Annotated in this window: 42 protein-coding genes and 3 pseudogenes (2 of these 45 running past the window's edge); 20 read left to right on the top strand and 25 right to left on the bottom strand. The window is 72.7% G+C overall.

The window, feature by feature from the left end; translation table 11 throughout:
* A protein-coding gene (locus ACWD1U_RS14285; protein ID WP_451107399.1) for a glutathione S-transferase family protein crosses the window boundary here: on the bottom strand, positions 1-927 show its 5' portion. It extends 99 nt beyond the left edge of the window; only the first 927 of its 1,026 coding nucleotides appear in the window; the start codon lies at positions 925-927; its stop codon lies beyond the left edge, outside the window.
* 139 nt (positions 928-1,066) lie between these two features.
* Between ACWD1U_RS14285 and ACWD1U_RS14280 the strand changes: the two genes are divergently transcribed.
* Positions 1,067-1,987 carry a cation diffusion facilitator family transporter gene (locus ACWD1U_RS14280; protein WP_451107398.1) on the top strand — a complete coding sequence of 307 codons (921 nt, stop codon included), beginning with the start codon at positions 1,067-1,069 and terminating at the stop codon, positions 1,985-1,987.
* Between the two features lie 88 nt (positions 1,988-2,075).
* Here the strand turns inward: ACWD1U_RS14280 and ACWD1U_RS14275 are convergent, their stop codons facing one another.
* On the bottom strand, positions 2,076-2,525 hold the full coding sequence (locus ACWD1U_RS14275; RefSeq protein ID WP_451107396.1) for a nitroreductase family deazaflavin-dependent oxidoreductase: 450 nt from the start codon (positions 2,523-2,525) through the stop codon (positions 2,076-2,078).
* 106 nt (positions 2,526-2,631) lie between these two features.
* Complete coding sequence (locus tag ACWD1U_RS14270; protein WP_451107395.1) at positions 2,632-3,264, bottom strand: LysE family transporter; 633 nt, start codon at positions 3,262-3,264, stop codon at positions 2,632-2,634.
* 351 nt (positions 3,265-3,615) lie between these two features.
* On the opposite strand from ACWD1U_RS14270, the pseudogene ACWD1U_RS14265 reads away from it, so the two are divergent.
* Positions 3,616-4,161: pseudogene (locus ACWD1U_RS14265) on the top strand (cytochrome P450); the annotation flags it as partial.
* Between the two features lie 15 nt (positions 4,162-4,176).
* Positions 4,177-4,494, top strand: a pseudogene (locus tag ACWD1U_RS14260) (aldo/keto reductase); the annotation flags it as partial.
* Here ACWD1U_RS14260 and ACWD1U_RS14255 read toward each other — a convergent pair.
* Positions 4,491-5,330 (bottom strand): phytanoyl-CoA dioxygenase family protein, encoded by an 840-nt coding sequence (locus tag ACWD1U_RS14255; RefSeq protein ID WP_451107393.1) that lies wholly within the window; start codon positions 5,328-5,330, stop codon positions 4,491-4,493. The pseudogene ACWD1U_RS14260 and the gene ACWD1U_RS14255 sit on opposite strands and share 4 nt — an antisense overlap.
* A 63-nt stretch (positions 5,331-5,393) precedes the next feature.
* Here ACWD1U_RS14255 and ACWD1U_RS14250 point away from each other — a divergent pair, with 63 nt between their 5' ends.
* A complete protein-coding gene (locus ACWD1U_RS14250; RefSeq protein ID WP_451107392.1) occupies positions 5,394-6,323 on the top strand; it encodes a helix-turn-helix domain-containing protein in 930 nt (309 codons plus the stop codon).
* Positions 6,324-6,697: 374 nt separating this feature from the next.
* Positions 6,698-8,815 carry a ricin-type beta-trefoil lectin domain protein gene (locus tag ACWD1U_RS14245; protein WP_451107390.1) on the top strand — a complete coding sequence of 706 codons (2,118 nt, stop codon included), beginning with the start codon at positions 6,698-6,700 and terminating at the stop codon, positions 8,813-8,815.
* Between the two features lie 10 nt (positions 8,816-8,825).
* Here the strand turns inward: ACWD1U_RS14245 and ACWD1U_RS14240 are convergent, their stop codons facing one another.
* Together ACWD1U_RS14240 and ACWD1U_RS14235 are read right to left on the bottom strand one after the other, a co-directional pair.
* Positions 8,826-10,055 carry an SLC13 family permease gene (locus ACWD1U_RS14240; protein ID WP_451107389.1) on the bottom strand — a complete coding sequence of 410 codons (1,230 nt, stop codon included), beginning with the start codon at positions 10,053-10,055 and terminating at the stop codon, positions 8,826-8,828.
* Positions 10,056-10,323: 268 nt separating this feature from the next.
* Complete coding sequence (locus tag ACWD1U_RS14235) at positions 10,324-12,708, bottom strand: SpoIIE family protein phosphatase (protein WP_451107387.1); 2,385 nt, start codon at positions 12,706-12,708, stop codon at positions 10,324-10,326.
* Between the two features lie 256 nt (positions 12,709-12,964).
* Between ACWD1U_RS14235 and ACWD1U_RS14230 the strand changes: the two genes are divergently transcribed.
* From ACWD1U_RS14230 to ACWD1U_RS14220, 3 genes are all read left to right on the top strand, one after another.
* On the top strand, positions 12,965-16,060 hold the full coding sequence (locus ACWD1U_RS14230) for a glycoside hydrolase family 2 TIM barrel-domain containing protein (RefSeq protein WP_451107385.1): 3,096 nt from the start codon (positions 12,965-12,967) through the stop codon (positions 16,058-16,060).
* 152 nt (positions 16,061-16,212) lie between these two features.
* Positions 16,213-18,456, top strand: coding sequence for a glycoside hydrolase family 9 protein (locus tag ACWD1U_RS14225; RefSeq protein WP_451107383.1), 2,244 nt, complete (start codon positions 16,213-16,215; stop codon positions 18,454-18,456).
* A gap of 75 nt (positions 18,457-18,531) precedes the next feature.
* The gene (locus tag ACWD1U_RS14220; protein WP_451107382.1) at positions 18,532-19,323 is read left to right on the top strand and encodes an alpha/beta fold hydrolase; all 792 of its coding nucleotides are present in this window, start codon (positions 18,532-18,534) and stop codon (positions 19,321-19,323) included.
* On the opposite strand, the gene qcrB is transcribed toward ACWD1U_RS14220, so the two are convergent.
* Positions 19,283-20,800, bottom strand: coding sequence for a cytochrome bc1 complex cytochrome b subunit (gene qcrB / locus ACWD1U_RS14215; RefSeq protein ID WP_451107380.1), 1,518 nt, complete (start codon positions 20,798-20,800; stop codon positions 19,283-19,285). The two genes, ACWD1U_RS14220 and qcrB, sit on opposite strands and share 41 nt — an antisense overlap.
* Positions 20,797-21,729, bottom strand: a complete 933-nt coding sequence (locus tag ACWD1U_RS14210) for a sigma-70 family RNA polymerase sigma factor (RefSeq protein ID WP_451107378.1) — start codon at positions 21,727-21,729, stop codon at positions 20,797-20,799. Before ACWD1U_RS14210 ends, qcrB begins: the two co-directional genes overlap by 4 nt.
* A gap of 186 nt (positions 21,730-21,915) precedes the next feature.
* Here ACWD1U_RS14210 and ACWD1U_RS14205 point away from each other — a divergent pair, with 186 nt between their 5' ends.
* The 3 genes from ACWD1U_RS14205 to ACWD1U_RS14195 all read left to right on the top strand — a co-directional run bounded on the left by ACWD1U_RS14205 (position 21,916) and on the right by ACWD1U_RS14195 (position 24,487).
* Positions 21,916-22,161, top strand: a complete 246-nt coding sequence (locus ACWD1U_RS14205; protein WP_451107376.1) for a hypothetical protein — start codon at positions 21,916-21,918, stop codon at positions 22,159-22,161.
* A gap of 3 nt (positions 22,162-22,164) precedes the next feature.
* Positions 22,165-22,542 (top strand): toxin Doc, encoded by a 378-nt coding sequence (locus tag ACWD1U_RS14200; protein WP_451107374.1) that lies wholly within the window; start codon positions 22,165-22,167, stop codon positions 22,540-22,542.
* 325 nt (positions 22,543-22,867) lie between these two features.
* A complete protein-coding gene (locus ACWD1U_RS14195) occupies positions 22,868-24,487 on the top strand; it encodes an RICIN domain-containing protein (protein WP_451107372.1) in 1,620 nt (539 codons plus the stop codon).
* Positions 24,488-24,624: 137 nt separating this feature from the next.
* Here ACWD1U_RS14195 and ACWD1U_RS14190 read toward each other — a convergent pair whose 3' ends face one another.
* Positions 24,625-25,182 carry a hypothetical protein gene (locus ACWD1U_RS14190; RefSeq protein WP_451107371.1) on the bottom strand — a complete coding sequence of 186 codons (558 nt, stop codon included), beginning with the start codon at positions 25,180-25,182 and terminating at the stop codon, positions 24,625-24,627.
* Between the two features lie 325 nt (positions 25,183-25,507).
* Here ACWD1U_RS14190 and ACWD1U_RS14185 point away from each other — a divergent pair, with 325 nt between their 5' ends.
* Positions 25,508-25,942 (top strand): protease inhibitor, encoded by a 435-nt coding sequence (locus tag ACWD1U_RS14185; RefSeq protein ID WP_451107370.1) that lies wholly within the window; start codon positions 25,508-25,510, stop codon positions 25,940-25,942.
* 160 nt (positions 25,943-26,102) lie between these two features.
* Here the strand turns inward: ACWD1U_RS14185 and ACWD1U_RS14180 are convergent, their stop codons facing one another.
* The 9 genes from ACWD1U_RS14180 to ACWD1U_RS14140 form a co-directional block, all read right to left on the bottom strand.
* Complete coding sequence (locus ACWD1U_RS14180) at positions 26,103-26,309, bottom strand: CDGSH iron-sulfur domain-containing protein (protein WP_451107368.1); 207 nt, start codon at positions 26,307-26,309, stop codon at positions 26,103-26,105.
* Entirely contained in the window at positions 26,290-26,943 is a 654-nt protein-coding gene (locus tag ACWD1U_RS14175) for a HemK2/MTQ2 family protein methyltransferase (protein WP_451107367.1), read from the bottom strand. Before ACWD1U_RS14175 ends, ACWD1U_RS14180 begins: the two co-directional genes overlap by 20 nt.
* Before the next feature lie 21 nt (positions 26,944-26,964).
* Positions 26,965-27,972 (bottom strand): iron-containing redox enzyme family protein, encoded by a 1,008-nt coding sequence (locus tag ACWD1U_RS14170; protein WP_451107365.1) that lies wholly within the window; start codon positions 27,970-27,972, stop codon positions 26,965-26,967.
* A 158-nt stretch (positions 27,973-28,130) separates the two neighbouring features.
* Positions 28,131-28,319, bottom strand: coding sequence for a hypothetical protein (locus ACWD1U_RS14165; RefSeq protein WP_451107364.1), 189 nt, complete (start codon positions 28,317-28,319; stop codon positions 28,131-28,133).
* 33 nt (positions 28,320-28,352) lie between these two features.
* Entirely contained in the window at positions 28,353-29,360 is a 1,008-nt protein-coding gene (locus ACWD1U_RS14160) for a Ppx/GppA phosphatase family protein (protein WP_451107362.1), read from the bottom strand.
* Positions 29,361-29,761: 401 nt separating this feature from the next.
* Complete coding sequence (locus ACWD1U_RS14155; protein WP_451107361.1) at positions 29,762-32,587, bottom strand: NHLP bacteriocin export ABC transporter permease/ATPase subunit; 2,826 nt, start codon at positions 32,585-32,587, stop codon at positions 29,762-29,764.
* Between the two features lies 1 nt (position 32,588).
* The gene (locus ACWD1U_RS14150) at positions 32,589-34,814 is read right to left on the bottom strand and encodes an NHLP family bacteriocin export ABC transporter peptidase/permease/ATPase subunit (protein WP_451107360.1); all 2,226 of its coding nucleotides are present in this window, start codon (positions 34,812-34,814) and stop codon (positions 32,589-32,591) included.
* Positions 34,811-35,617, bottom strand: coding sequence for an HlyD family efflux transporter periplasmic adaptor subunit (locus ACWD1U_RS14145; RefSeq protein ID WP_451107358.1), 807 nt, complete (start codon positions 35,615-35,617; stop codon positions 34,811-34,813). The genes ACWD1U_RS14150 and ACWD1U_RS14145 overlap by 4 nt, the downstream gene beginning before the upstream one ends.
* A 117-nt stretch (positions 35,618-35,734) precedes the next feature.
* Positions 35,735-35,950, bottom strand: coding sequence for a type A2 lantipeptide (locus tag ACWD1U_RS14140; RefSeq protein WP_351416474.1), 216 nt, complete (start codon positions 35,948-35,950; stop codon positions 35,735-35,737).
* A gap of 744 nt (positions 35,951-36,694) precedes the next feature.
* Here ACWD1U_RS14140 and ACWD1U_RS14135 point away from each other — a divergent pair.
* Positions 36,695-38,077, top strand: coding sequence for a S1 family peptidase (locus ACWD1U_RS14135; protein WP_451107357.1), 1,383 nt, complete (start codon positions 36,695-36,697; stop codon positions 38,075-38,077).
* A 390-nt stretch (positions 38,078-38,467) separates the two neighbouring features.
* On the opposite strand, the gene ACWD1U_RS14130 is transcribed toward ACWD1U_RS14135, so the two are convergent.
* Entirely contained in the window at positions 38,468-40,624 is a 2,157-nt protein-coding gene (locus ACWD1U_RS14130; protein ID WP_451107538.1) for a SpoIIE family protein phosphatase, read from the bottom strand.
* Between the two features lie 221 nt (positions 40,625-40,845).
* Here ACWD1U_RS14130 and ACWD1U_RS14125 point away from each other — a divergent pair.
* Positions 40,846-41,469, top strand: a pseudogene (locus ACWD1U_RS14125) (response regulator transcription factor); the annotation flags it as partial.
* Here the strand turns inward: ACWD1U_RS14125 and ACWD1U_RS14120 are convergent.
* From ACWD1U_RS14120 to lanKC, 4 genes are all read right to left on the bottom strand, one after another.
* Entirely contained in the window at positions 41,392-43,461 is a 2,070-nt protein-coding gene (locus ACWD1U_RS14120; RefSeq protein WP_451107355.1) for an ATP-binding cassette domain-containing protein, read from the bottom strand. The pseudogene ACWD1U_RS14125 and the gene ACWD1U_RS14120 sit on opposite strands and share 78 nt — an antisense overlap.
* Positions 43,458-45,206, bottom strand: coding sequence for an ABC transporter ATP-binding protein (locus ACWD1U_RS14115; protein ID WP_451107354.1), 1,749 nt, complete (start codon positions 45,204-45,206; stop codon positions 43,458-43,460). The genes ACWD1U_RS14120 and ACWD1U_RS14115 overlap by 4 nt, the downstream gene beginning before the upstream one ends.
* Before the next feature lie 83 nt (positions 45,207-45,289).
* Positions 45,290-45,406, bottom strand: a complete 117-nt coding sequence (locus ACWD1U_RS14110) for a SapB/AmfS family lanthipeptide (RefSeq protein WP_107459826.1) — start codon at positions 45,404-45,406, stop codon at positions 45,290-45,292.
* 84 nt (positions 45,407-45,490) lie between these two features.
* A complete protein-coding gene (lanKC, locus tag ACWD1U_RS14105; RefSeq protein WP_451107353.1) occupies positions 45,491-48,085 on the bottom strand; it encodes a class III lanthionine synthetase LanKC in 2,595 nt (864 codons plus the stop codon).
* A gap of 191 nt (positions 48,086-48,276) precedes the next feature.
* Here lanKC and ACWD1U_RS14100 point away from each other — a divergent pair, with 191 nt between their 5' ends.
* From ACWD1U_RS14100 to ACWD1U_RS14075, 6 genes are all read left to right on the top strand, one after another.
* The gene (locus tag ACWD1U_RS14100) at positions 48,277-50,727 is read left to right on the top strand and encodes a SpoIIE family protein phosphatase (RefSeq protein ID WP_451107352.1); all 2,451 of its coding nucleotides are present in this window, start codon (positions 48,277-48,279) and stop codon (positions 50,725-50,727) included.
* A 243-nt stretch (positions 50,728-50,970) separates the two neighbouring features.
* Positions 50,971-51,390, top strand: a complete 420-nt coding sequence (locus ACWD1U_RS14095) for a CBS domain-containing protein (protein ID WP_451107350.1) — start codon at positions 50,971-50,973, stop codon at positions 51,388-51,390.
* Between the two features lie 470 nt (positions 51,391-51,860).
* Positions 51,861-52,928, top strand: a complete 1,068-nt coding sequence (locus ACWD1U_RS14090; protein ID WP_451107348.1) for a glucose-1-phosphate thymidylyltransferase — start codon at positions 51,861-51,863, stop codon at positions 52,926-52,928.
* Entirely contained in the window at positions 52,925-53,905 is a 981-nt protein-coding gene (gene rfbB / locus ACWD1U_RS14085) for a dTDP-glucose 4,6-dehydratase (protein ID WP_451107347.1), read from the top strand. Before ACWD1U_RS14090 ends, rfbB begins: the two co-directional genes overlap by 4 nt.
* Entirely contained in the window at positions 53,902-54,789 is an 888-nt protein-coding gene (gene rfbD / locus ACWD1U_RS14080; RefSeq protein WP_451107346.1) for a dTDP-4-dehydrorhamnose reductase, read from the top strand. Before rfbB ends, rfbD begins: the two co-directional genes overlap by 4 nt.
* A complete protein-coding gene (locus ACWD1U_RS14075; RefSeq protein WP_451107344.1) occupies positions 54,776-55,579 on the top strand; it encodes a class I SAM-dependent methyltransferase in 804 nt (267 codons plus the stop codon). The genes rfbD and ACWD1U_RS14075 overlap by 14 nt, the downstream gene beginning before the upstream one ends.
* Before the next feature lie 148 nt (positions 55,580-55,727).
* Here ACWD1U_RS14075 and rfbC read toward each other — a convergent pair whose 3' ends face one another.
* Entirely contained in the window at positions 55,728-56,336 is a 609-nt protein-coding gene (gene rfbC, locus ACWD1U_RS14070) for a dTDP-4-dehydrorhamnose 3,5-epimerase (RefSeq protein ID WP_451107342.1), read from the bottom strand.
* 4 nt (positions 56,337-56,340) lie between these two features.
* Positions 56,341-57,671, bottom strand: partial view of a glycosyltransferase family 2 protein gene (locus ACWD1U_RS14065; protein ID WP_451107340.1) — the 3' portion only. It continues 613 nt past the right edge of the window; only the last 1,331 of its 1,944 coding nucleotides appear in the window; the start codon falls outside the window, past its right edge; it ends in the stop codon at positions 56,341-56,343.

Raw genomic sequence — 57,671 nt, 5'->3', positions numbered from 1 at the left:
CGGGGTCAGCCAGCCGGACAGGTCCGGCCCGAGCGGCACCACACGGGTCGGGTTGATGCCCGTGTGCACCTGGTAGTAGTGGCGCTTGATGTGGTCGAAGTCGACGGTGTCACCGAACCCGGGCGTCTGGTACAGGTCGCGGACGTACCCCCAGAGCACCTGGTTCTCCGTCAGCTTCCAGCGGTTGCACTTGAAGTGACCGTGGTAGACCGCGTCGAAGCGGACCAGCGTGGTGAACAGCCGGATGTCCGCCTCGGTGATCGTGTCACCGACCAGGTACCGCTGCCGCTCCAGACGCCGTGCCAGCAGCTCCAGCCGGCGGAACACGCTCGCGCAGGCGGCCTCGTACTCCTCCTGCCCGGCCGCGAAACCGGCGCGGTAGACGCCGTTGTTGACATCCTCGTAGACGTCGGCCATCACCTCGTCGATCTCGTCGCGCAGCGCGTCGGGGTAGAGGTCGGGCGCACCCTCCCGGTGCAGGGCCGTCCACTGGGTCGCGAGGTCGAGCGTGAGCTGCTGGTAGTCGTTGGTGACCAGCTTCCCGCTCGGCACATCCACGATCGCCGGCACGCTGACACCACCCGGATAGTCCGTCTCCCGACGGTCGTACGCCTCGCTCAGGAAGCGGATGCCGAGGACCGGGTCGCGGCCCTCCTCGTCCAGCGTGAAGCGCCAGCTGCGGTCGTCCTGGATCGGGTCGGCGACCGCCAGGGACAGCGCGTCCTCCAGGCCGAGCAGTCGCCGGGAGACCAGTGACCGGCTCGCCCACGGGCAGGCCCGGCTGACGACCAGGCGGTAGCGGCCGGCCTCCACCGGCCAGCCGTCCCGGCCGTCCGCCGTGATCCGGTCCGGGAAATGCGCCTTGGAGCGCTTGAACGCCCTCCTGCCGTAGGCGCTGTTGCCGCTTTCGCCGTCGTCGCGGCTCATGGGGGTGACCTCCTTGCCTTACGTGGACCCTGGTGAACGCGTTCCCCGTTTTCCGCGGACGGCACGGTGTGAGCACCGCCGACCGGGGCAATCGGCGTGGGTGACTGAAGAAGGATCTGATCGCAGGACACGCGTCACCGTGCTGGTGGCGCTCGCAGCCAATCTGGTGATCGCGGCCGCCAAGGCCGTCGGCGGCCTCGCCGCGGGATCACCCGCCCTGCTGTCGGAGGCGGCCCATTCGGTGGCCGACAGCCTGAACGAGGTGTTCCTGCTGGCGGCACTGCGCCGCAGCAGGCGCCCCGCCGACCGGCGCCATCCCTTCGGCTACGGCAAGGAGCGGTTCTTCTGGTCGCTCCTCGCGGCCGTCGGGATCTTCGTCATGGGGGGCTGCTTCTCGTTCTTCCAGGGTTTCGAGGCCCTGGCGAGCGGAGGGGAGGAGGACCTCGGCGGCTACGTGGCGGGCCTGATCGTGCTCGGCATCGCCCTCCTCGCGGAGGGCGGTTCGCTGCTGCGGGCGCTGTACCAGGTGCGCAGGCAGGGCGGCGCGGCGACCGGGATGCGGGATCCGGCCCTGCGGACGGTCGTCGCCGAGGACGGCACGGCGGTGCTGGGCGTGACGCTGGCCATCGTGGGCATGGCGCTGCACATGGCCACCGGCCAGGTGGTGTGGGAGGCGTCCGCGTCCCTCGCGATCGGCGGGCTGCTGGTCTACGTCGCCTACCGGCTGGGCCGGGACGCCCGCGACCAGCTGATCGGCGAGGCGGCCGACTCCGAGGCGAGCGGGCGGATCCAGGCGCTGCTGCGGGCGCAGCCGGAGATCGACAGTGTGGAGGCGCTGTTCACGATGAAGACCGGCCTCGACACGGCCCTGGTGGCCGCCCGCGTCGACCTGGTGCCGGGGCTGGACAGCGAGCGGGTCGAAGAGGTCGCCGTCCGCATCAAGCGCTCGATCGCCCGCACGGTGCCCGAGGCCCACCAGATATTCCTCGACGTCACCGACCGACTCGCCCGCGAGGCAGCGGAAAGCCCCGCCGCGACGGGGGAGCGCGGCGGGGCCTGACCCACGCGTGCCCCGTCGTGGACGGGTCACACACAGAGGGAGGAAGATTTTTTCCGCCGGCTGCCCGCACGGGCAGTCGGCCCCCGCGTCAGTCTCGTTCGGCCGGCTCCAGGACGAACACCGGTATCTCCCGGTCCGTCTTCCTCTGGTAGTCGGCGTACGCCGGATACGCCGCGACCGCGCGTTCCCACCACGCGGCCTTCTCCTCGCCCGTGACCTCACGGGCCGTCATGTCCTGCTTGACCGGACCGTCCTGCAGCTCCACGTGCGGGTCGGCCTTGAGGTTGAAGTACCAGACGGGGTGCTTGGGCGAGCCGCCGAGGGAGGCGACCGCGGCGTAACGCCCCTCGTGCTCCACACGCATCACGGGCGTCTTGCGCAGCTTGCCGCTCCTGGCGCCTCGCGAGGTCAGGACGACGACCGGCATCTTCGAGCCCTGCAGGGTCGTCCCCTCCGTGCCGCCGGAGCTCTCGTACAGCTCCACCTGCCTGCGTACCCACTGCGTCGGGCTGGGTTCGTACTCCCCTTCGAGAGGCATGGCATCTGTCCCATCGTCGCGTCCACGGTTGACTGCCATCTGACTGCAATGCCCCTGCGTCCTTGAATCATCCGCACCGCGACGCATTCCGGCCGGCCGGCGTTCCTCACCCCGGCGCCACCGCCATCCGCACCGCCAGAGCCGTCATCACTGCGCTCGCCACCAGTGCCGTCACCAGCCGCCCCCGATGCCCGGTCAGCGCCCGTCCCAGCAGCGCGCCGCCCCCGGCCAGCAGCACCTGCCAGCTCGCCGAGGCGGCGAAGGCGGCCAGCACGAACACGCTCTGCTCCAGGGGACCGGCCGGGCTGGTGGCCTGGGTGCCGAGGACCAGGGCCGCGAAGTAGATCACGGTGGTGGGGTTGAGCAGGGTGATGCCGAGCAGCCCGAGGTAGGCCCGGGCGGGGCTCGGGGGCGCGGTGGCGGACCGGGTGGCGAGCCGGTGGCCGCGGTACTCGCGCAGCGCGGCGACCGCGCCCCACGCGGCCAGCGCGAGCAGCACCAGTACGCAGACCCAGCGCAGCGGCCCGAGCACCGGCCGCAGCGCGGCGGCCAGGGCCGTGCCCCCGAGCGTGGCCGCGAGGGCGTACAGCCCGTCGGCGGTGGCGACGCCGAGCGCCGCGCAGACACCTGTGCGCAGGGAGGTACGGGCGGTCAGGGAGACGAGGTAGGTCCCGACGGCACCCACCGGGACGGCGATGCCGAACCCGGCGAGCAGCCCCGCGACGAGCGCGGCCGTCATGACCGCGCCGAGGCCGGCCCTCCGCGGCGGCCGGACTGCTGCTGTCGGAGCACGGCACGAGCGGCGGCGGACAGCGGCTGGAGAACGGAAAACGTGGGCATGGCTGGATCCTGGGACCTGGCCCGCGCGACCCACAACCGGTTTTCGACCCGGCGCCGGCACGCTCCGGCCCCGGGCGGGGGCCCCACCCCCGCAACGCCCGCCCATACTTCCGCCGTCCGAACGAGAGGACGGCATTCCCCGGCCATGTTGCCGCCGCCACCGATCTGGCCGAACTTCGCGTCGCCCCATAGATGCCCGAGGCATCTAATGAAGATCGGCACGCCGGCACCACTCGTCTGCGAGGTCTTCATGACGGACACGACCGCACCCGTCGTCTTCCCCCAGAACCGGACCTGCCCCTACCACCCGCCCGCCGCCTACGACGCGCTGCGCGCCGAGCGCCCCCTGACCCGGATCACCCTCTTCGACGGCCGTGAGGCCTGGCTGGTCACCGGTCACGCGACCGCCCGCGCGCTGCTGGCCGACCCCCGTCTGTCGTCCGACCGCGACCGGCCCGGCTTCCCCGCCCCCACCAAGCGCTTCGCCGGGATCCGCAACCGCCGTACGGCCCTGCTGGGCGTCGACGACCCCGAGCAGCGCACCCAGCGGCGAATGGTCGTCGGCGACTTCACCCTCAAACGGGCCGTCGAGCTCCGGCCACGCATCCAGCGGATCGTGGACGAACGGCTCGACGCGATGATCGCCCAGGGCCGGCCCGCTGACCTGGTGAGCGCCTTCGCCCTGCCCGTGCCGTCCATGGTGATCTGCGCCCTGCTGGGCGTCCCGTACGCCGACCACGACTTCTTCGAGACCCAGAGAATGACGCCCCGCCGCGAGGCGAGCATCGACGACGTGCCGCGGCCGCCTCACCGCGACGGGAACACCACGACCGGGAGCAGCGCCACCGACGCCTTCGGTAGCCCCTCTGCCAGGAGGGCGACCGCTCCATCGGCGAGGCGGTCACCCGCATCGCCGAGGACCGGGGCGTGCCCCGCGCCCAGGCGGCCCTCGCCTGGCTCCTCCACCAGCCGACGGTGACGGCCCCGATCGTCGGAGGGTCCAAGGCGCAGCGCCCGGAGGAGACCGTGGCGGCCGTCGGCCTCCAGCTCGGTGACGAGAACCGAGGAACCGGAGCGCCGGTACACGGCACGTCCCGTCGCGGGCCACTGGATCGCGCTCAACACCTAGTGGGGCCCTTGCGGCGCGAACTCCCTTCCGCAGGGCCCTGCCCCTTCACTCTCCGGCAGCACGACCCTCGCCCCACTCATCGCCAGCGTCCGGTAGAACGCGCCGATCCGCTCAGCCGACCGCCCCACGTAGTGCCCGATGAACGACCGCCGGAAGCGATCCACCGCCCTGTTCGGCTGCGACCCGTGCACCAGACTCCCGTTGAAGAACAGGACATCCCCCGGCGCCATGTCCACCGGCACCGCCGCCAACCCCGCCGGAGGCGCCACGTACTCCCGGGCGAAGGACACCTCCGAGTCGGCGAGTTCCGGACAGAACAGGTTTATGCGGTGCGTGCCCGGCACGACCTCGAGCCCGCCGTTCTCGCGGTCGATCACATCGCAGGCCACCCAGGCCGCCACGCACGTGCCCGGCTCGACTCGCAGATAGAAGTTGTCCTGGTGCAGCGCCTGCCCCCGCGCCCCCGGCGGCTTGAAGTAGAACATGCTCTGCGCGGCCAGCACCTCCTCGCCGAGCAGCACCTCCAGAACCGTCCTCAGCCGGGCGTCCAGCAGGACATCCCGCGCGAGGTCGTTGATCTCGTGCGGGTGCATCACCCGCGGCCAGACGTGCAGCGGATCCGCGTCCGGCGCTGACGCGCGCGGCTCGAAATGCCCGGGCACCGGACCGGCCGCCCGCAGCGCCGCGAACTCGCCGCACAGCCGGTCGATCTCCGCGGACCCGAAGAGCCCGCGCACGACCGTGAACCCGACCTCCTCGAAGCTCTGCGCGTACCGTCGGAGCCCGGCGGGGTCCAGGATGGGAGCGCCGGTGGCGCCGTTGCCCGTGACTGTCATGAGCGCACTCCTCCGTCAGGTGTCCTCGGTCCGAAACGCTAGGCCGCCGGGAGGTGGAGGAGGATGCCCGTGCGTGCTGACCGATTGCCCGGCACTGCTGACCGGGGGGACGGCGGGGACCCCGCCCCACCGCCCGGCCTGGTCGTCCTCGGCCACTTCGACCAGCCGCCGGGTTACGGAGTCGACCGCCCGCGTGGATCCGCGAGTTGGCTGTTCACCTGGACCACGGGGGGCCGGGGACGGCTGTGGCAGGGCGACGCCGGGACCTCCGCAGGCCCGGGTGATCTGGTCGTGCTCGCCCCGGGCGTGCCGCACGGCTACGCGGTCGGGCCCGGCGCCCCGCACTGGCGGTTCTGGTGGGCGCACTGCCAGGCCCGCCCGACGTGGGCCGCGTGGCTGCGGCCGTACGACACCGGTGACGGGGTGTACGTCGTCACGTCTGTCCCGGCCGCCGCGCACGGCCGCGTCGAGGCGGCCTTCCGGCGGATGCACGCCGACGCCCGCTGGACCGGCACCGGGGCCCCGCCCGGCGCGGGGGCACCGGACCGCCAGGTCGCCGTCGCGCACGGCAGCGCGGCCCGTGAGCTGGCCCTGTGCGCCCTGGAGGAGATCGTCCTGCTCACCACCGCCGGCGCCGGACCCGAGCCGCCGCGTCCCGGCCTCGACGCGCGGATCCGGCGGGCCCGCGAGCTGATCGACGCCGACCCCGGTGCCCCGCACACCGTCCGCTCGCTCGCCGAGGGCGTGGCCCTGTCGCCGTCCCGCTTCGCTCACCTGTTCAGCCGGCAGCTCGGCCAGCCGCCCATGCGTGCCCTGCGCGAGGCGCGACTGCGCCACGCCGCCGGGCTGCTGGAGGGCACCGACCTACCCGTGGAGCGCGTCGCCGCGGCCTCGGGCTTCGCCAGCCCGTTCCATTTCAACCGCGTATTCCGCGAGCGCTACGGGGCACCACCCGGGGCCTATCGCACGGCACGCGGCGGCCCGCCCGGCTGAGCACCGCCAATGGTTTCACGGAAGGCCTCGAAAGGCCGCCGCGCGGAAGGCGGTCAGCCGTGTGAGCTGGCGGGCGGACGGCAGCCCAATGGTTTCCGGTGCGGGCCTGAGTCGGGTGAAATACGTTCCGCCAATAGCGCGGGGACAGTGCGGAAATCCCTTTCGTTCCGTTGATTTGACATTTCGTCAAAAGATGTCGGCGGTGTACTCACTGGCCGAAACCGCGAGATGCCTTGTTCCCCGTCGTTGACCTGTGTAAAGGTGTGCCCTGTCGGCGTGTCCCCAGCACGCCGTTCTTTCGTATGCGCGAGGCCGCAGTGCCGGCATACCCCTTGGTACGGACTTATTCGGTGTGTCCCTGAGAGGAATGCAGCGTGAACGACGCAGGCCCGTCGAATTCCCCGGCCCCGGCGCGGGGGTTCGGCCCGACGGACGAGCAACTGAGCGCGGAGCTCAGGAAGTGGACGGGTGCGACGCCCGCGCTTCATCCCGTCGGCGAACTGCTGGACCGGCACTGGGAGGCGGCCTTCGCCTACGCCCGGCTGTGCACCGACGGCCCGCGCCCCGCCGGGATGCTCACGACCGCCGCGTTCACCCGGCTCTTCGGCGAGACGCTGCGCCAGAACGGCCCGACCTCCGCGTGGCGGCCCCATCTCCTCGTCACCGTGCGGCGCGTCGCCGCCGAGTGGGCCGCGGACCACCGCCACGACATGCTCCACCCGGATCTGCTGTCCGGCACCGCCGACGGAGAGCGCCCGGCCGCGCGTCTGCTGCCGTCGCCGTACCGGCGCCTGCTGGCCGGGGCCTTCCAGCGGCTGCCCCAGTCCGCCCGCTGCCTGCTGTGGCACATCGAGGTCGAGGCCGAACCGCTCTTCGCCCCCGCCGGGTTGCTCGGCCTGGACGAGGAGGGCGCACGCGTCGAACTCGAGCGCGCCCGTGACCGGCTGCGCGAGGAGTGCCTCCAGGTGCACCGCGAGCTCGCCCCCGACGAGGAATGCCGGCGCTATCTGCGCCTGCTCGACGTCACGTACCGCCGAGGCGGTCTCGACATCGACCCGGATCTACGCGCGCATATCGAAGGCTGCGGGCACTGCAGCGCCGCTGCTGACCAGCTCGACCGGTTCAACCACGGGCTCGGCGTCGCCCTGTCCGAGGCGGTGCTGGGCTGGGGTGGGCGGGAGTACGCGGAGAGCCGGGCCGGCGGTGCCGTGGAGGCCTTCGCGGAGAGCCGGGTCCCCGGAGGTACGGCCGCTGGTGTGTTCACGGGCGGGGCCGCCGCGGCGCACGCGGGCGGCACCGACATCACCACCGATCCGGCGCGTCTCGCGCGTGAGGCCGCCCCCGATCCGATCGCTCTCGCGCGTGCGGTCTTCCCGGACCCGGTCGGCCCCGCCGATCCTGTCGCCCGCGCCGGCGGGATCGGGGAGTCGTTCACCGACCCGGTCGGTGGGGTGGCGGCGCCGGCCGGCGACGAAGCCCGCGCCCAGCGAATCCCTCCCAGCACACCCGGCGCCCCGGCACCGGCCAGGAGGACCAGGCCTGGTCCGGAGGTCGTAGGCCCCCGCACCGCCGCTCGCAGATCCGCCCACAAGGCGGCCCGCCGCGCCGCCCGCCGCCGTAACCTCACCGCGGGCATCCTCACCGTCGGCGGCCTCGTCGTCCTTCCGCTGGTGCTGTGGTCCACCGGCGACTTCGGCGACGGCGCCCCGGCCGGCACGGACCGGCCCGCCGAGGAGACACCCGGCTCCGACGCCGCCGAGCCGACCACCGACCCGTCCTGGATCGGCGCGGGCGAGGCCGGCAAGAGCACCCTGCGCGGCCGGCTGCGCAACGTCGACTCCGGCCTGTGCGTCGGTGTCGAGGGCGACAAGGCCGTCGAGGACGCGGAGGCGGAACTCACCGCCTGCTCCTCGAACTCTGCCCAGCAGTGGACGTACGAGACCGACGGACTGCTGCGCAACGGCGCCGGCCCCGGCCTGTGCCTGGACTCGCGCCTCGGCTACTCCGTGCGGCTGGCCCCCTGCGCTGCCCCGTCCGGGCCGGACAGCGACGACATCCGCTACGACTTCACCCTCCAGGGCGCCCTGGTGCCCCGCTGGAACCAGGACCTCGCCCTGGCCCCGGCCGCGACGGACGGCTCGGGAGCCCTGGTCCTCAAGGCCCGGTCGGACGACGAGGCCCACCGCTGGGTGATCGACACCTCCAAGGCCGACCTGCAGATGGAGGCCGTCACCTGGAACGCCCCCGCTCCGCCCCCGCGTCCCAGGCCCACCCCGACCCTCACCCCGTCGAAGACGCCGGAGCCCACGCCGCCCCCGTCCGCGACCGCCGCCACCTCACAGCCGACCCCGAGCAGCCAGGCCCCCACCGACTCGCCCTGCTACCACTACGGCTCCCACTGCGACGAGGACGGCCGGCACGGGCAGCCCGGCTACGGCTACCCGGGCTACGGCTACGGCGGTTACGGGTACGGCGGAGGAGGCGGTCGCTGACCGGGCGTACTCAGGGCCCGACGACGGTCAGCGACAGCCACAGCGCCGCCACGGCCGGCACCAGTGCGGCCGGTACCGCGAGCAGCCCGATCCGGGTGAACTCCCCGAGGCCGACCCGGTGTCCCTGCCGCTGTACGATCCGCCGCCACAGCAGGGTCGCCAGCGATCCGGCGTAGGTCAGGTTGGGACCGATGTTCACGCCGAGCAGCACCGCCAGCACGGCCCCGGGACCGGCCTCGGCGGTCAGCGGCAGCAGCACCAGCACCGCGGGCAGGTTGTTGATGACGTTGGCCAGGACGGCGGCCAGCGCGGCCACGCCCAGCAGGGTGAGCAGGCCCGTACCGCCGGGCAGCACACGCTGGAGCGCGCCGGCGAGCCCGTGGTCGACGACCGCGCGGACGACGACGCCGAGCGCCAGCACGAACGCCAGGAAGGACGGGGCCGCGGACCGCGCCACCGTCAGCGCGGTGGCCTTGCGCCGCAGCAGCGCCCGCCCGGCCAGCACCAGCGCACCGGCCAGGGCGGCCCACGCCGGCGCGACGCCGACGGCCGAGGCCACGACGAACCCGGCGAGGGTGCAGCCGACCGTCACGAGAGCGAACAGCGGCAGCGGCTCGGGAGGCCGGGCGGGGCCGGGGGAGGGGGGAGGCGCGGCCAGTTCACGGTCGAAGAAGCGGCGGAACACCAGGTACTCGGCGGCGATCGCGACCAGCCAGGGCAACGCCATCAGAGCCGCGAACCGGGTGAAGCTCAGCCCGCTCGCCGTGAACGCCAGCAGATTCGTCAGGTTGGAGACCGGCAGCAGGAGCGAGGCGGTGTTCGACAGGTGGGCACAGGCGTACAGGTGCGGGCGGGCCTCGACGCCCATGCGGGTGGCGGTGGCGAGCACCACCGGGGTCAGCAGGACGACCGTGGCGTCCAGGCTGAGCACGGCCGTGGTGACGGAGGCCAGGGCGAACACCGCGGTCAGCAGCCGGCCGGGGCGGCCCGCGGCCCAGCGGGCCATCCACCCCCCGCACGCCGTGAACAGCCCTTCGACGTCGCAGAAGTGGGCGAGCACCAGCACGGCCGCGAGGAATCCCACCACGGGCCCCAGCCGCTGGATCTCCTCCCAGGCATGGGCCGGCGCGATCACGCCGACGGCCACCGCGAGCCCCGCCGCCGGAACCGCGAGCACGGCTTCGGGCAGCCCCCGCGGACGGAGTACGGCCCACACGAGCACGGCGGCCAGCAGCGCCACGGACAGGACTTCGGCGAGCGGGGTGTTCAGGGCGGACCCTCCGGGGCGTGATCACTTCGTGCCCGCCCATGAAACCAGCCACGGGTAAGAGACATGCCCCGGCCTCGTCACCGCCGGGCCCCGTCACCCTGAGGGCCGGCGCGCCCTTGAGCGCCGTCAGCACGCCGCGGCTCGGCCCGAGTTCGCGTCTGACGCCGCCCGGCGTACGGTCTGCGACGTTCTCACCGTGTCGGTCCGGGTCTGCCCCCGGCGGGAAAACGCCAGCCGCTCAGATCTCGTCGAGCAGGGCCAGTTCCGCCCAGATCGTCTTGCCCTCGGCGGTGTGCCTGCTGCCCCAGCGCTGGGTGAGCTGGGCGACGAGGAGCAGACCCCGGCCGCCCTCGTCCCAGGTCTTGGCCCGGCGCAGGTGCGGCGCCGTGTGATTGGCGTCGGACACTTCGCAGATCAGTGTGGAGGCGTCGTGGATCAGCCGGAGCCGGATGGGCGGGGCGCCGTAGCGAATGGCGTTGGTGACCAGTTCGCTCACCACCAGCTCCGCGGTGAACGTGGCCGCGACCAGCCCCCACCGTTCGAGCTGGTCGACGACCTGCTTGCGGATGGGCGCGACCAGCGCCGGGTCGGCGGGGATGTCCCAGGTCGCGACCTGGGCGGACGGCAGGCCGCGGGTGCGGGCCAGCAGCAGGGCCACATCGTCGGCGGAGCCACCCGGCGGGAGCAGGGCGTGCAGGACGCGGTCGCAGATCTCGTCCAGGGAGTCGGAGGGGCGCGACAGCGCCTCGTGGAGCATCCGGCCGCTCGTGTCGAGGTCCCGCTCGCGGCCGGCGAGCAGCCCGTCCGTGTGGAACGCCAGGACGCTGCCCTCCCGCAGCTCCAGCTCGGCGGATTCGAACGGGAGCCCCCCGACGCCGAGTGGGGGACCGGAGGGCAGGTCGAGCTGCCGGGCCGGGCCGTCCGGCGGGACCAGCAGCGGCAGCGGGTGCCCGGCCCGGGCCAGGGTGCAGCGCCGTGACACCGGGTCGTACACCGCGTAGAGGCAGGTCGCGCCGACCTCCCCGGTGCCGGCGTCGGTGCCGGACTCCTGGGACAGCCGGACGACCAGGTCGTCGAGGTGGGTGAGCAGTTCGTCGGGGGCGAGGTCGATGTCGGCGAGGGTGCGGACGGCGGTGCGCAGCCGGCCCATGGTGGCCGAGGCCTGGATGCCGTGGCCGACGACGTCCCCGACGACCATGGCGACCCGCATCCCGGACAGCGGGATGACGTCGAACCAGTCGCCGCCCACGCCGGAGCGGGTGGCGGGCAGATAGCGGGAGGCGGCCTCCACGGCCGCCGTGCGCGGCAGCGTGCGGGGCAGCAGGCTGCGCTGCAGGGTGAGGGTCGTCTCTCGTTCACGGGAGTAGCGGCGTGCGTTGTCGATGCACACGGCGGCCCGGGCCGTGACCTCCTCGGCCAGCAGCACGTCGTCGTCGGTGAAGGCCTCGGGGCTCCGGAAGCGGGTGAAGACGGCGACGCCGAGGGTGGTGCCCCGGGCCTGGAGCGGGACGGACATCGTGGAGTGGACGCCGTATTCGCGGATCCGCCGGAAGCGGACCGGGTCCCAGGCGAGCCACTGCTCCAGGTCGCCGGAGGAGCCCGTGGCGACGACCGTGTGGCCCACGGCCAGGGAGGTGGCCTGCGGGGAGGTCGCCGCGTAGACGTCCACCTGCCCCGGCTTGGCGACGGCCTCGGGGCTGCCCGGGTTGACCGACCGGTGGGCGGCCCGGCGCAGGCTCACGGGCGGAGTCGGTGGCCCGGCGGACTCGCCGCCGTGCTCCTGGGCGTCGAGCAGCTCGACGCTGACGAAGTCGGCGAGCGCGGGGACGCACACGTCCGCCAGCTCCTGGGCCGTCCGGGTGACGTCGAGGGTGGTGCCGATGCGCACGCTCGCCTCGTTGACCAGTTGGAGCCGCTCCCGTGAACGGTACTGGTCGGAGAAGTCGTGGGCGGTCACGCACACGCCCCGCACGCGGCCGGTCTCGTCGGTGAGCGGTGCCATCCGGGCGAGCCAGGCGTGCGCGCCCCGGGCCTCGCCGCCGGCCTCCATGTACGTCTGCATGTCATGTCGCCGACCGGTGCTCAGCACCCGGCGCAGGAAGTCCTCGAGCTCCCTGTTCGGGGGCCGGCTGCCGATGTCGGTGGGCCTGAGGCCCAGCAGCCGCTCGGCGGGCAGTCCCACGAGGTCCGCCATGGCGTCGTTGACGCCGCGCAGCCGCAGCCGCTCGTCGTAGATCATCGTGGCGCAGGGCGACTGCGCCAGGGCCGCCCGCACCAGCGGGTCGTCCGGAAGCCTCTGGCCGGCGGCCTTCGGCGGGGCCACGGCGAGCCAGTCGAGCGTCTCCGCGGCGTCCGGCGGTCTGCGGTGGGCGAGCACCCATACGGACACCGGATGGCCGTCGCGATGGCGCAGGGTGACGGTGCCGCTCCAGCGGGCGTCGCTCGGCACCGGCGGCGGGTCCGCGCCGTCGGCCAGCAGTGCGGCGGCCGGGCGTCCCACCACGTCGGCGGCCGTGTGGCCCAGCAGACGGCGGGCGCCCTCGTTCCATTCGGTGAGCGTGCCGTCGGCGGCGATGACGGCACGGGCGACCACGCCATCGTCGAACGACTCGTCCGGGCTCATCGTCGTCACTCCATACGGACACACACAGTGAACGGGGAGGCCACCAGAGTCCCAGCCTAGTGCGTAGCCGCCCGGCGTGACCCGGTAACCCCTGCGCTGCCCCGGCCCGCCCGCGTCGGCACGGAGCCGGCCGAGGTGCCACCGGGGACAGAAGAACGCTTCCGCACCCTTGACGGGCGTCTGTGACACCTCGACAGAATCTGTTTGTTCGCGATGAGTTGTGATTACTTCTGGGTCTTGACGAGGGAGAGCCTCCATGTCGGTCAGTCGCAGATCGGTCTTGCTCGCATCCGCTGCCGCGCCCGCGGCCGGAGCGCTGCTGGGCGCCCCGGAGGCGCGGGCCGCAGAGGAGGTGCGCGGCGGGTCCGGCCGCCGCACCGTCGCCCTGCGCGACGGCTGGCGCTTCGCGCTGGTGAACCCGGGCGGGATCACCGACCCGACCGGCGCCTATGCCGACGCCCACCTGCCGGGCCACGACGACTCCACATGGCGCGAGATCGCCGTCCCGCACGACTGGAGCATCGAGCAGACCCCCACCACCGATCACGGCACCACCAGCGGCACCGGCTTCCTCCCCGGCGGCCTCGGCTGGTACCGCCTGGCCTTCACCCTGCCGCCCGCCCTCGCCGGCAAGCGGATCTCGGTGGAGTTCGACGGCGTCTACATGGACGCCTACGTCTACTGCAACGGCAAGGAGGCCGGCCGCCACCCCTACGGCTACACCGGTTTCGCCCTCGACCTGACCGACCTGGTGCACACCGACGGCACGACGGAGAACGTGATCGCGGTCAAGGTCCAGAACCGGCTGCCCAGCAGCCGCTGGTACTCGGGCAGCGGCATCTACCGCGAGGCCCGCCTGGTGATCACCGAGCCGGTGCACGTGGCCCGCTGGGGCACCCGCGTCACCACGCCCGAGATCTCCCGGGAGCGGGCCGTCGTGCGGGTCGCCACCTCGGTCGTCGACGCGTCGGGCGCGGGCGCGGACGTCGAGATCGTCTCCCGGATCGTCGACGGCGAGGGCCGGACGGTCGCCCGGACCTCCTCCACGGTCGCCGTCACCGACAAGCGCACCGAAACCCAGGAGCTCACCGTGCGGCGCCCCGAGCTGTGGGACATCGCAGCCCCGCACCGCTACACCCTGCACACCGAACTGCGCGTCGGCGGACGCACCGCCGACACCTACCGCACGGTCTTCGGTCTGCGCACCTTCCGCTTCGACCCCGACGAGGGCTTCTTCCTCAACGGCGAACACCACAAGATCAAGGGCGTCGACCTCCACCACGACCTGGGCGCGCTCGGCGCCGCCGTCAGCATCGACGCCGTCCGCCGTCAGATGGAGATCATGCGGTCCATGGGCGTCAACGCCCTGCGCACCTCCCACAACCCGCCCGCGCCCGAGGTGATCCAGGTCTGCGAGGAGCTGGGCATCGTGATGCTGGTGGAGGCGTTCGACTGCTGGCGCACCGGCAAGAACCGGTACGACTACGGCCGCTTCTTCGACGAGTGGGGCGAGAAGGACGCCACCGAGATGGTGCTGGCGGCCCGCAACTCGCCCGCCGTGCTGATGTGGTCCATCGGCAACGAGGTCCCCGACTCCACCTCCACCGCCGGCCTCGCGATGGCCGACCGGATCATCGCCGCGATCAGGGCGGCCGACGACACCCGTCCGCTGGTGATCGGCTCCGACAAGTACCGCCGCCTCCCCGCGAAGGGCTCGGCGGCCGACCTGATGCTGGCCAAGCTGGACGGCCTCGGCCTCAACTACAACACCGCCAGGTCGGTGGACCAGTTGCACGCGGCCTACCCGCACCTCTTCCTCTTCGAGTCCGAGTCCTCCTCCGAGACCTCCACCCGTGGCGCCTACCAGGAGCCCGAGCACCTCAACACCGGCGAGAACCACACCCCGGGCAGGCGCTCCACCTCCTCCTACGACAACAATCTCGCCTCCTGGACCATGAGCGGCGAGTACGGCCACAAGAAGGACCGGGACCGCAAGTGGTTCGCCGGTCAGTTCCTCTGGTCGGGCATCGACTACATCGGCGAACCCACCCCCTACGACGTCTTCCCGGTCAAGGCGTGCTTCTTCGGCGCGGTCGACACGGCCGGTTTCCCGAAGGACATGTACTACCTGTTCCAGAGCCAGTGGACCAGCGAGCCGATGGTCCACCTGCTGCCCATGACCTGGAACCACGGCAAGGGCGACACGGTCGAGGTCTGGGCATACGCGAACGTCGACACCGTCGAGTTGTACCTCAACGGGAAATCCCTGGGCGTGCGGCGGTTCGACACCAAGAAGACCGTCGACGGCCGCGCCTACCTGGAGACGACCGAGGCGACCGGCGACGACAAGACCTTCACCGACGGCCCCTACCCCGGCAGCTACACCAGCCCCAACGGCAGCGCCGGCAAGCTCCACCTCACCTGGAAGGTGCCGTATCAGCCGGGCGAGCTGAAGGCCGTCGCACGGCAGGACGGCAAAGTGGTCGCCACCGACGTGCTGCGCACGGCCGGCGCCCCGCACGCGATACGCCTGACCCCGGACCGCACGTCCCTGGCCGCGGACGGCCGCTCCCTGGTCTTCGTGACCGCCGAGGTCGTCGACCGGCGCGGTGTCGTGGTGCCCGACGCGGAGCACCTGCTCTCCTTCGAGGTGACGAACGGCTCCCTCGCCGGGCTCGACAACGGCCGCCAGGAGAGCGCCGAGCGCTACCAGGCGAGCACCCGCACCGCCTTCCACGGCAAGGCCCTCGCCATCGTCCGCTCCGGCACCAGGGCGGGCGCGGTGAAGGTGACCGCCCGCGCCGACGGCCTGCGCGCCGGCACGGCGACCGTGCGCGCAGCAGCGGCCCGTGACCGGGCGGAGACCGAGCCGCCCGTGTTCGAGCCGGAGCACCCCGCACCCCTGAACTACCCGCACGCGGACGCCAGTTACTCCGGCCGACCGGACACCCTGCCCGCCGCCGTGCTCGACGGCGACCCGGCCACCGGCTGGTCCAACGGCTTCTTCAAGCAGGCCACCGCCCTGCTGCCCGCATTCGACGGGGCCCGCGACGAGGACTGGGTCTCGGTCGACCACGGACGCACCCGCGGGTTCGACCGGGTGGATGTCTCCTTCACCGTGGACGCCACGCACAGCCTGCCCGCGACGATCGACGTGGCGGTGTGGGACGGCCGCTCCTGGCAGGCCGTGCAGGGTGCCGCGGTCGACTGGGCCACGGCCTCCGACCACGTGACCGTGATCACCTTCAAGCCGGTGCGCGGCTCCCGCATCCGGCTCACCCTGACGAGCCGCCACCCCGACGAGGCCCGGGGCGCGATCCGCATCAGCCGCCTGGAGACACCGGCGGCCTGACCCGCGCGCAGCGGTCCGGACGGTGCCGGCTGCGGCCGGTCCTGTCCGGACCGTTGACGGGGTGTCACATCAGCCACAACCATGGCCTGCGTCCGCATCTGGGAGCGCTCCCACGCCGAGCGCCACCCGCACCTCCCCAGAGGAGCCCAGACGTGAAAAGACGCAGAACCGCCCTGCTGTCCCTGTCAGCCCTGCTGGCGGCGGCCGTCACCGCGCTGCCCTCCGCACCGGCCGGGGCCGAAGAGGCCGAACAGGTCAGGAACGGCACCTTCGACACCACCACCGAACCGTGGTGGACGACCGCCGACGTCACCGCCGGCCTCTCCGACGGCCGGCTCTGCGCCGACGTACCCGGCGGCACCACCAACCGCTGGGACGCCGCAGTCGGGCAGAACGGCATCACCCTCGTGAAGGGGGAGTCCTACCGCTTCTCCTTCAGCGCGACCGGGGCACCCGCCGGGCACGCGGTCCGGGCGATCGTGGGCCTGTCGGTGGCCCCGTACGACACCTACCACGAGGTGACACCGCAGCTCAGCGTCTCCGGCGACACCTACTCCTACACCTTCACCTCGCCCGTCGACACCGACCAGGGCCAGGTCGGCTTCCAGCTCGGCGGCAGCGCGGACGCGTGGCGCTTCTGCATGGACGACGTCTCGCTGCTGGGCGGGGTGGCGCCGGAGCCGTACGAGCCCGACACCGGGCCCCGGGTCCGCGTCAACCAGGTCGCCTACCTGCCCGCAGGGCCGAAGAACGCCACCCTGGTCACCGGCGCCACGGCGAAGCTGCCCTGGGAGCTCAAGAACTCCGGCGGCACCGTCGTCGCCCGGGGAACGACCGTGCCGCGCGGTCTCGACGCCTCCTCCGGGCAGAACGTCCACTCGATCGACTTCGGCGCGTACCGCAAGAAGGGCTCGGGCTTCACGCTCGTCGCCGACGGTGAGACCAGCCGGCCCTTCGACCTCGACGCGAGCGCCTACGAGCGGCTCCGACTGGACTCGGCGAAGTACTACTACACCCAGCGCAGCGGGCTCGCGATACGCGAGGACCTGCGGCCCGGCTACGGCCGCCCGGCCGGACACGTGGGCGTGGCACCCAACAAGGGCGACACCGACGTGCCGTGTCAGCCCGGAGTCTGCGACTACTCACTGGACGTCAGCGGCGGCTGGTACGACGCAGGCGACCACGGCAAGTACGTCGTCAACGGCGGCATCTCCACCTGGGAGCTGCTGAGCACCCACGAGCGCGCGCTGCACGCCCGCACCGGTGACGCCGGCAAGCTCGGCGACGGCACGCTCGCCATCCCCGAGAGCGGCAACAGGGTGCCCGACCTCCTCGACGAGGCGCGCTGGGAGCTGGACTTCCTGCTCAAGATGCAGGTGCCCGACGGCAAGCCGCTGGCCGGCATGGCGCACCACAAGGTGCACGACGAGCAGTGGACCGGCCTGCCGCTGCTGCCCGGCGACGATCCGCAGAAGCGCGAACTGCACCCGCCGTCCACCGCCGCCACCCTGAACCTGGCCGCGACGGCCGCGCAGGCGGCCCGCCTGTACCGGCCCTACGACAAGGCCTTCGCCGACCGGGCCCTGGGGGCCGCCCGCAAGGCGTGGTCGGCGGCGCTCGCCCACCCTGACCGCTACGCCTCCGAGAGCGACGGGATCGGCGGCGGCGCCTACCCCGACCGCGACGTCACCGACGACTTCTACTGGGCGGCCGCCGAGCTGTACCTCAGCACGGGGGAGAAGCAGTTCGAGGAGTACGTCCTGAAGTCCCCGGTCCACACGGCCGACCTCTTCAAGCCCCTCGGCTTCGACTGGGCCCGCACCGGGGCGGCGGGACGCCTCGACCTCGCGACGGTGCCGAACAAGCTGCCCGGCCGGGACAAGGTGCGCCAGTCCGTCGTCAAGGGCGCCGACCGCTACCTGGCGACCCTGAAGGCGCACCCCTACGGCATGCCGTACGCGCCGGACGGCAACATCTACGACTGGGGCTCCAGCCACCAGGTCCTCAACAACGCCGTCGTCCTCGCCACCGCGTACGACCTCACCGGCGCCTCGAAGTACCGCGACGGCGCGCTGCAGAGCATGGACTACATCCTGGGCCGCAACGCCCTGAACATCTCCTACGTCACCGGCTACGGCGAGGTCAGCGCGCAGAACCAGCACAGCCGCTGGTACGCCCGCCAGCTCGACCCGAACCTGCCCAACCCGCCGCCGGGCACCCTCTCGGGCGGCCCGAACTCGAGCATCCAGGACCCCTACGCACAGAGCAGACTCCAGGGCTGCGTCGGCCAGTTCTGCTACATCGACGACATCCAGTCCTGGTCGACCAACGAGCACACGATCAACTGGAACGCCGCCCTGACCCGCATGGCCTCCTTCGTGGCGGACCAGGGATAGGGACGTGCTGACCGGCCGCGTGCCGGGGGAGTCCGACGACAGGACGCCCCCGGCACGCGCGCGTAGCCTGGTGGCATGCCAGCGGTGCGGGTCGACGGCATCGACATCGCGTACGACCGGATGGGCCAGGGCCCGCCCGTCGTGCTCGCGCACGGCGCCACGACGGACGCCCGCCTGTTCCGCCCGCAGACCGAGGACCTGTCCGACGAGTTCACCGTCGTCGCCTGGGACGAACCGGGCGCCGGCCGCTCCTCCGACGTACCGCCGTCCTTCGAGCTGGCCGACTACGCCCGCTGTCTGGCGGCCGTCATCGAGGACGTGGGCCTCGGCCCGGCGCACGTCCTCGGCCTTTCCTGGGGCGGCACCGTGGTGCTGGAGCTCTACCGGCGCCACCCCGAGCTCGTCCGGACGCTGCTCCTCGTCGACACCTACGCGGGCTGGAAGGGCTCGCTGCCCGCGGCGGAGGTGCGGGCGCGGGTCGAGGGGGCGGAGCGGGTGCTCGCGGTCCCGGCCGAGGAGTTCGCACCGACCATGCCGGGCCTGTTCGCCGGGCGGCCCTCCGCGGAAGCCGTCCGCCTGCTGTCCGTGATGTCCGCCGACACCCGGCCCCGGAGCATGCGGACAGAGCTCACCATCATGGCCGAGGCCGACCAGCGCGACCTGCTGCCCGGGATCACGGTGCCGACCCTTCTGCTGTGGGGCGAGCTCGACAGGCGGTCTCCCGTGGATCTCGTCGCCCATCCGTTCCTGGAGGCGATCCCGGAGGCCACCCTGGTCGTGCTGCCCGGCATCGGGCACCTCAGCAACCTCGAGGCCCCGGAGCCGTTCAACCGGACCGTCCGGGAGTTCTGTCGCGCCCGTTCCTGAGCGGACCGGCGACCGCCCGGCCCGGCGGCTCGTGTCCGACCGGTTCCCCCGGTCGCTCATGGGCGGTCAGGGTGTGCAGCCGCGCCTGGTCGAGGGGCTCGTGCACCTCGACGTACTCGCCGTGCGGCAGCCGCTTGACCACCCCGGTGGGCCGGCCGTGCTCCACCAGCTCCCGGTCGCGCAGCCGCAGACCCAGGCAGATCCGCCGGGTGACGACGAAGACGACCGCCGGGACGGCGAACATCGCGATCCGCACCGCCCATGTCACCGTGTTGATCGACAGATGGAAGCGGGTCGCCACGATGTCGTTGCCGCCGCCCGCCAGCAGCACCAGGTAGAGGCTGATCCAGGCCGCCCCGATCGCCGTGCGCGCCGGGCGGTCACGCGGCCGGTCCAGCAGATGGTGCTCATGCCGGTCTCCGGTGAACCGGGCCTCCAGGAACGGGTACACGCCGATGAAGAGCAGCAGCAGCGGGAACACCACGATCGGGATCAGCACGCCGAGCACCAGTGTGTGACCCCACAGCGTGATCTCCCAGCCCGGCATGATCCGCACCAGCCCCTCGGCGAAGCCGAGATACCAGTCCGGCTGGGCGCCCGTGGACACCTGGTCGGCGCGGTAGGGGCCGTACGACCACACCGGGTTGATCGTCGCCACCGCCGCCATCAGCGCGAGCACCCCGAACACCAGGAAGAAGAAGCCGCCCGCCTTCGCCAGGTACACCGGCATGAAGGGAGCGCCCACGACATTGCGTTCGGTGCGCCCGGGCCCGGCGAACTGGGTGTGCTTGTGGTAGACGACCAGCAGCACGTGGACGACGATCAGCGCCGCCATGATCCCGGGGACCAGCAGGACGTGCAGCGCGTAGAAGCGGGCCACGATGTCGTCGCCGGGGAACTCGCCGCCGAACAGGAACATCGCGAGGTACGTCCCCACGATCGGCACCGACAGCAGCGCGCCGTGCACGAACCTCAGGCCCGTGCCCGACAGCAGGTCGTCCGGCAGTGAGTAGCCGAACAGGCCCTCGAACAGACCGAGGAAGAGCAGCAGCCAGCCGAACAGCCAGTTGACCTCACGCGGTTTGCGGAACGAGCCCGTGAAGAAGTGCCGCATCATGTGCGTCAGCATCCCGGCGACGAAGACCAGCGCGGCCCAGTGGTGCAGCTGCCGGATCAGCAGCCCGCCGCGCACGTCGAAGCTGATGTCCAGCGTCGAGGCGTACGCCTCGGACATGCGCACGCCGTTCAGCGGTGCGTAACTCCCGTGGTACGTCACCTCGTTCATCGACGGATGGAAGAACAGCGTCAGATAGACGCCGGTGAGGACCAGCACCGCGAAGCTGTACAGGCAGATCTCGCCCAGCAGGAAGGACCAGTGGTCGGGGAAGACCTTGCGCAGGTACTTCCTGCCGAGCGTGTGGGTGCCGAGCCGGCCGTCGAACCAGTCGGCGAGGCGTTCACCGCGTCCGGCGCTCACACCGCCTCCCTGGACAGGTGGGCGAGCTTGTCCGGGTTGGCCACGACGTAGATGCCGCGCACCCGGTCGCCCTCCGGGGTGAGGTCCAGGACCAGGACGGCGTACGGCGCGTCGCCGTCGAACAGCACCGCCGCGTCGTCGCCGTTGACACGCCGGTAGCGGAGCACGGGGTTGCTCGGGCCGCCCCGCCCGGACGTGAACAGGCGGGCCACCTTGTCCCGGCCGTGCACCGGGCGCAGGCTCGCCGGCTTGCGCTTGCCGCCGGCGTCCGTCCACGCCGTGACGTCCGGCGCGAGCACCTCCATCAGCTCGGCGATGTCCCCGCCGAGCGCCGCCCGCACGAACCGCTCGGTCGCCTCCCGCCGCACCCGAGGATGCGCCTCGTACCGAGGCCGCCGCGCGTGCACATGGTCCCGGGCCCGGTGCGCCAACTGCCGTACGGCGGCGGGGGAGCGGTCGATGATCTCGGCTATCTCGGCGTGCGGGTAGCCGAACACCTCGCCCAGGACGAACACGGCCCGTTCCAGCGGCGTCAGCGACTCCAGAACCACCAGCATCGCCAGCGACACCGACTCGGAGCGCAGCGCCGGCCCGTCGGCGGTCTCGGCCTCCTCGTCCGCGACGAGGGGCTCGGGCAGCCACGCCCCGACGTACGTCTCCTGCCTGCGGCTGATCACGGCACGGCGGCGCAGCGCGTGGTTGACCGCCACCCGGACGAGATACGCCCGGGGGTTCTCGACCCCGGTCAGGGGAGCGCCCCCGCCGCGGGCCGTCCAGGACAGCCACGTCTCCTGCAGGACGTCCTCGGTGTCGGCGACACTGCCGAGCATGTTGTAGACGACGCCGAACAGCAGCTCGCGATGGTGGACGAACACCCCGGTCGCCTCGTCGAGCGGGGCGTCGGTGCCGGGTACGGAGTTCTCGGTCATGCGGGGGCCTCCCAGAGACGCGCTCACTACTGCGAGCCGGAGAGCACCCCGGAATGTGACATCGAGCGGCGCGGTGTGACTCACGTCTCATCCCCGGGCCGGTTCCGATGCGCTCCCGGTACCGCCTGACCTCCTCTCTGAGCTGCGGATATTTACGAGTCAGTACCCGAGCGGTACCGTGCAGCCATGCCAGCTCTCAACGTCGAGTTCAGCGACCGCGAACTTGAGGACCTGCGGCAGATCGCCAAGGAGCGCGGTACGTCCATGAAGGCGCTCGTTCGGGAGGCGGCCGCGGCCGACATCGCCCGGTACCGGGCCCTGCAGGAGGGCGCGGAGGCCTTCCGTCGGTTCTTCGCGACGCACGCCGACGAGTTCGCCGCCGCCTTCCCGGACGACGAACCCCCCGGCAAGGGCGAAGGGCGGGCCGCCTGACATATGGCACCCGTCATCCATATCGACGTGCCCTGGCTGCTCCAGCGCCACGAGGAGGTCCTGCCGGACCAGCCCACGGTCAACGACTTCTCAGCGCTGGTCGCCGCCGTCGCCCGGCACCGCGTCGACCCTCCGCGGCTCGGGGTGGACTCCGATCCGGCCTGGCGGGCCGCCGCACTGCTGCACACCCTCGCCGTGCTGCGGCCGCTGCCCTCGGCCAACGCCCGCTTCGCCTGTGCGACGGCCGTGGCGTACATGTTCGTCAGCGGCGTCGGCATCGACCCGCCCTACGGCGCCCTCGTCGATCTCGCCCGCGACCTGATGTCCGGCACGGCCGACGTCTACGGCGCCGCGGACCGGCTGCGCTCCTGGCAGATCTGAGGAACCGAGGGGTGCCCGAATCACACGGGGCGCCTGGAAATGTCGAATACCGGTACGACCTGCGCGCATGCGTTCGCGTTTCTGACTTTCCGTCAATGGCCCGTATGTGTCCCGTGCGCCTTGTTGGCCGTGTAGGGGTTGTGCAAGAGTGCAACACGCGTGCGGGGGGAATGGCCGGATGTCGCACGTGATTTGTCGACCAGGTCCGATTCGCCACCGGTGAATTCGCGCCTCCCGCGCCGCGCCAAAAAGGTACGCACCAACCGGGCCTCCTTTTCGGCGGCAGGACTTCTGTGTGTCGCACGCGTGGGAAGGAACCATCTCAGTGCCCACCCCCCACCCCCCTCGTCCTGCGTATCCCCCGCCCGGCGGGGATCGCGGGGAATCCGACGAAAGCCTCGCCGCCCCGCTGAGGGGCAGCCCGGAGGGCGGGGTCGCCGCCCATTCCGTCGCGCTGCTGATGGCGCGGCACTGGCAGCCGGTGCACGACTACGCGGTCATCTGTCTCGCCTCGTCGGCGCAGGTCGCCTCGATGGTCACGGGAACCGTCTTCCACCGGACCCTCAACCGCCTCGCCTTCGGCGAGTCGGCCGTCGCGCTGCGGCCGGCCCTTCTGGCCACCGTGCGCGACACGATCCGCGAGTGGTCCGGCGACGATCGAATATCCGCCGTACTGCCCGCCCTGCACAAACCCGCCGGAGGGCGCGGACTGCGCGCGGCGACGTCCATGACGCCCGAAAATCGCACCCTCGCGGAGCGGGCATTCCAGGCACTTCCCGCAGCCGCGCGCTGTTTGCTCTGGCATGTCGAGGTCGAGGCTGATCCTTTAAACGTCCCAGCCGGACTGCTGGGCATGGATTCCGACATCGCGTCGGCAGCCCTCGAGCAGGCGCGTGACGCATTCCGTGAGGGTTGTGTACATGCCCATCGCGAACTCGCGCCGACGCAGGATTGCCGGTTCTACAACCGTCTCCTCGACGTTCCGATCCGCCGGGGCGGTGCCCTGCTGCCCGACGTTCAGGACCATCTGGCGGAGTGCCGCTACTGCCGGAACGCGGCCGAACAGCTGAGCCACTTCGAGGGGCCCTTGGGCCCGCTGATCGCCGAGGCGGTGCTCGGCTGGGGCGCCCGCCGCTACCTCGACTCGCGTCCGGGCCGGGCGACGCACGGCACGCGGGGCACGCGCGCGGGCCGCCGCGGTGGCGGGCGGCGGGGCGGCGTGCGGCACGGGCTGCTGTCCCGGCTCCCGCTGCCCGCCCGCCGGGTTCCGGAGGCACTGAGGCCCTCGCGGGCGTTGCTCTCGGGTGTGGGTGCGGTGTCGGCGGGGGTGCTGGCGACCGTCCTCATCATGAGCGCGTCGTACGACGGCGGCCAGGCCGACCCGGCTGGCTCCGACAGCGCCGCCGGTGACAACGGCGCCACGTCCGCCACGCCGCCCGGCACGGCCGGTCTTCCCACGGCCCCGGGCGTGACGCGGCTGCGCAACGTCGGCGCCGACCTGTGCCTCGACATCCGGGACCTGCCGAAGGAGGGCTCGGGCGCGAAGCTTGCGGAGTGCTCGACGGTGTGGACCCAGCAGTGGACGTACGGGGACGACGGGCTGCTGCGCAGCGTCGCCGATCCCGGGCTGTGTCTGGACTCGCACAAGGACGCCGGTGTCGTCGTCCTCGGCACCTGCGCCGACGAGGACGCCGAGCGGGGCGACGACGTGCGCTACGACCTCACCGTGCAGGGGGAGCTGCTGCCCCGCTGGGACGAGCAGCTCGCCCTCGCTCCGGCCGACGACGACCCGGGTGCCGACATCGTCGTCAAGGTCCGCGGCCGCTCCGACGCCCAGCGCTGGCAACTGGAGCCCCAGCCGACGGCGGCGGGTTCCCTGTCGATGGAGGAGCGGGACGGCCCGACGTCCCGGCAGGTGACCCTGCCCACCGGCCGGACGTCCTGAAGTCGCGCCCCGGCGCCCACCCGGGGCTGCGCGGCACACGCGTCGCGCAGCCCCCCGTCAGGCCGGACCCTCGACGAGGTCGCCGGGCCGACGTCGCGCGGTGTCACACGGCCCGGCAGGGCGAGAGTGACCGGTTGTCATGCCCCGCCGTCCGTACCCGGTGTCTCGTCCGGCCCGCGGTCCGGGCCCCGGGACCGGACCCGCTGCACCTGTTCGAGGGAGTCCCGCAACTGCGCGAGCCAGTCGTCCGTGTGGCGCTGGACCAGGCGCACGCACCAGGCGAGCGCGTCGCTGCGGCTGCGGGCCACCCCGCCGGCGATCAGGGTGTCGAGGACCTGGCGCTCCGGCTGGCGCAGCCGGGTCATGACGGGCGCCGCCACATGCGTGAAGAGCGTGCGCCGTCCGCCGCACTCCACGCCCCAGGACACCTTCCGGCGGAACCGGTGCTCCGCCTCCCGGGCCACGGCCATCCGCTCTTCCCGGGTGCGCTCCCGGAAGTCCTGCACCCGGCTCTCCAGGGCCGCCTCCCGCTCGACGGCCGGGGCGTCCTCGGTCAGCCGGGGTTCGGGAATGCGGCCGATCACGGTGATCTCCTCGCGGTCGACCGTGATCTCGGCCAGTTCCTCGAAGAGGTCGTCGGGAAGGCGGCCGGCGAACCAGCCGCGCAGTTGCTCCCGCTGCTCGTTCGTCCTCATGTAATGACGATTACTCGGCAGGAACATGAACGCAAGCGGTTGCAAAGCGGTCGGCCGAGAGCGGAATCGGAATGTTTCAGGCCTATTAACGAGCGCATGGAAATCGGCCATCTGGCCGCTTCGGGTCCCCGGAGGCCGCGCAGTTACGGGCTTCACTCGGGCCCGCTCCGTAACTTCGCGCCACTGATTCAATACGCAAGGTTACTGAAATGTGTGGGGTCGATGTGTGTTTCGGCGGCGGACTCGGCAGACTCGCGCTCGCCGTCCCGGGCACCGACCGAGCACGGGTCGGCGCACCCCGTAATCGAGCGGAAGGATGCACACAATGCGGACCACCGCGCGCTGGGCCATGACTGTCGGACTGACGGCCACCGCCGTCTGCGGACCCCTCTCCGGGGCCGCGCTCGCCGACCCGGGTCAGGCCCCCACCGCGCTCTACGCCCCGTCGGCCCTCGTACTCACGGTGGGCCACGGTGAGAGCGCGATCGCCGCCACCCCGGAACGCGCGGTCACCCTGACCTGTGCCCCGAGGCCCTCGGGCACGCACCCGGCGGCCGGCGAGGCCTGCGCGGAGCTGCGCGGGGTCGGCGGCGACTTCAACGCCCTGACCGCCGAGGACGGCGTGATCTGCACCAAGCAGTACGACCCCGTGGTCGTCACCGTCGACGGTGTGTGGCAGGGCCGGCGCGTCTCCTACGAGCGCACGTTCTCCAACGACTGCGTGAAGAACGCCCACGGCACGGGCGTCTTCTCCTTCTAGAGGCGCCCCATGGACCGGGATCGCGCTGTTCCCGTGAAGCGCAGCGGGCCGTGGCTGGGGAGCCGGGCCGCTGTCACGGGGAGTCGTGATCCCGTCATAGGGGGCCGGCGGGCGGAGTGGGGCCTCCCGCCGGCCCCTGGACTTTCCGGGCAAGGACCCCTCAGGCCCGGTCACGATGGCTCGTGTCGCACCAGGGATAGCGGCGGCTGCGGCGGCAGGTGCACAAGGCGACGCGGAAGCGGTCCGAGGTCACGACGGAGCCGTCCTCCAGTTCCACTTCCACCGGGCCCTCCATCAACAGCGGCCCCTTGCGCTGGACGGAGACACGGCGAGGGGTCTCGGACCGGTCAGACGGGGAGTTCGGCACGGACGACCACCAGCTCTTCCTTGTCCTCGGCGGCGGACAGCAGTCCCCGCTCCCGAAGCCACCGTTCCCGGCTGCGCAGCACGGGACCGAACGCGATCTGTCGCCGACTGGTCACCGCGGCCTTCAGGCCGGCCGCGCGCAGCTGCCCGACCGTGAGCTCCGGGTCGCTGAGCGCCGACTGCACGAGCAGGAGCACCCCGCCGGGCCGCAGCAGCGCGGGAGCCTCCCGGCAGATGCGGTCGACGACCAGCCGTCCGTCTCCGCCCGCGTCCCAGGCCCGGGCCGCGCCACGGGGGTCGCGACGGCCGTCCGGCGCCGGTACGTACGGCGGATTGGCCAGGATGAGGTCGAACTTCTGTCCCTGTACGGGTTCGAAGAGGTTCCCGTGCCGGATCCGGACCGCGAGTCCGGCCAGCCTGGCGTTCAGCCGGGCGGCCCATACGGCGCTCCAGGACACGTCGACGGCGGTCACACGGCCGCCCCGGCGCGCGGCCTCCAGGGCCAGGGCGCCGGTTCCGGTGCCCACGTCGAGGACCTCCGCACCAGTAGGCAGCGGCTCGTCGGACAGGGCACCGGCCAGCAGCTCGGTGTCTTCCTGAGGGGCGTACACGCCCGGGGGTACCAGTGCAATCACGGGCGTCGAGTACCCCCGTGGTCAGGAGATATGAGTGACTTCGCGGGCAAGCGGTTCACGCAGTGACGAACGGGACGAGCGCCAGTCGGTGAGCAGCCGGGCGCCCAGGCGCTCCTCGACGAACTCGGTGGCGTCGATGCCGAAGGCGACGTCCGGGGCGAGGTGCGGCTCCTGGTCCAGCAGGCCGGCGATGACATCGTGGCGCACCACCTGCTCGTGGACCGCGTCGGCCTCGACGTGCTCGTCGTAGAAGTGTTCGGCCGCGGGCCCTGCCCCGGTGCGGCGCATCGCCTCGGCGAGCCGCCGCGACCCCGGTGACGAGGTGATCTCGACCGTCGCGAAGTGGCCGACCAGGGCGCCTCTGAGGGCCCGGTGCAGGCCGAAGAGGGACATCATGTTCACCGTGACCAGGGCCTCGGCGCACGCCGCGCCGAGGTAGCGGCCGTAGGTGGTGTCCAGGCCCAGATCCGTCATCAGGTCCGCGAACAGGCGGGCGTGGACGCGCTCGGCGCGGCCGCCGCCCCACTCGTCGAACTCGACCGCCGCCATCGCCGCCTTCGCCCGGCCCCACAGCCGTGGCAGCACCCAGGCGTGCGGGTCGGCCTCCTTGAGGTGGTACAGGGAGCGCTGGGCCGCGTACTCGCGCAGGTGCCACAGTTCGCCCTCGTCGCGCAGGAAGTGGCTGACGCCGGTGCCGTCGACCGGCTCGACCAGGAGGGCGGCCAGTGCGTCGTCGACGCTGTCGTGGACCCGGGCGTCGGTGCGCAGCGCGGACAGGAAGCGGTGCTCCATGGCCGCGCGGACGCGCAGCAGGTCGGGGTCCCATTCACGTGCGGCGGGTACGCCCGCGAACCCGCGGTAGTGCAGCTCGTAGCAGAGGTAGAGGGCGAGCTGGAGATCGTCGCCGTAGACCTCGGCGCGGGCGACCTCCTCGAGGCGGGGCAGCCGGCCCGCGCCCCGCAGATACGCCTCGACGTCCCGGCTCAGCGGGCCGCGCGGGGTGGGCAGTGGTGGTCCTTCGTGCTCCATGCGCGCCGGGTACCCGGACCGGGCACAAGGTCACCGCCGGAGTCCGACATCCTGGTCATGGCCCGGGTCGACGGGGGGACACACGGCGTGGCCCGGGCCGCCGCGGCCGAACCGCTCGGTCCGCCGCCGTGGCCCGGGCCCGTCCCGGTCTCCTCGGCTCAGTCCCCCTCGGACTCCTCTTGGGCGCGCGGGTTGGGGGTGATGGCCTCCGCGGCCTCGCCCCGGTGGCGTCGCTGCTCGGGGGAGTCCTGGGTGCGCTTCTCGGCGTCCTCGATCTCGCGCAGGACCTCCTCGAGCGCGGTCTCGGGCTGCTTGCCGGAGCTGGTGTGGTCCTTGTCGTGGGACACGGGGTCTCCTTCCTGCGTTCGGTAGGGGTCGCTTCACTTCGAGGCGGCCGCGATGCGCAGCGGCACCGGGTCGGGTGGGGCCGCCTGCTCGTCGCGGTGGGCCACCTCCGCCCACCAGGACGGGCCGTCCTCGATGTGCCGCAACAGCACGCCCTCGCGGATCGCCCAGGGGCAGACGGTCACGGACTTGATGCCGGTCAGCTTCATCGCGGTGTGCCCGACGACCGCGCCGGCCAGGCTCTGCGCGGCCCGCGGCGCGGAGATGCCGGGCAGGCGGGCGCGTTCGGAGGCGGGCAGGGCGGCCAGCCGGCCGATCGCCTCCCGCAGCTGCGAGCGGTGCATCTCCCGGTCGACGAACGGGCCCCGGCGTCCGGGCGCGGCGCCGCACAGCCGTCCGAGTTGCTGGAAGGTGCGGGAGGTGGCGACCGCGGTGCGCGGGCCCTCCCAGCGGATCCGGGCCGCCACGTCCCGCAGCTGGTGGCGTACCTTGCGGCGCAGCGCCCGCACCTGCTCCGGCGACGGCGGGTCCTCGACCTCGAAGAACTCGTGGGTGAGCCGCCGCGCGCCCAGCGGCAGCGACGCCACGAAGTCGGGCAGCCGTCCGCGTCCGAAGGCGACCTCCAAGGTGCCGCCGCCGATGTCGAGCAGGGCGAGCGGCCCCGACCGCCAGCCCATCCAGCGCCGGGCCCCGAGGAACGTCAGTTCCGCCTCGACCTCGCCCGGCAGGGTGCACAGGTCGACGCCCGTCCGCGACCGGACCGTGTGCAGCACGTCCTGCCGGTTCGGCGCGTTGCGCACCACGGCGGTCGCGAAGGCCAGCGGACCGGCCGCACCCCACCGGGCGGCCGTCCGGCTCGCCTCGGCGACCGCTTCGACGAGCTTCTCCACGGCCTGCTCCGGGATGGGTCCCCCCGGTGTGACCTGCTCGGACAGCCTCAGCCGCCACTTGGCGGTGTGCACGGGCAGCGGCACCCCGTCCGCCGCGTCCGCGACCACGAGTCTGACCGTGTTCGATCCCACATCCACCACGCTGATTCGCATGGGCGGTGGGTACCCACTCACGCCGTGTATCAACGGCCCACACCCCGTGCTACGGCGAAGACACGCCATCCGGTCAGGGGACCGGGGTCGACCCCCTGCGCACGGCGGCCCCCCGGGCCCGGCCGGTCACGGCCGGACGGTGCCATGCGGACGACCGGTGCGGCCTCAGAGGTCCCTTGCACTGTGCCCGCCCGGGGCGGGCGGCCTGGCACTGCGCCTCGCCGCGTGGCCGAAACGCCCTGGTAGCTCCGCTGCCAGGGCACTTAGGCGCCTTGCGATGCACGGCACCGGACCACGCGACCTGATCGGACGCCCATAGGGCAAGGACCCCTCAGGGCCCCGCTCGGGCACCCGCCCCGGTGCACTTCTGACGGGTCCCCGCGCAAGATGCGCCTTTCCCGTCACGCCATCTGGCGCCGCACCAGCTCGTGCAGCCGGCCGTTGGTGTCGGCGAGCAGCTGGGCGGGCGGCCCCTGCTGGATGACCTTGCCGTCCTCCATCACCACGACCCGGTCGGCGTCCATCACGGTCGACAGCCGGTGCGCGATGACGATACGCGTGGCGTTGAGGGCCTTGGTGCTCTCGATGACCGTGCGCTGCGTCTCGTTGTCCAGGGCGCTGGTCGCCTCGTCGAAGAAGAGGATGCGCGGCCGGCGGATCAGCGCCTGCGCGATCATCAGCCGCTGGCGCTGTCCGCCGGAGACGGCCCCGCTGCCGGAGACGATGGTGTGCAGGCCCATCGGCATCCGCTTGATGTCCTCGGCGAGACCGGCCATCTCGGCCGCCGCCATCGCCTCCTCCGGCGTGTACGGCTCGGTGCCGCAGATGACGTCCAGGATCGAGCCGGTGAACGGCTGCGCGTGCTGCAGCACCACACCGCACTGGCGGCGCACCGCCGACTGGTCGAGGGCCGTCAGGTCCTGACCGTCGTACAGCACACTGCCCGACACGGGACGGTCGAAGCCGATCAGCAGGCGCAGCAGCGTCGACTTTCCGCAGCCGCTCGGGCCGACGACCGCGACGAACTCGCCCGGCCGCACCTCGAACGACACGTCGTCCAGGACCAGCGGACCGTCGTCCGAGTAACGGAAGGACAGCCGCCGTGCCTCGATCGCCCCGGTCAGCGGACCCGGCCGGGTGCTCGCCGTGCGCACCTCGGGCGTGGCCTCCAGCACCGGCTTGATCTCCTCGAACAGCGGCAGCGCGGCCACGGCCGAGACGAACGCGCCGGTCAGCTGGGTGACGGAGGTCAGAACCATCGTCACCGAGGTGTTGAAGGTGAGGAACGCCGCCGCCGACATCGAACCGCGGGCCGGACCGGCCAGCAGCATGAACATCAGCAGGGTGCACAGCGGCAGGTACACCGCGCCCAGCACCGAGGTGATGTTCTTGATGCGGCCGACCTTCTGCTGGAGTTCACGGCTGCGCGCGAACTCCGACGCCCACGCGGCGTACGCGTAGTTCTCGGCGGCGGCCACCCGCAGTTTGGGCAGGCCCCGCAACGTCTGGAACGCCTGGTTGTTCAGCTTGTTGGAGAGCACGACCAGCCGCCGCTGCCAGCGCACCTGCCACAGACCCAGCCCCAGGAACACGGCCGCGATGACGACGAGCATGCCGATCGCGGCCATCGCCATCGGCACGCTGAACCACAGCAGCAGACCGAGGTTCATCGCCCCGACCGTCACCGACTGGGCGACCGTCGGCCCGACTCCCGCGAGCAGCCGGCGGATCGAGCTGATGCCCATGGCCGCACTGGCCAGTTCGCCGGTGGAGCGCTCGGTGAAGAACTTCGTCGGCAGCCGGAGCAACCGGTCCCACACGGCCGGCTGGAGCGTGGCCTCGATCCGGCCCTCCAGCCGCAGGATGGTCAGGTTCTGCAACAGCATGAAGGCCGCCGCCACCACGCTGCTCAGCATCACCGCCAGACACACCTGCACGATCAGATCCGTCTGCGCCTTCGGCACGAACTCGCCGAGCACCTTGCCGGTGGCGATGGGCACCAGCGCCCCGATCGCCACCGTGACCAGGCCGCTGAGCAGCAGGCCCGCGAGGTCGCCGCGCATGCCCTGCATGCAGAACCGCAGCAGCCTGAGCGGACTGAGCCCCCGCTCGGGCAGCGGGCGGTAGAACATCACCGCGCGCGGCTCGAACTCGTCGGCGTTCGCCTTCTCGATCGGCGTCTCACGCCCGGTCGACGGATGGACGGCGACATATCCGCCGCGCCGCCACAGCAGCGCCACCGGCGCGCCCGACAGGGCCCGCTGCCCGACCAGCGGCCCGACGTTGTCCCGCCACCAGCGGCCGTCCAGCCGTACGGCCCGGGTGCGCACCCGGGAGGCCAGGGCGATCTGCTCGACCGGGTCGAGGCGGTCGCCGCCGGTGCCCTTCTGAGTGGGCTCGGTCAGACTGATCCCGGCCGCCTGCCCTACCAGCTTGCACGCCGCGTACGTGGCGTCGGCGTCGGCCGCGGTGGTCCGCTTCGACGACCGCTTGCCGATGGAGGCGAGCAGCGTCTGATCGGCCTGGGCGCGCACCGCCTCACCGGCCTTGATGCCCTCGGCCGTGCGCGTCTCGTGGGTGCGTTCCAGCTGCTCGATCCAGCGGTCCAGCGTGGTCAGCAGCCGGTACTGCTGGTCGACCATGCTCTGCCACAGCGCCGGGTCCATCAGCAGATCGGCCGCGGCCTCGGCGCCGTAGAGCGAGCCGTACTGCACGCTGCCCGGCGGCACCTGCATCCAGAACACGTCGTCGTCCGTGGGCGCCGCGGCCCGCTCCGTCGCCATCGGCGCCTGGAACAGGATGGACAGGCTGCGCCCCACACCGAGGGCGAGGGCGTACTCCAGCGGGCTCGTCGTCGGCGGCACGTACTGCGGGTTGCCGAACTCGTCGTACGACCAGGTCGCGGTGTTGGCGGGCTGGTACAGCTCGCGCAGGCCGATACGGTGCACCACGCAGTCCCGCAGCGGTCGCGCCACCAGGGTGTGCTGGGGTCCCGGCACCGGGCCGAGCACCAGGGAGCCCGCCTCCAGACGGCCCAGGTGGTGCCAGTGGCCCTGCCGGTCGGCGTCGACCGCGAACAGGTCGACGGCGCCGGACGCGACCAGCCACAGCACCTGGGGACCCTCCAGGTCCAGGCGGTTGAACCCGGCGCAGTCGATGCGCGACCCCATCTGCCCGAAGGCGCCCAGCACGAGGTCTTCGCCGTGGCCTTCCTGAACGGCCGTCATCTCACCGCTCCCTGACCAGTGCCGCGTAGGCGCCGCCGCGCGCCACCAGGTCCTCGTGCCGTCCCCGCTCCACGATCGTGCCGTGCTGCAGGACGACGATCTCGTCGCTGTCGCGCACGGTGCTGAGCCGGTGCGCGATCACCACACAGGCGCAGCCACGCCGGCGCAGGTTGTCCATCACGACCAGTTCCGTCTCCGCGTCCAGCGCGCTGGTCACCTCGTCGAGCACCAGGATGCTCGGCCGGCGCACCAGCGCCCGCGCGATCTCCAGGCGCTGGCGCTGTCCGCCGGAGAAGTTGCGCCCGTCCTGCTCGACCTTGCTGTGGATGCCGCCGGGGCGGCGCGTGATCACGTCGTACAGGGCGGCGTCGCGCAGGGCGTCCTCGACCGCGTCGTCGGGGATGGACGGGTCCCACAGCGCGACGTTGTCGCGGACCGTGCCTTCGAAGAGGAACACGTCCTGGTCGACGAAGGAGACGGAGGCGGCCAGCGCTCCGCGCGGGATGTCCTCGATGCGCTGCCCGTCGATGCGGATCACGCCCTCCCAGGGCGCGTACAGACCGGAGATCAGCCTCGACACCGTGGACTTGCCGCTGCCCGAGCCGCCCACCAGCGCCACCTGCTGCCCGGGGCCGACGGCCAGGTCGAACCCGGTGAGCAGGGGCTTGTCGAGCGGGCTGTAGCCGAACGTGATGTTCTCCAGCTCGACATGACCCTGGAGGCGCCGCGTCGACTCGGCGGCGTCGGGGCGGTCGTAGAGCGGGTCGGCCTTGAAGTTCTCCACGTCCTTCAGCCGGGCCACGTCGGCGGCGAAGTCCTGGATGCGGCCCGCGACGCCGTTCAGCCGGGTCAGCGGGGCGGTGAACCGGGTGACCAGGGCCTGGAACGCGACCAGCAGACCGACCGAGATATGGCCCTCGACCGCTCGCATGCCGCCGATCCAGAGGATCAGCGCGCTGTTGAGGGTGGCGAGCGTCGGCGCGACCACACCCAGCCAGGCGCTCGGCACCCCGAGCCGCTGCTGCTCCTCCAGCGTGGTGGCGTGCTGCCCGGCCCACTTGCGGAAGTAGCCGTCCTCACCACCGGTCGCCTTCATCGTCTCGATCAGCTGCAGGCCGGAGTAGGCGGTGTTGGTGAGCCGGGCCGTGTCGGCGCGCAGCTTCGCCGTGCGGGTGGCGCGCAACCGGATGGCGACCCGCATGGCCACGATGTTCAGCAGCGCCACGCCGATGCCGACGAACGTCAGCTGCGGGTCGTAGGTGTACAGCAGTACCGCGTACAGGACGACAACGACCGCGTCCACGCCCGCCGCCGCGAGGTCCCGGGACAGCGTCTCGGCGACCGCGTCGTTGGACTGCAGCCGCTGCACCAGGTCGGCCGGGCTGCGCTGGGAGAAGAACGTCACCGGCAGCCGCAGCAGATGCCGTAGGAAGCGGGCGCTGGAGAGCGTGGAGGAGATGATGCGGCCGCGCAGCAGGTTGGCCTGCTGCAGCCAGGTCAGGATGACCGTCAGCAGCACGCACGCCGCCATCGACGCGAACAGCACACCGAGCAACGAGGTCTGGTTGCCGATCAGGAACTCGTCGATGTAGGTGCGGCTGAGCGCGGGCACGGCAGCACCGACCGCCACCAGCAGCAGGCTCGCCAGGACGGCGGCGGGCATGGTGCCCGCGGTGCCGCGCAGCCGGGCGGGCATCGCGCCCAGGACGCCGGGCTTGCGTCCGCCCCGGGTGAATTCCTCGCCGGGCTCCATCACCAGCACGACACCGGTGAAGCTGCCGTCGAAGTCCTCCATGGGGACGAAGCGGCGGCCCTTGCCGGGGTCGTTGATGTAGACGCCACGGCGGCCGAAGCGGCGGCCCATGCCGTCGTAGACGACGTAGTGGTTGAACTCCCAGAACAGGATGGCCGGCGACGTCACCTCGGCGAGGGCGGCCAGGTCCATCTGCATGCCCTTGGCCGTCAGGCCGTAAGAGCGGGCCGCTTTCAGGAGGTTGCTGGCGCGCGAGCCGTCGCGGGAGACTCCGCAGGCGATGCGCAGCTCCTCCAGCGGGACGTGCTTGCCGTAGTGGCCGAGCACCATCGCCAGGGAAGCGGCGCCGCACTCGACGGCCTCCATCTGCAGCACGGTGGGGGTGCGGACCGTCTTCGCCCTGGCCTTGGGCACCTTGCGCTTCGGCGGGGCGGCGCGACGCCTGCCCCGGTTCTCCTGCACGGTCGCGCTCATGGCAGCAGCCAGTCGACGGGACGCTGGTCGGCCAGCCGGATCGACCCCGAGGCCAGCGTCATGGAGCTCAGCTTGAACGGCGGCCCGTCCGCGGACGACCACTTGTAACCGCTCTTCGTGGATGACGACCTGTCCAGCCGGACCGTCACGGCCACCGGCCTGCCCTTCTTCGTGAACTGCTCGCCCAGTTGGCTGTCGCCGAGGAACGCGGCGATCTGCTGCGGGGACTGGGCCGAGCGGTCCACCGACTTCACATGGCCGCGCAGCACGCCGTACTCCTGGGTCGGCACCGACTGCACGGTCAGGTCGACGGCGGCGTCGTCGGGGATCGAGGCGGCGTTGTCGGCGGGGACGTACACGGTCGCGTACAGCGGGTCCGCGGCGCGGGGGGTCTTCTCGACGGCGGCGACGTTCGCACCGGTCTGGATGATCTGCCCGACGGTCGCGGCGAGCGCGGAGACACGGCCCGCGTCGAGCGTGCGGACGACGGTCTCGCCCTTGGCGGTACGGACCTTGAGCACGGGGGAGTCGGCCGGCAACTGCTCGCCCTGCTTCGCGAGCACCGCCGTGACCTGGCCCGCGACGGGGCTCTGGAGGACGTAACTGCCGTGCCCGTGCGTGAGGATGGCGGGTGCGCTGACGGTGGAGGCCACCGAACCGGTCACCGCCCACACCGAAGCGGCCGCCATCGCGACCACCGTCACGGACAGCACGAGCCAGCCCTGCGGGCGGGCGAAGCGCACCGGCAGGTCGAGTTCCTCCGGCGACTGGAGCTTGGCGAGGGCCTGTTGGCGGAACTGCAAGGGAACTTCCCTCACCCGTAGAAGAGGTACCGACGGCCGCGACAGAGGCTGTCACGGCACCCGAAGATCCCGGAACCGCCGGCTGCGGCTCCGGGAGTCAACGGCACTGGGGCTCGATCAGAGACCGGCGACCAGGTTGGTGACCGGGGCCGTGTTCAGGCCGGTGACGCCCTCGACGGTGCCGACGGCCGTGTCGACCAGGCCGGAAACCGGAGCGATGCCGTTGACCGTGTCGGTGACGGTGTTCACGGCGTTCACGGACAGGCCGCCGGAAACGGCGTCGAGCTCGGCGTCGGCGATCTCGACGGTCTCAACCTGGGGGGTGGAGTTCATGATGGAACTTCCCTTCGTATGGATATCTCACAAGGGGGGAGCGGCCCCCTCTGGGGACAGATGACGGCCGCGACCGCGAGTGCCGGACTCTCGTTTCCGAGTGCCCTGTGCGGCCCCCGCGGTGCGATGGATCAAAGCACGCTGCGGGTGCGGGCTTCCAATCAACCACCCGTCTCACCAGGGAACTTGCGCCTCAGCGGCACCGATCCGTGCAGGTCTGCGCACAGCTTGGTGGCGAGCTCTTCACATGCGTCACGGCATCGGCTCATTCAGGCCCTTGCTTCCCCGGACGGCGAATCAGGCACTCCCGCCCCAAAGGCGTGACCCACGCGCCGGGCCTGTGGACAACCCTTCTTCAGGTGACCGGGTTGAGCAGCCGATGTGCAGATTCGCTGAACTCGGGATTCAACTCCGGGATCACAACAGATCGTTCCCGAGCGAATACGGAGCGTTCCTGTTCGATGTGTCGGACGAGGGCCTGAGCTGAAAGGCCGTCATCCGGCCAGGAGCCGGCGCGGCCGGCCGGGTTCGCCCTTCCCGGCCCGCCCGCTGTGACCAGGGGTGCCACAGACCGCGTGGTCGGTCCGCGGGCGACGGGAGTTGGCTGATTCCGGGATGCGAAGGGATCACTTGCAAACGGAATTGAACGCCCCCCGTGACCCGTGCGTACCAACAGCCATCCAGGCGCCCCCCCAGAAGTTGCCGGACGGCGGCACCTACTCCGTTCCCCAGGAGGAGAGAAGTTTGAGTCACAAGCGAATTCCGAAGCGCAAGGCCGCGATAGCGGCGGGCAGCGTGGTGGCGCTCGGCGCGGCCGCGATCCTGTTGCCCCATGCCAACGCCTCGCAGGACGGTTCGTCCGGCGACGCGGCGGCCGCGCCGAAGACCCTGAAGGCGGGCGACGCCTCGGATCTCGCCTCGCAGCTCTCAGGGCTCCTCGGTGAGGCGTTCGGCGGCTCCTACTACGACGGCGACAACCAGCAGCTCGTCGTCAACGTCGTACCGGGCGGCAACAACAACGTGATCGTGCGGGCCAAGGCGGCGGGCGCGAAGGTCCGCGAGGTCGACAACAGCTGGTCGGAACTTAAGGACGGCGCGTCGACGCTGAAGTCCGAGGCGACCATCGCGGGCACCTCGTGGTCGATCGACCCGCGCACCAACAAGCTCCTGGTGACGGCGGACAGCACGGTGACCGGCGCCAAGTGGGACAGACTGCAATCCACCGTGCAGAGCCTCGGCTCCGGCATGGCGACCCTCAAGAAGTCCGCCGGCACCTTCAAGCCGTTCGTCTCCGGCGGTGACGCCATCTTCGCGGGCGGCTCGCGCTGCTCCCTCGGCTTCAACGTCACCGCGGGCGACGGCTCGCCCGCCTTCCTGACGGCCGGTCACTGCACCCTCGGCGGCAACGAGTGGTCCGACACCCAGGGGGGTCAGCCGATCGCCACCGTCGACCAGTCGACCTTCCCCGGCGACGGCGACTTCGCACTCGTGAAGTACGACGACCCGGCGACCGAGGCGCCCAGCGAGGTCAATACCGGCGACCAGACCGTCCAGATCACGGAGGCCGCGGAGGCGACCGTCGGCCAGGAGGTCTTCCGGATGGGCAGCACCACCGGGCTCTCCGACGGGCAGGTCCTCGGCCTCGACGCCACGGTGAACTACCCGGAGGGCACCGTCACGGGCCTCATCCAGACGAACGTCTGCGCCGAGCCCGGCGACAGCGGCGGCTCGCTGTTCACCCAGGACGGTCTCGCGATCGGCCTGACGTCGGGCGGCAGCGGTGACTGCACGGTCGGCGGCGAGACGTTCTTCCAGCCGGTGACCACCGCCCTGGAGGCGGTCGGCGCGAATCTCGGCGCGGGCGGTGCGGCGGGCGGCGGCGCCGGTGCGGGCGAGGAAGCGGGTGCCGGTGGCGAAGAGGCCGGTGCCGGTGCCGGTGCCGGTGAGGAAGCGGGTGCCGGTGGCGAGGCCGGTGCCGGTGTCGGTGCCGGTGAGGAAGCCGGTGCCGGCGAGGAGGCCGGTGCCGGTGCGGGTGAGCGGGCCGGAGGCGACGAAGCGGGTGCCGGTGCCGGTCAGGACGCGGGTCAGGGCGTCGAGGACCACTCCGGTTTGACCGAGTCCCGCTGACCCGAGTCCCGAGGACCCGGGAGCCGTCCGGATCCGGTCCGACGTGGCCGGTCCGACGTGGCCGGTCCGACGTGGCCGGACCGGCTCCCAGGCGGCGGCCCCGGCCCACAGGCGGCCCCGGCCCGCCCGCGGTCCTCGGCCGCGATCCCGTCCGGTATTGGATCGGGCTGGCCCTCCGGCGGGAGGGCCGGCCGTCGTGGTGCCGGGCCGGGTGCTTCGGCCGCCGAAGGCGACCCCCACCGCTTTCGGCGTCCGCCTCATCCACCCGAGGGCCCTGGCCCCTGATCACCGGGACGGCCGTCCCGTCCCGGTGCCGGGTGCGGTGTCTCGGGGGGCCGGGGTCGAGGCCTCCCCGCCTGCGGGGCGTCGAGCAGCCGGTATCCGCCGCCCCTACCCGACGGCCCTGATCAGCAGCAGGGCGATGTCGTCGGGCCGTTCGTCTCCTTCCGTGTGGTGCCGCTCCTGGTGGAGGAGGCTGTCGGCCAGTTCGTCCAGTGGCTGCTCCCCGGCCTCCGCCAGGCGCCGGCCCAGGTCCGCGAGGGCCTCCTCGAAGTCCGTGCCGGGGGACTCGACCAGCCCGTCGGTGTAGAGGGCCAGCAGGGAGCCGGGCGGGAGGGCGACCTCCGTGGTGGGGTACACCGCCGAGGCGTCGATGCCCAAGAGCGGGCCCCCGGCGAGGTCGAGGACGCGTACCCGCCCGTCGGGCCGTCTCAGCAGCGGCGGGGGGTGACCGGCCCGGGACATCACGGCCCGGCCGTGCGCCGGGTCGAGCCGCAGGTACAGGCAACTGGCGAACAGGTCGGACCCCAGGTCGAGCAGCAGCCGGTTGGTGCTGCGCATGACCTCCTCGGGCGCCTGGCCCACGGCCGTGTACGCGCGCACCGCGGTACGGACCTGCCCCATCAGCCCGGCCGCGGTGACGTTGTGGCCCTGTACGTCCCCGATCACGGCGGCCGCCATCCCCTGGGTGCTCACCAGGTCGTAGAAGTCGCCGCCGATGTCCATGCCCTGGGTGGCGGGCACGTAGCGGCCGGCGGCCTCGATGCCGGGCAGCGACGGCAGCGAGTGCGGCAGCAGGGCTTCCTGGAGGCCGTGCGCGAGCCGGTGCTTGGCGTCGTAGAGGAGGGCCCGCTCCAGCGCCTGGGCGATCAGCCCGGCCAGGCTGGTCATGATCGCCCGCTCCTCGGTGGGGAAGAGGTGCGGCTCGGCGTAGGAGAGCACACACGTCCCCACGGGCCGGCCCTGGGCGATCAACGGCAGGTAGGCCCAGGCTGCGAACCCGTCGGGGGTGGCGAGGCGCGCCGGGTACAGGCGTTCCAGCTGCTCCTGTGACTCGAAGAACGCGGGCACGCCCGTCCGCAGCACCTGTGTGCCGGGCGTGGTTTCGGACAGGGGCATGCCGTCGAACCGCTCGACCACGTGCGCGTCGCGGTACCCGCGATGCCCGAGCACCCGCAGCCGGTTCGCCCGGGATCCCAGGACGACCAGGGCCTGGCTGCCCACGGCCGGGGCGATCTCGTCCGCGACCAGCTGCACCACGTCCTGCACACCCACCGCCTCGGTGAGCGCGCCGGCCAGGTTAAGCACCTGCGAGATGGTGACCAGCCGGGAGGGCGCGCCGTCGGGCGGCGGTGCCGTGCGACTCATCTCCGACACGGCCCGGGACCTGGTGATGCGGACGCTCAGGCCGGTCGTGCTCGGATACAGCCGGAACGACAGCCACTCGCCGGGCGGGCGCAGCGCCACGAACGAGGTGGTGTGCTGGCTCATCAGCGCGGCCCGGTAACGGTCCTCGTACACCGGGTCGTTGAGCCAGGGCACCGAGGCCCACAGCTGCGTGCCGAGCAGCCGGCTGACCGGGACGTTCAGCAGCTCGGCCGCCGCCGCGTTGACGAAGCCGACCCGCCCGTGCAGATCCAGCGAGACCAGTCCGTACGGCAGCCGGCTCACCATCCGGGCCGCCTCGACCGTGCCGAGCGTGCCGGCCATGCCGCCCACCAGGGGCGAGGCGACCAGATCGGTCTCGGGGTGCGGCGGGATGCTGCGCTCGGCGGCCCGCTCCAGCCGGACCGCCAGCCGGCCGCAGGCCGCCGTCAGATGCTCCCGCTCATGGTCGGACAGCTCCGGCGGATGTGCGCCCGGCCAGGTCACGAAGACCGCGCCGTAGACGGTGGTCCCGGTGGCGACCGGCACCGCGGCCAGGGCGAACGGGTAGGGCAGCACCACGGCGATGCGCGGATAACGGCGGGCCATCTCCTCTTCGCCGCTGACCCACACCAGCCGCCGCTCGCGTGCCGCGTCGGCGACCGGGATGGGCGCGCTCAGCCCCACCCGCTCCCACGGCGCCGCGAACGCCCGGGGCAGACCGGCCATCACCGCCATCTCCAGCACCGGCTGTTCCGGCGAGAGCAGATACACCGCGCCGGAGTGGGCGTGCACCTCGTCCATCATCGAGGCCAGCGCCAGGGACAGCACGGGACGGCCGACCGGCGTCCTGGCGGTTGCCGGCGCCTGCGCGGACGATTGCCCGTCGGACACGCCGACCACCTCCTCGCACGGCCGCGCGACCGAGTTCAGGAACAAATCTCCCCCCTGGCGGGCGGTCGCGCACGACGAGCGGCACCTGAGCGGACCCCCTCGTTACCGTCGGTCACAGCCCCCTGGCCCCGACGGGGGCGCCCACATACCCCGACCGCCCCGGCTCATGCCCCCGCAGTCGAAGCTCGGCCCGGCATGCAGGCGCTCCGCGTGCGCCCCCTCGCCCCCTGATGGCCGGATCTTCGCGCCCACGCAGGGTCACCGTCGCGAACAATGGGGCACGCGCTCAGCAGGGCGAGCGAGGGGGTACGGCGAGCGAGGAGGTGGCAGTGATCCGGGTGCTTCTGGTGCACGACGAGTGTCTGGTGCGATCGGTGCTGGCGGACTGGCTGCGGGGTCAGTCCGATCTGGCGGTGCACGACACGTCGTGGCGCGGCGCGCCGGGCATGCTGCGGTCGGTGCGGCCGGACGTGTGCGCGGCGGACCTGGAGTGCGCGGACTCGTACGGCATCCCCCCGCTGGGCGAGCTGGGCCGGACCGGCCCGGACCGGCCCCGCCCGCGATTACTCGTGCTCGCCACCGCGAACAGACCGGGACTGCTGAAACGGGCGGTCGAGGCCGGGGTGCTCGGCTACGTCGACAAGGAGGGATCGCCGGAGAACCTGCTGCGCGGGATACGCCGGGTCGCCGAGGGGGAACGTTTCGTCAACGACTCGCTGGGCTTCGGGTTCCTCAAGGCGGCCGAGATGCCGCTGACCCGCAGAGAACTGAGCGTGTTATCCCTCGCGGCCGAGGGAGCCTCCATCGCGGAGATCGCCGGGAGCCTGCACCTGTCCCACGGGACCGTGCGCAACTACATGGCGGCCATCACCCGCAAGACCGGGGCCCGCAACCGCATCGACGCGATCCGCATCTCCCAGGGGCAGGGCTGGCTCTGAGCGCCGCCGGGGCACCGCGGGCGCCCAGTCGCCCACGAGGTCCCGGTACGGAGCCGAGGTCCGCAGCAGCTCCTCGTGGCCGCCGCACGCGGTGCCGCGGCCGTCCAGGACCAGCACCCGGCCGGCACGCCGGGCCGAGCTGATGCGGTGGGCGACGACCACCAAGGTGCCGCCAGGCCGCCGCGCGAAGGCCCGCTCGGCGCGCTCCTCCGTCTCGGGATCCAGATGGCAGGTCGCCTCGTCGAGCAGGGCCAGCGGGGCGTACGACAGATAGGCCCGGGTCAGTGCGACGAGTTGCCGTTCGCCGGCCGACAGGGCCGCCGGGTCGACCCGGGCGCCGAGCCCGCCCAGCCGGTCGGCCAGCGGGGCGAGACCGACCGCCTCGGCGGCGGCCAGCAGTTCCTCCTCGGGCACCCGGTCCGGGCGCAGGTACGCGAGGTTCTCGGCCAGGGTGCCGCCGAAGACGTACGCCTCCTGCGGGATGAGTACGCGCGCCGCGGCGGCCTCCGGGCCGGGAACGGAGTGTCCGCCGACCCGGATCGTGCCGTGCTGCGGTGTCAGGAGTCCCGCCACGAGCGCGGTGAGCGTGGACTTTCCCGTGCCGCTGGGGCCGACCACGGCCAGATGCGCGCCGGGCGGAAGAGTGAGGCTCAGGTCTTGGACGACGGGGCTGCTCGCGGGGCCGTAGGCGAAGGTGACGCGGGTGAGGGCGAGGGCGGGGCGTAGGTCTTCGCGGGGTTCGCCGCTCCGGGGTGCGGGGAGCGGGGCCGCGGTGCGAGGCGGCGGGTTCGCGGCGGCCCTGGGGAAGCCGCCCCGGCGGGGCGCGTCGGAGCCGGCACCGCGGGCCGTGGGGCGGGGGCTCCCGTCCGGGTGGGTCGGGTCGGCGTCGTCCGGGGGCCCGGGACTGTGGTGCGGGCGGATCGAATCGGCGGTGTCCGTCGCGCCGGGGCCCTCGGACGAGGGGGCCGTGCCGGAGTTCGACGGGGCCAGCCGTCGCAGTACCACCGTCAGCCGCGAGCCGCTGGCGCCCAGGCCGTGGATCAGGTTGCGCAGGGCGGGCAGCAGCGACTGGGTGACGTAGGCGAGGGCGCCGACCAGGGCGCCCGTGGTGACGCCGTGGGCCAGGAGCCACGGGGCGGTGGCGAGCAGCAACACGATCGGCAGCTGACCGCCGATCGTCAGGGACGCCACGCGCAGCACCCCCCAGTGGGCCAGGGCGCGTGCCGCCTGCAGTTCCGCCTCGATCCGTTCTCCGGTGCCGCTGGCGACGCACGCCTCCGCGCCGGTCGCCGTGATGTCCCGCAGGCCCGGACAGACGGTGCCCAGATGGCCGGCCAGGGCCTCGTCGGCGACCAGGAACGTCTCCTGCCGCCGGGCGAGCGGCCGGAGCGTCGCCGCGAACAGGGCCACGCCGAGGGCCAGGGGCGGCCCCACCACCAGCAGGAGCGGCGGGGCGAGCGTGAACAGGCCGGCCAGGGCGCCGGCGGCGGTGAACACGAAGGAGCGGGACACCATGACCAGTCCGGCGAAGGTGTCCCGGGCGATCTCCACCTGCTGCGTGAGCCCCGACAGGGAGCCCGCGTCACCGGTGCGCACCCCGCGCGAGACGACCCGCTCCACCAGCCGGTCCCGGAGGGGTTCGACCAGCGCGGCGACGGCGGCGTAGACCCGCGCGGTGCCGTAGGAGCCGGCCAGCACGCCGAGCCCGGTCACCGCGAGCCAGACCAGCCCGACATCCGCCCGTCCGCGCAGGAATCCCCCGTCCAGGGCGCGGGCAGGCCCGTACCCGATGAGGAAGGTCTGCCCGGACTCCAGCACGGACCAGGCGGTGAGCCGCAGCAGGACGCGCCGACGGGCCAGCAGGAAGCGCAGTCCCCGGGCGGGCAGGGTCGTGGTGTCGCCGGTCATGTCTGCGCTCCGCCCTCCGCCTCCGCGTACGCGGTGCCCGCCGCCTCCCCGAACACCGCCCGGTACTCCGCGATCCGCCACAGCTCCTCGTGCCGTCCCACCGCCCGCACCCGCCCCTCGTCCAGCCAGGCCACCGCGTCCGCGCACGCGGCCGTCGCGCTGCGGTGGGCGACCAGGAGCCGGGTGCTGCCCCGGCCGTTGAGGAGGGCGTCGGTGATGCGGCGTTCGGTCACCGTGTCGAGGCTGGAGAGGGCGTCGTCGAGGATCAGCAGACGGCCACCGTGCGCGAACGCCCGGGCCAGGCCCAGCCGTTGGGACTCGCCACCGGAGCGCGGCGCGTTCGCGACGGGCGTGTCGTATCCGTCCGGGAGGCGGCGGACGAAGTCGTCGGCGAGGGCGGTTCGGGCAGCATCGCGGATGCGGGCGGGGGAGACGGAGGACAGGCCGAGGCCGATCGCCTGCTCGACCGTGCCGCCGAGGAGAGCCGGGCGGGCGAAGGCGTAGCCGACCGCGCGGCGCAGGTCGTCGTGCGGCAGCTCGCGCAACGGCACCCCGTCGAGAAGCACCTCGCCCGCGTCCGGTTCGGCGAGCCGCCCGGCGAGGGCGGCCAGCAGCGACTTGCCCGCGCCGGACCTGCCGACCACGGCCAGGGTCGTGCCGCCCGGGACGACGAGGTCCACCCCGTCGAGCACGGTGCGTCCGCCGCGCCGGGCCGTCAGCCCGCGCAGCTCCAACCGCCCGGGCCCCTCGGGCAGCCGGCGAGCGCCGAAGGCGGTGGCGGGCTCGGTCTCGACCTCACCGAGACGCCGCGCCGCCGCCCGGGCCCGGGCCAGGCCCGCGAGCCGCCCGACCAGGACGCCGACGCCCGTCGCGAGCACCGCGTACCGCGAGGCGGCGAGGACGTCCCCCACCGACAGCCGGTCCCGGGTGAGCTGCACACCGGCCACGGCGACGACCCCGAGCTGAAGCAGCGGCGCCACGGCGACCGCCCGGGCGGCGGCCCGCCCCTGCACCCGCCACATGCGGTGCCCGGCTCGGGACAGATCCGGCAGCGGCCGCAGGACGCGGGCGGTCTCCCTGTCCTGCGTACCCGCGGCCCGGACGGTGCGGACCCCCTCGACGGCCTCCGCCAACGCGGCCGCGATCCGGCCCTGCGCCTGCTGGTAGTGCGTCGCGCTCTCCGTGGTGTCACGGGCGACGGCACGCAGAACGAGAGTGAGGACGGGGGCTCCGGCGAGGAACACCGCCGCGAGCCACCAGTCGATCATGCCGAGCGCGACCACACCGCCGAGCGGGCCGGCGAGGGCGGCCACCAGCGCCGCGCGGGCAGCGGGCGTGGTACCCGCCTCGGCGGCGTTGCCGACCAGACGCGCGACGAGGTCACCGGAGCCGAAGCGGTCGGCGGCGCGCGGGCCGACGCCCAGGACGTGCCCGGTCAGCCGGCGGCGCAGCCAAGCGGTCGAACGGGCGTCGACGGTGCCGGTGAGGACAGTCTGGGCCGCGTCGAGCAGGCCGAGCAGCAGCACGAGGCCGGCGCAGTACAGCACCCAGCGGGTCGCGGGGGCCTGCGCCAGCAGAAGATCGAGGGCCCGGCCCAGTGCGGCCGGCAGCAGCAGCCCGGCGCCGGTCGCGGTGACGCTCACCAGGCACAGCGCCAGGCAGCGGGACCCGCTGTACCGGGTGGCCGTACGCAGCAGCGCCCGGGCGTGTCCGGCCGCCGGGTCGTCGTCGGCACGCGGGGTCATACCGGCCTTTCATGGGACGGGAGGACCCCGGGCGGCCCCTCCCCGAAGGGAGAGCGCCGCCCGGAGCCACTACAGACCGCAGGTCAGAGACAGAGCAGAACGCTCGCCGCGCTGATGCAGGAGATCAGGCTCACCGTGCTGTTGCCGCCGCCGTCCGTCCGCTCCTCGGTCTCGATGGTCTGCAGGTCGAGAAGTGCCATGGTGTGTCCTTCCGTTGGGTGTCCGTCCGTGGTCATCCGTGGGGACGGGGTGGTGTCACGACTCCGCCGGATCGCGGAACCGCGTCATCGGGGCCGCCGGTGGGGCGGCGGGAGGAACGGCAGGTGGGCGTCGGACGCCGGGTCGAGGGCCGCGCCGAGCGCCAGCAGACACCCTGCCGTTCCGGTGGCGAGGTCCATGGAGAGCCGCATCATCTGGTGGCCGGGGAAGGCCAGTTGACCCTGGTACGCCATCGCGAGCCAGCCGAGTCCGGCGATCTGCCCGGCCAGCCGGTCCCCGGTCGCGCCCGGCGTGGTCGTGCGGCTGAGGTGCAGGATCATTCCGGCGCGGCCCTGGAACAGCCCGGGTTGCGCGTAGAAGCGTGAGGTGGCGGCGGTGAGCACGCCGGCGCGGGCCGCCTCGAACTCCCCGGCGAGCCCGGGGGAGTGGGCCACGAGGTCGTCGAGGACCATGCCCAGTCCGGCGCTGCCGTCGCCGAGGTAGGGCAGGGTCCGCCAGCCCTCGTCGACCTCCAGTGACCCGTTCTCGCGGGTCACGCAGGACTCCAGGTCCCGGCGCAGCGCCACGGCCGCCGCCTCCAGCCAGGCGTCCTGGCCCGTCCACCCGTACTGCCGCAGCATGAGCAGCGCCGGTCCGGTCGCGCCGCGCAACAGTCCGGCGCGCCGCCGGGGCGTGTCCGCCGGGGGCTCGGTGAGGCGCTGCACGAGGATCCGCGCGGCCTCGCCGGCCCGCTCGCGCAGCTCACTCTCACCCGTGGTGCGGGCCAGGTGGCCCAGGACGAGACCCAGTCCGGCCAGTCCGCCGTGCAGGTCGGAGGAGAGGTGCTGCCAGCGCTCCGCGAGGATGCCCTCGACCAGGTCCAGCGCCCGCTGCCGGTGCCCGAGCCGGTCGAGGACCAGGGCGACGCCCGCGAGCCCGTCGTACAGACCGAGGGGTGTGCCGACCGGGGCCGGTGCCGTCCGGTCCAGCAGCCAGCGCTCGCCCTCCTCGTACCGCTCGGCGCCGGCCGCGTCCAGGGCGTACAGCACCCCCGCGGCGCCGTGGGCGATCCCCAGCCCGCCGCCGTCGGAGAACTGGGCGACATCGCCGGGGAAGAGCCGGTCGTCGCGCTCCGGGGTGGCCGAGGCGAGGATCGCCTTGACCATCGAGTCCCGGCTGTACGGCCAGTCGCCCGGGTCCACCGGCGAGGAGGGAGCGGCCGCCGTACGGCCGGACACCTCCCGCGTGATCTCCGTGACCGCCTCGTCCAGGAACACCCGCGGCACGTCCGGGAACTGCTCCGCGATCACCTCGGCCAGATGCGCCGCCTTGCCGCGGTCCACCACGAACAGCGTGGTCACCGGCAGGAACAGGGCCAGCCGCAGACAGGCCAGCGCGTACCGGTCGACGTCCGCGCCCCGGCGGTCCGGCGGCGCGAAGAAGCCAGGGTGGGCGACGACCTGGCGGCCGTTCTGCTCGGCCGGGGCCGCCGCCTCGAAGTCGAGGAGGAAGACCGACTCCCCGTCCGGGGCGACCATGATGTTGAAGACGTGCAGGTCGTTGAAGACGATGCCGCGCGCGTGCACCGCCGCCACGGCCTCCTCCACCCGCCGGTGGATGCGCAGCGCCCAGGCCGTGTACGAGGCGACCGCCTCCGGGTCCGGGTCCTGGGCGAGCAGCGGATGCCGCTCGGCGAAGAACGAGTTGAGCGGGCGGCCCTGAAGGAAGTCCATCACCAGGAAGCGGTGACCGCCGAGCTCGAACCAGTCGCGCACCTCCGGGACCACGCGCGTGCCCGCGACCTGCTCCAGCGCCAGCTTCTCCCGCTCCAGCCGGGTGATCGCGTCGGCGCCGTCCGAGGCCAGCCCCGCGTGCGGCCGGCCCTCCTTGAGGACGACCTTGCGCCCGTCCCGGGTGTCGGTGCCCGCGTACACACCGCCGCCGTTGGAGAAGTGCAGCGCCTTCTCGATGCGGTACGGCAGCTCGCCGACCGTCGTGGTGTTCCGCGCGTCGAGATGCGGCTGGAGGAACGCCGGCAGCGTCACCCACTCCGGCACCTGGAACGACGGCGACCGCCGGTCCGGCACCAGCCGCCCCTCGCCGTCCCGCACCGCCGGCACCAGCGAGCCCCGCTCGTCCACGACGAACGACCGCGCGAAGGCGCCGTACCGCACGTACAGCGGACCCTCGCCCCAGCGCAGGTCAGTGAGGATGTACGGCCCCTCGAAGCCCTCCAGCAGCGCACCCAGCTCGCGCAGCACCTGCTGCAGCTGCTCCTCGTCGGCCGGGTAGACGGTGACGAACTTGCCGCTGCCGTCGCGGGGCGCGTACTTGGTGTTGCGCAGGTGCAGCAGATGGGGACCCGGTACGAACTTGAAGGGGACACCGCGCTCGACGCAGTAGTCCCACACGATCCGGGCGACCTGCTCCGCGTTCGCCCGGATCGCCGTGGCGTGGATCTTCCAGCCCTGCGCCGGACCCTGCACCGGCTTCCCGTCCGGGCCGAGCGGCGTCATCGTCAGCCAGTCGCCGATCCGTGCCGCCTCCCAGCCCTCGGGCACCGGCCGGCGGGCCGTCTCGTAGAGATGCGCGGCTGTCGCCTGCCCGCCTCGCGCCAGCCGGTCCGGCGTCTCGTAGAAATGCGGGTCGGCGAGCGCGTACACCTCGTACCGCTTGTCCATGCGTCCCCCTCCGTGACGGGCACCGAGCCTTCCAGCCACGGGCGGGGCCGGGACAGTCACGGCTGTCACGAGTTCGCTGTGCGGAACGCACGCGTAAAGACATGTTCGGTGCCTTTCGAGCGCTCGCGTCCGTGCGCCGCCGGTTCACGGAACGCTCACAGGGGCTGCGCAGGTGTCCTATTAGCGCTGTAATGGCCAACGTGGTCAGTCAGGGCGCCCGAGGACGCGGAACGCGAACCTTGCGTGCCGAAGGCGCCCTCAAAGCGATCGCGGCCGATCAGGAGGCACCCGACCGGGTGCGCCGCGTCCTCGAACAGGCCCTCGTCTTCGCCGGCGCCGCGTTCGCCGCCGTCTACGCGCAGAGCGAGGACGGCGAGCTGCTGTGCCTGGTGGAGTCGGCCGGGGTGCCGAGAACGCTCTACGGACTGCGCGACAGCTACCCCCGCGCCGGACGGTCCCCGGTCGCCGAGGCCCACCGCGGCGGACGGCCGGTGTCGCTGGGCCCGGCCGAACTGGCCGAGCACGCCCAGGCGCGGCGCGTGCCGTCCGGGGAGTTCCACGTGATCGCCCTGCCCGTGCCCGGCAACGGCGGCGTCTGCCTGCTCGCGGTGAGCGAGCACCCCGACGGGTTCGGCACCGACGCCCGCGAGTGCCTGCGACTCGTCTCCGGGGCGGTCGCCTGCACCGCCCCGGCCACACCCGCCGAAGGCGGTGAGCTCCCGCCGGGCGCGTTCAGCCTCGCCATGGACACCGGACGCGTCCGGGTCGGCGACGACCTGCTGGACCTGTTCGGCCTGGACGCCGTCGCGTTCGACGGCCGGGTCGAGACACTGCTCAGCCTGACCGTGCCGGAAGACCTGCCGTCACTGATGTCGGTGGTCGAGGCCGACCACATGTCCATCGGCGACCGGGAGCTGGAGTTCCGGGTGCTCCAGCCCACCGGGCCGCCGAAATGGCTCCGGCTGCGCGGGCGCCTCCTGCCCGGCGGCGAAGGCCACCCGGCACGGCTCGTCGGCACCGTCGCCGACGTGTCCACCCTGCGCTCCGACGTCACCGACGTGGCCCGCGTCCAGCGCCTGGCCGCCGCGCTGGCCACCGCCGTCACGGTCCGCGACGTCGGCAAGGCCGTGGTCGCCGCCCTGCGCCGGCCACTCGGGGCCGACCGGATCGCGCTCGCCGAACTGGAGAGCGACCGGCTCGTCGTCACCGTCCTCGACCCGCCCGAACCCGAGGCCTGGCCCGAGCTGTGGCGCTCGGAGTGGCGCGGCGAGTGGCCCGACGCGCCCGTGCGTGCCATGCCCACCCTCTCCGCCGCGCTGCGCGAGGGCCGGGCCCGGATCTGGCCCGCCGGCAGCCCCCTGGAACGTTCCCTGGCCGAGGTCGGGCCCGGCGGCCTCGCCGTCCTGCCGCTGCCCGCCGGGAACCGCATGGCCGGGGTCTGCCTGATCGGCTGGGACGCCCCGCACGACTTCGGCTCCGACGAACGCGCCCTGCTCACCGCCTGCGCCGGCCTCGCCGGACAGGCCCTGGTGCGGGCCCGGGCCTTCGACGCCGAGCACGAACTGGTCGGCATGCTCCAGCGCCAGCTGCTGCCGCGCCGCCTGCCCCGGCTGCCGGGAGCCGTCGCCGTCGCCCGCTACCTGCCCAGTACGGCCGGGCTCGAACTCGGCGGCGACTGGTACGACGTCATCCCGCTGCCCGACAACCACGTCGCCCTCGTCATCGGCGACGTCCAAGGCCACAGCGCCGGCGCCGCCACCCTCATGGGCCAGATGCGCACCGCCCTGCGCGCCTACGCCGTCGAGGGGCACCCGCCGGACGTGGTGGTCGCACACGCCAACCGGCTCCTCATGGACATGGAGAGCGAACTCTTCGCCACCTGCTGCTACGTCGACCTCGACATGGAGGAGGGCTCCGCCTGGTACGTGCGCGCCGGGCATCTGCCGCCGGTGCTGGGCCACCCGGACGGCAGCACCGAGATCCCGGAGGCCGAGGGCGGTCCGCCCCTCGGAGTGGTCACGCAGGCCGACTTCCCGATGAGCCCGCTCAGGCTCCAGCCCGGCACGGTGATCGCCCTGGCCACGGACGGGCTCGTCGAGACGCCCGAGGCCGACATCGACGAGGGCATGGACCGCCTCGCCGAGCGGCTGGCCGGCGCCGTCCCCGCCGACCTGGGGCTCGTCGCCGACGCCCTCCTCGGTGACGCCCCGCGCAGCGACGACGTCGCCCTGCTCCTCTTGCGCTACGACGGCATGGACCTGCGCCCGCTGCGGGAGAGCTGGACGGTCTGGCGCGTGCCGCAGGCGGTCGGGCACGCCCGACGCTTCGCCCGGCGCACCCTGCGCTCCTGGGGCATCACCGAGGCGTACGACGCGGCGCTCCTCGTCGTCTCCGAGCTCGTCACCAACGCCCTCGTCCACACCGACGGCCAGGTCCGCATGGACCTCACCCTCATCGACAACCGCCTCCGCATCGCCGTCGCCGACGCCTCGCCCCGCACCCCGGTCCGGCCGACCAGCGTCGGCTGGGAGGCCACCGGCGGCCGCGGCATCCTCCTGGTGGAGGCTCTCTCGGCCACCTGGGGGACCCTGCCGGTCAGCGGGGGCAAGCAGGTGTGGGCGGAACTGGTGCTGGGCCGCTGAGCGGCCCGACGGCTCCGGACCCGGCAGCTTCGCCACGAGCAGCGCGAGCGGCCCGCACAGGCCGCCTCCCGCCCCCGGCCTCGGCCGAGCCGCTTCAGCCCGGTACCTCCGACAACCCGCACGTCGCCCTCGTCCGCGACCGTGTGCTGGAGGCCGCACGCACCTGGTGACCGGACGGGCCGGCCGGGTACCCGGAGCGCGTAGGACGGAGAATCACGCAGGAGCCGAGGAAAGAGGAATGTCATGGCTCAGCATGTCCGCGACATCATGACCAGCAACCCGGTCACCGTCGGGCCGCAGACCTCCGTCGCCGAGGTGGCGCGCATCATGCGCGACGAGGACCTCGGAGTCGTCCTGGTCACGGACGGTGACGCTCTGCGCGGAGTGGTCACCGATCGTGACCTCGTGGTGAGGTCGGTCAGCCGGGGCGGCGACCCGGAGCAGACCACCGTGGCCGACGCGTGCAGCGACGACCTGGTCACCGTCTCCCCCGACGAGGACCTCGGCCAGGCGGTGGAGCTGATGCGGGAGCACTCGGTCCGCCGTATCCCGGTCGTCGACCACGGCCACCCCGTGGGCATCGTCTCCCTGGGCGACCTGGCCATGGAGCGCGACCCGGAGTCGGCGCTCGGCGACATCAGCGCCGCGCGTCCCAACGCCTGACGACGGCGACTCACGCGACGGTCCCGCGCACCCCCGCCGTGCGCGGGGCCGTCGCACGTCAGGTGGACAGTCCTGCGAGGGCAGGGGATTCGGCGTCGCGGCCCGAGCGTCCCGGCCCCCGGTTTGTTCGGTTTTCTCCGGGGGACTCGAACAGCAGCGGATGCAGAAGGAAGATGATGAGTCGTGACGTCCATGAACACCCCCGAGAAGCCCCTCGTCCGTCGCCCCGAGACCGGTTGGTCGAAGGCACGCCGCCTGCGCGGAAGGGCCGCGCTGCGCACCTGCCTCCCCGCCGTCGAGGACCGGAGCAGGCCCGGATCCGCACATTCCGGGTCGGAGTGGAACATAGTCCGGGGTGAGGACTGACCGTCCACCGGACGACCGCGCGGTGACGATCAGGACAACTCCGCGCGTCGACAACCGAAGAAAGTGATGTTCACACCGGCCGGATCACGACTAAGGTGAACCGAATGAAGGCTCTCGTGCTGTCCGGCGGTGCAGGAACACGGCTGAGGCCGATCACACACACGTCGGCCAAGCAATTGGTGCCCGTGGCCAACAAGGCCGTTCTCTTCTACGGTTTGGAGTCGATCGCCGAGGCCGGCATCACCGACGTGGGCATGATCGTCGGGGACACGGCCGATGAGATCGAGGAAGCGGTGGGGGACGGCTCCGAGTTCGGCCTGAAGGTCACCTACATCCCCCAGGAGCGGCCCCTGGGGCTGGCCCACGCGGTGCTGATCGCCCGGGACTTCCTGGGCGACGACGACTTCGTGATGTACCTCGGCGACAACTTCATCGTCGGCGGCATCACCGGTCTCGTCGACGAGTTCCGCAGCAACCGGCCCGACGCCCAGATCCTGCTCACCCGCGTGGCCGACCCAAGCGCTTTCGGTGTCGCCGAACTCGACCCGTCCGGCCAGGTGATCGGCCTGGAGGAGAAGCCCGACCAGCCCAAGAGCGATCTCGCGCTGGTCGGCGTCTACATGTTCACGCCCCTCATCCACGAGGCGGTCCGCGCCATCGAACCGTCCTGGCGCGGCGAACTGGAGATCACCCACGCCATCCAGCACCTGATCGACGTCCGCGCCGACGTGCGCTCCACGGTCATCAAGGGCTACTGGAAGGACACCGGAAACGTCGGCGACATGCTCGAAGTGAACCGCATGGTCCTCGAAGGCATGGAGCGCCGCATCGACGGCGATGTGGACGACGCGTCGGAGACCATCGGGCGGGTCGTCGTGGAAGAGGGCGCGCGGGTCGTCGGTTCCCGGGTCGTCGGCCCCGCTGTCATCGGCGCGGGAACGGTCGTCAGCAACTCCTACGTGGGCCCCTTCACCTCCATAGCGGAGAACTGCCGCATCAGCGACAGCGAACTGGAGTTCTCGATCGTGCTGCGGGACTCCTCGATCCAGGGCGTCGGCCGGATCGAGGCCTCGCTGATCGGCCGGCACGTCGAGGTGACCCCGGCCCCCAGCGTCCCCAGCGCCCACCGCCTCGTCCTCGGAGACCACAGCAAGGTGCAGATCACTTCATGAACCTCCTCGTCACCGGCGCCGCCGGGTTCATCGGCTCCCGCTACGTCCGCGCACTGCTCGCCTCGGACGCGCCCGACGCGCCGCGCATCACCGTGCTGGACAAGCTCACCTACGCCGGTACCCTCGACAACCTCGAACTGACCCACCCGCGGCTGGAGTTCGTCCAGGGCGACATCTGCGACGCCGAACTCGTCGACAAGCTCACGGCCGACGCGGACCAGGTCGTGCACTTCGCCGCCGAGTCCCATGTGGACCGCTCGATCACCGGCGCTGCCGACTTCGTCCGCACCAACGTGCTCGGCACCCAGACCCTGCTGGACGCCGCCCTGCGCCACGGGGTGGGCCCCTTCGTGCACGTCTCCACCGACGAGGTCTACGGCTCCATCGAGTCCGGCTCGTGGCCGGAGGACCACCCGCTGCAGCCGAACTCCCCGTACTCCGCGTCCAAGGCCTCCTCCGACCTGCTCGCCCTGGCCTACCACCGCACCCACGGCCTGGACGTGCGCGTCACGCGGTGCTCCAACAACTACGGCCCGCACCAGTTCCCCGAGAAGGTCATCCCGCTGTTCGTCACCAACCTCCTCGACGGCCACAAGGTGCCGCTGTACGGCGAGGGCCGCAACATCCGCGACTGGCTGCACGTCGACGACCACTGCCAGGGCGTCGACCTGGTCCGCACGAAAGGCCGGCCCGGCGAGGTCTACAACATCGGCGGCGGCACCGAGCTCACCAACAAGGAGCTCACCGGCCTGCTCCTGAAGGCCTGCGGCGCGGACTGGGACCGGGTGGAGTACGTCGAGGACCGCAAGGGCCACGACCTGCGCTACTCCGTCGACTGGTCCAAGGCCCGCGACGAACTCGGCTACCGCCCCCGCCACGACTTCACCACCGGCCTCGCGGAGACCGTCGCCTGGTACCGCGACAACCGTGCCTGGTGGGAGCCCTTGAAGCGGCGCGTCGCCCAGGAGCGCGCATGAGGTGGCTGATCACCGGCGCGGGCGGCATGCTCGGTCACGACGTCGTCGAGGAGCTCAGCCGGCGCGGCGAGACGGTGGTCGGCCTCGACCGCGCCGCCCTGGACATCACGCGCCCCGAGGCCGTCGACGCGGCCGTCCGTGAACACGGCCCCGACCTCGTCGTGAACTGCGCCGCCTACACGGCCGTCGACGACGCCGAGACCGACGAGGCCCGCGCCCGGGAGATCAACGGCGAGGGCCCGCGCCTGCTGGCCCGGGCCTGTGCCGCGCACGGCGCCCGCCTGATCCACGTCTCCACGGACTACGTCTTCTCCGGCGAGGCCCGCACCGCCCCCTACCCGGAGGATCATCCGACGGGCCCGCGCACCGCCTACGGCCGCACCAAGCTGGCCGGGGAGCAGGCCGTGCTGGAGGAGCTGCCCGGGGCGAGCGCGATCGTGCGCACGGCTTGGCTGTACGGGGTCCACGGCGCTAACTTCGTGCGCACCATGATCGGTCTGGAAGCCCGGCGCGACACCCTCGACGTCGTCGACGACCAGCGCGGCCAGCCCACCTGGAGCGCCGACGTCGCCGAGCGGATCGCCGACCTCGGGCCCCGGCTCGGGCCCGACGTCCACGGCGTCTTCCACGCGACGAACTCCGGTGAGGCCAGCTGGTACGAGCTGGCCCGCGAGGTGTTCTCGCTCATCGGCGCCGACCCGGACCGGGTGCGCCCCACCAGCAGCGCGGCCTTCCCCCGGCCCGCGCCCCGCCCGGCGTACAGCGCCCTCGCGCACCACCGGTGGCCGGAGACAGGCCTGCCCCGGCCGCGCGACTGGCGCTCCGCCCTGCACGAAGCACTGCCCCGCATCCGCAAGGAAGGTCTCCCCCGTGAAACGCCATGAGTTCCTCCGGGAACTGCACAAGGTCAGCGCCAATCGCAACTACCTGGAGATCGGCGTCAACGACGGGCGCAGCCTGACGCTGTCCCGCGTCCCCAGCATCGCGATCGACCCCGCATTCAAGGTGGTCTCGGAGCTGAGGTGCGACGTCCACCTGGTGAAGGCCACCAGCGACGACTTCTTCGCGCGCGACAATCCGCTCCAGCACCTCAAGGGCGGCCGTCACCCGCTGCGCAACCTGCGCCGCGGCCGCAGCCCGATCGGCTACTGGCGCCGCACCACGCTCGACCTCTCCTTCATCGACGGCATGCACCTGTTCGAGTTCGCCCTGCGCGACTTCATGAACGTCGAGAAGTACTCGGACTGGTCCAGCGTGATCGTGCTCGACGACATGCTGCCGCGGAGTGTCGACGAGGCGGCCCGCGACCGGCACACCAACGCCTGGACCGGCGACGTCTACAAGATCGCCGAGGTGCTGGCGCGCTACCGCCCCGATCTGGTCACGGTCCAGGTGGACACCGCGCCCACCGGCCAGCTGGTCGTCTTCGGCGCCGACCCGAACAACCGCGTACTGCACGACAAGTACGACGAGATCATGGCCGAGTACAAGGTTCCCGACCCGCAGAAGGTCCCCGAGGCGATTTTGGAACGGGCCGGCGCGGTACGCCCCGAGGCCCTCCTGGAAGCCGGCTTCTGGCGCCCTCTCGCCCAGGCCCGCAACCGGGGCCTGCCCCGCTCCATCGGCTGGGAGCCCCTGCGCCGCTCGCTGGAGCAGGTCGGCGTCAGCCGCTGACACGCGGGCGCCGGCCGCTGCCCGGGGGCGGCCGGCGCGACGGCCTTCCGGGGGCGCCGCAAGACACAGGCCCAGGCGCTCAGCGCGCCTGGGCCTGTGGCGTGTCCGGACGGCGGTCCGCAACCCCCCGCTTCGCCTGCCGCGGACGTCAGGCGCCGCCCCGCCCGCTCCGCAGCTCCTCGTAATACGCCAGGCAGGCCTCGTACGACGGCAGCAGACCCTGGCGCTCCGCTTCGGCCAGGGCCGGGGCCTGTTCGTCCTTCGGGGAGAGGAGCGGCTCGATTCCGTCGGGCCACTCGATGCCCAGGGCCGGGTCGAGCGGGTGGATGCCGTGTTCGCGGTCCGGGGCGTAGCCCTCCGAACACAGGTACACCACCGTCGCGTCGTCGGTCAGCGCCATGAACGCATGGCCCAGCCCCTCCGCGAGGAACACCGCGTGCCGGGTGTCCTCGTCGAGCCGTACGGCCTCCCACCGCCCGTAGGTGGGGGAGCCCACGCGGATGTCGGTCACCACGTCCAGGACGGCGCCGCGCACACACGTGACGTACTTGGCCTGGCTGGGCGGCACATCCGCGAAGTGCACGCCCCGCAGCACGCCCCGCCGGGAGACCGAGCAGTTGGCCTGGGCCAGGGACAGGTCGTAGCCCGTGGCCTCACGGAACTCCGCACTCCGGAACCACTCGTGGAAGCTGCCCCGGTCGTCCGGGAAGATCTTGGGCTCCAGAACCCAGGCGCCCTCTATGCCCAGTGGTCGCATGCTGTCACTGCCCTCCGGTCCTGATACGGGAAACCACCTTCCGGCGCGCGGCCCCCAGCACCCGCCGCGCACGCCGCGCCAGACGCAGCGCGGTGCCCGGCCCGGGCACCGGCGCCACGAGCACACTCCCGTCCCCGGCGCGCAGGGCGAACGGCAGACCGGTGAAGCGGGCCTGGGAGGCACCCGGGGTCAGACACAGCGCCACCCGCCAGATCCCGGTCGACAGGTCCTCGGCGGGCAGGGCAGCCTCCAGGACCGAGCCGGCCCCCTCCGCGCCCGGGGACAGCGTGCCGGGCGTCTCGAGGATCCGGCCGGCCGAGACGAACCTCAGCCGCACGTCCGTATCACCCGGGACGTGCACCGGAATCCGCACCCGGAACAAGCCCGCGGAGACCGTGACGTCCGCTTGCTGCACACCGCCCAGCCCAAGCCGCTTGCCCTTCGCGCCGAGCTCGAGGGACAGGTTGCCGTGCGGATTTGTCCAGTACGGCAGGACCGCGCGGTCGCCGACGACGCCCGCCTCCGGCGTGGGCCGGTCCGCCCGGGGGGCCGGGCCCAGCCTGCACTCCTTGGTCCAGCCGCCCAGCTTGACCCGGACGACCGCGTCCCAGACGCCGTCACCCGGCAGGTCGGCCGGATCGACCGTGGCGGTCGCCCGCAGCACCAGCCGGGTCTCCTCGCCGTCCCCGACGGGCACGGTCTCGCGCGTGAGCCGCACCGGCTGGAAGTACTGCGCGGCGCTGGAGCGCTCCCGCAGCAGCAGATCGGCCGTGGCCTGCTGGAATCGCGCGGCGGTCTCCGAGGCCACCCACCGCACCGCTTCGGTCACGTCCTTCGGCACGTCGCTCAGCGGCGCGGCCTCGACCTCGGCGGGGAACGGCATCGGCTCGCCCGCGGACAGGTACTCGGCCGTGAAGCCGATGCTGAGGCAGCCGTCCCGCCACACGATGCCCCCGGGGGCCGCCTTGGGGGCGACGCCGGCCTCCCACTCGGCGAAGGCCACCACGTCGTCGTACCGGTCGGCGGCCGTCAGCGCGGCGACGACCTGCTGTGTCGGCTGCAGACCGGCGGCCACGCCGGGGCCGAACCGCTCGACGACCACGTCGCGGATCTCGGCGAACAGTTGTCTGCGGTAGTCGTCCGGCAGATTCAGCAAGCGCCGGGCCCGCAGCCGCTCGACCATCTCCACGCGCAGCCAGCGCCGGTAGAGCCGGTCACGCACCGGGCCGGGCTCGGTGTACCGCTCGACGACGTCGAGGGCCTCGCGGAGGTTCTTGAAGTAACCGACGGGGTCGAAGCGTTCGAAGCCGGCGTTGGACCCGTCGTCCCGCCTCA

The sequence above is a fragment of the Streptomyces sp. NPDC002788 genome, assembly GCF_053592115.1.
Note: the sequence above shows the minus strand (reverse complement) of the source record. Positions and strands in the feature narration are given on the sequence as shown.

Coding starts and splice junctions, on each gene's coding strand:
- ACWD1U_RS14275 (WP_451107396.1), bottom strand. CDS start 2,525: ATGCCTCTCGAAGGGGAGTACGAACCCAGCCCGACGCAGTGGGTACGC.
- ACWD1U_RS14270 (WP_451107395.1), bottom strand. CDS start 3,264: ATGACGGCCGCGCTCGTCGCGGGGCTGCTCGCCGGGTTCGGCATCGCC.
- ACWD1U_RS14255 (WP_451107393.1), bottom strand. CDS start 5,330: ATGACAGTCACGGGCAACGGCGCCACCGGCGCTCCCATCCTGGACCCC.
- ACWD1U_RS14250 (WP_451107392.1), top strand. CDS start 5,394: ATGCCCGTGCGTGCTGACCGATTGCCCGGCACTGCTGACCGGGGGGAC.
- ACWD1U_RS14235 (WP_451107387.1), bottom strand. CDS start 12,708: ATGAGCCCGGACGAGTCGTTCGACGATGGCGTGGTCGCCCGTGCCGTC.
- ACWD1U_RS14230 (WP_451107385.1), top strand. CDS start 12,965: ATGTCGGTCAGTCGCAGATCGGTCTTGCTCGCATCCGCTGCCGCGCCC.
- ACWD1U_RS14220 (WP_451107382.1), top strand. CDS start 18,532: ATGCCAGCGGTGCGGGTCGACGGCATCGACATCGCGTACGACCGGATG.
- ACWD1U_RS14210 (WP_451107378.1), bottom strand. CDS start 21,729: ATGACCGAGAACTCCGTACCCGGCACCGACGCCCCGCTCGACGAGGCG.
- ACWD1U_RS14205 (WP_451107376.1), top strand. CDS start 21,916: ATGCCAGCTCTCAACGTCGAGTTCAGCGACCGCGAACTTGAGGACCTG.
- ACWD1U_RS14200 (WP_451107374.1), top strand. CDS start 22,165: ATGGCACCCGTCATCCATATCGACGTGCCCTGGCTGCTCCAGCGCCAC.
- ACWD1U_RS14190 (WP_451107371.1), bottom strand. CDS start 25,182: ATGAGGACGAACGAGCAGCGGGAGCAACTGCGCGGCTGGTTCGCCGGC.
- ACWD1U_RS14185 (WP_451107370.1), top strand. CDS start 25,508: ATGCGGACCACCGCGCGCTGGGCCATGACTGTCGGACTGACGGCCACC.
- ACWD1U_RS14170 (WP_451107365.1), bottom strand. CDS start 27,972: ATGGAGCACGAAGGACCACCACTGCCCACCCCGCGCGGCCCGCTGAGC.
- ACWD1U_RS14160 (WP_451107362.1), bottom strand. CDS start 29,360: ATGCGAATCAGCGTGGTGGATGTGGGATCGAACACGGTCAGACTCGTG.
- ACWD1U_RS14155 (WP_451107361.1), bottom strand. CDS start 32,587: ATGACGGCCGTTCAGGAAGGCCACGGCGAAGACCTCGTGCTGGGCGCC.
- ACWD1U_RS14150 (WP_451107360.1), bottom strand. CDS start 34,814: ATGAGCGCGACCGTGCAGGAGAACCGGGGCAGGCGTCGCGCCGCCCCG.
- ACWD1U_RS14140 (WP_351416474.1), bottom strand. CDS start 35,950: ATGAACTCCACCCCCCAGGTTGAGACCGTCGAGATCGCCGACGCCGAG.
- ACWD1U_RS14120 (WP_451107355.1), bottom strand. CDS start 43,461: ATGACCGGCGACACCACGACCCTGCCCGCCCGGGGACTGCGCTTCCTG.
- ACWD1U_RS14115 (WP_451107354.1), bottom strand. CDS start 45,206: ATGACCCCGCGTGCCGACGACGACCCGGCGGCCGGACACGCCCGGGCG.
- ACWD1U_RS14110 (WP_107459826.1), bottom strand. CDS start 45,406: ATGGCACTTCTCGACCTGCAGACCATCGAGACCGAGGAGCGGACGGAC.
- lanKC (WP_451107353.1), bottom strand. CDS start 48,085: ATGGACAAGCGGTACGAGGTGTACGCGCTCGCCGACCCGCATTTCTAC.
- ACWD1U_RS14100 (WP_451107352.1), top strand. CDS start 48,277: ATGGCCAACGTGGTCAGTCAGGGCGCCCGAGGACGCGGAACGCGAACC.
- ACWD1U_RS14095 (WP_451107350.1), top strand. CDS start 50,971: ATGGCTCAGCATGTCCGCGACATCATGACCAGCAACCCGGTCACCGTC.
- ACWD1U_RS14090 (WP_451107348.1), top strand. CDS start 51,861: ATGAAGGCTCTCGTGCTGTCCGGCGGTGCAGGAACACGGCTGAGGCCG.
- rfbB (WP_451107347.1), top strand. CDS start 52,925: ATGAACCTCCTCGTCACCGGCGCCGCCGGGTTCATCGGCTCCCGCTAC.
- rfbD (WP_451107346.1), top strand. CDS start 53,902: ATGAGGTGGCTGATCACCGGCGCGGGCGGCATGCTCGGTCACGACGTC.
- rfbC (WP_451107342.1), bottom strand. CDS start 56,336: ATGCGACCACTGGGCATAGAGGGCGCCTGGGTTCTGGAGCCCAAGATC.